The following is a 57671-nucleotide window of genomic DNA, read 5'->3' as shown; positions in this document are numbered from 1 at the left end:
TCAGATGGATCCCACGTACCAGCGAGGATTCGAGCAGGGGGTGTACTTCCATTACTCACAGAGCCCTCAGTATCCCAGTACTTCGTACACTGGCTTTGATTCCCGTATGAACGGCGGGTCAGTCGCGACTCCCCATCAGGGCAGTGGTGCCGGATATATCGGATGGCCACCGAGCGTTCACGTGGCTGCGGGCGTATCCAGTGCAATCGGCCGCCCCTACCCAGTTCAGCCCTCTGGTCCAGTTCAGCGGCCTGACGGCTCGCCGCGGACACCGATGCCACCGGCTGCCCCCGGCTATCGACACGGCCAGGGAGCAGGCCCCGGACGGTAGCTTCGACAGCCAGTCCCGCGGGTCAGGCCGTCCAGGTCACAGGGCAATGCCAGGCTGATGGGCCTCATCGCCGCGGCGATGATGGTCGTAACCCAGGCAGGACCGTCGGCGCGGGGAACCGATGAGCGCGAGCCGGGCCGGCTCCGGCGTACGGAAATACCGACCCGGCTTCAAATCGGCTCGACGTGCTGATCCGGCATCCCGACCGTGAAAAGCCTTCAGAGCGTGCTACTGATGGTCGCCGGTCGTCAACCGCAGCATCTGCCGGATTTCTCCATGTCTTGTCTGCCGAACTCGCTCGGCGAACTCCTTCGCCCGTGGGTTGGCGCCGGACTCGATTTCCATCTGTGCCAGTTCGATGGCGTTGTGCTGGTGAGCCAGAAACATGTTGAGAAAAGTGGCGTCGAACTGCGCCGCGTCCACTGTCTGCAATCTGGTGATGTCGGCCGGGTTGGTGCCGTGCAAGCCGCCGTGGCCGGTGTGCGCGCTCGGCGCTGCGTCCACGTCCGTGGGCTCACCCCAATCAGCGAGCCATGACAGCATGATCGTGAGCTCGTTCTGCTCGGTAGCCCGTACGGCCTTGATCAGATTTTTGAGCTCTGGTCCGGTTGCTCTCTCGGCTGCGGTACCGGCCATGTCCAAGCCCTGGCGTTGATGGAAAACCAGCATCTGCAGGAACATCACATCGGTGTCGTTGTGCTCGCCGCCTGCCTTGATCTCGGCGACAGTCGTGGTGCCTGCCGGTGTCCCCTGTGCGGCACCGCATCCGGCAATCAGCAGAGGGAAGATCAGAATGGCAGCAATGCGCCGACCCCTCACAGCGGCAGCCACAGGGCAAGGGTCCAGATCGAGGGTTCCCAGCTGTTGATGGAGACGTGAGACTGGCGGCACTGGTATCTTGCGCCGTCGTAGGTGACGACGTCGCCGGTCTGGTATGAGACATCCGCTGCCCACAAGTCCTCCGGCACGGCAGCGGTCGGCGGTTCGGCCGCGAGCACCTGCGCGTCGGGAGATTGCGCACCAGGTGTTTGAGTGGCGGCGGTCGAGGACGGGGACGGCTGCTCAGGGTCGGCGGGCGCTGGTCCGTCACCGCCGCTGACATCGAGATCAATGCAGTTGTAGAAGGCGTTGACCGTGTCGCCGATGTTCCAGACGGCAAGCACCGTTTGCCGACCCGGGAACCGGCTCAAGTCCACGGTGTGTGACACGGGGCCCGGCTCCTCGTTGTGCTCGTCATACGAGGCCACACGGGTCCCGTTGACGAAGTACTCGAAATCCGCCGTCCGGTGCTGGACGGTCAGCACCCATGTGAACGTCACGGACGTACCCACGGACTGGACGGGCCAGTTACGCGAATCGTCGGACAGCACGGACCACTGCGCCACCCCGCCGTCACACCGGTTCGACCCCTTGGGGGCCTCGACACTCTGCGGCTCATACTCGATCGGACCGCAGTCCTTCATCTCACCCGACGCGCAGAGGGCCTGCCGGCTCGGCGGGGACGCCACATAACCGTGCGCCGAGGCCGGCGCCGCGATGGCAATGGTGGATCCGGCGGTAACTCCGAGGGCCATCAGGAGGTACGCGATTTCCCGGCGCATGTCCGCTCCATGTCTTTCGATGTAACACGATCGGGCGTCGTTGTAACGCCTGATACGTGATCAAACGGACGCGTGGATGGCTGGTTCAGCAACGGAACGAATCATCGGGCCTGACAAGAAGACGGCTCTGGCGCACAACGGTGGTAGCGCTGGTGTAGTGGCGGAGCCCGGCCAGGTCACCTGCCGCAACCGGATGTCGCTCAGCTGCGGGAACCACCGCTTGACCAGCAGCGCCCAGTCCGCCCGGCTCATCGCCGGAGTTCCACCGGCTACGACGGCCGCCGCGATCGCCCGCGCGCCGCAACGCCGCATCGTTCGGCGATCAGGCCCTCCGGGCTGGCTGCGAGCATCGTTCAGCACCTACTCGGCAGGCGTCCGAGTGGAGGGCCGGAAGAGAACGTAAAGGGTGGTGGCAACGGTCCGCGAGCGAGCCGGTTTCGTCGTGACGTTCCAGGGCTCCAGCAGAAGGCCTGTTCTGAGCTGCGGTGATGGTGTGTTCTGTCCAGGAATGGCGGCGGTCAGGGCTGAGTTTTGGCGGTTCCGGTGACCTGAAGAAGGGCGGACACGGCACGAACGTGCCGGTCGGTGAGCGTCCCGGCGAGTTTCACTTGGCGGCGCCGCGGCGGGCCGCGATGAACAGCTTCGCCACTGCGGCAGTGAGATCATCCGGCTTGTCGGCGACGACGGACGTTCCCCCGGTCAGCGTCGCGACGGTGCGGAGGATGGAGGTGTCCGCCCCGGCGCCGTAGCAGACGCTGAACACGGGCACCGGGCGCTGGTCGTCGTGCAGGCTGATCAGCCGGCTGAGAAAGACGTCCTTGGCCATGGAATAACGCGAAGTATCGTCACGTCCGTCGGTCAACACCACGACCAAAGTGACGACGCCCTCTCCTCCGCGCGGTTTCATCGTGCTGACACCGTCGAGAATGGTCCGGTAGAGCGGAGTGTCCGCGCCGGACGCGGGCTGGTACGTCCGGACCCGGCCGACGAGGGCTTTCCGGCGCTGTTCGCCACCGACCTCCCCGGTGATCGGGCCGACCGGCACGGCCTCGGTGTGTGCCGAACGTGAAGCCGCGTCACTGCCGAAGAACCAGAGCCCGACATCCGTCTTGTTCCCGAAGAGCCGGGTGATGTCCAGAGCAGACCGGCGCAGCATCTCGGCGCGGGTGGTCCGCCGCCCTTGTCCGTCGACGACAGGCTGGTTCATCGACCCGGAGGCATCGACGGCGATCAGAACACGCGAGGTTATCTCCTTGTACGACGACCAGCGGGCGGCAACGGCGCGAAGCCCCGCCACGTCGGCCGGCACTGGGGCCGCAGCCGGGATCTTCTCGGGAAGCCCGTCCGGCACGCCGCCCTGAGGAGTGCGCAGGCCGCTCGCGGTGAGAAGCGCCCGGGTCGTGGTGCTGTGCAGCTGCGCGATCAGCTTCTCGGTCAGCAGGCCGCGCGGATCCTCGTCCAGCAGGTCGGATCGGACGGCGACGGGGAAGTCCGCCGCCGTCGGCCCGTCGGCGGGATAGGCGCCGCGAAGGGCGATCCGGTGCCCGCTCTTGCGGGATAGCCACAACTGCTGTTCGGTGGCGGGAAAGACGCCGATCGCAGCGGCATCGGCCGCCTTGCGCGCCGCGGCCAGCGTGGCGGTGGAGTCGGCATTCGCGTCGGCGAGCTTAGTGCGCAGCGTGAGCAGGCGTAGCTCGGCCTGACCGGCGTCGGCAGCGGATTTGGCCATCGCCGTCTGCGCGCCGAGTATCGAGAGGAGCCCGACACTGTCCCGGGTAGGGTCGGGCATGCTCAGGGCGGGGGGACGGTCGCCGGCTACGGCCCCGGCCAGAGCCGCCCAGCTCGCCGGGCGCCCGGCCCACAGCTTCGGCGCGTCGGCGTCGGGACACACGATGACGATCGGTGAGGTGGCGAGGGTCTCCTCGCTGCGGTACGAGCTCTGGCCGCCCTGATCGCCGGCCATCGCGAGCCAGGCCGAGGACGAGGGGATCCAGACGTCCGGCTTCCTCGCCGCCCGCAGGGTCTGGGCCGGATCCTCAGTCGTGACGGTGATCGGATCGCAGCCTGCGCGACCGTGCGGCACAGCCGCTGCGGCCCGCGTGACGACAGCGGCGATCTCCGGGGCCGCGGTCACCGCCAATGCTTCACTCGAGCAGGAGGGAGCGGTCCGCCGTTGCGCCCAGTCGATGATGCCTTCCCTGCCCTGATACGTTCCGTAACCACCGGCCCCTACGACGGCGAGCATGAGCAGGGCCAGAAACAGGCGAAGCCTGAGGGGTTTCCGCCGGGCATGACGGCCGGGCCGCAAAGAATGCGCTTCTGGGGATCTGGGCACAATTCCTCCGCCGTAAAGGCAGCGTTCACCGTGATTGGCGGGGCTGCGGACAACTCATAGAAACGATCCGCTTTGGACGGCCCGCGCGCAATATTCAGACGCGGTGCACAATGACACAAGAGCCAAATGAACTCGCGGCATCGATTCCCGTTGCATGCAGTAACAGGAAAAGTTTGGTCATAGAAAATATGGCCATTGTTGAATTTGCGGGTGGTCAGTTCCGGTCACCGGCATCAGCGCAGAACCACGCTGCAGCGGTTGAAGCCCATGGCGGCTCGCGGCGGCGGGTCGGTGCGGCCGGCGAGGCCGAAGGGTTCGGCGGTCGCCACTGCGGGCATCAGCTCGACGCGCCACACGCGGCCTTCGGCCCGGCGGAGGACGTAGGGGGTGACGTCATCGACCACAACAATGCCGTCGGCACCCGTGAGTTCGAGCCGCGCCGCCACCTCGCCCCATTCCGCGGGTCGGAAGATGACCGGCGATCCGCTGTCGACGGCCTCGCGGTACCAGCTGCGGACCTCGTCCGCGACGTCGTGCTCGTCCACGGGGTCGAGCCGGACGCCGGTGGGAAAGGCGCGGCCCAGGAAGCTGCCGACTCGATCGTCGGGTTCGACTTCGCCGGCCAAGCGGACCAGCGCCTCGATCTCCGGAGGCAGTGAGACAGGGGCGGTGAACACCCGCCACCGAGGGGCCACCGCGATCGCGCCGAGGGGGTCGACCGTCTCATCGAGCAGGCTGCTGGTGTGTACGGCCACGTCGCGGCCGGTCGCCGCGGCCAGCTGAGCCGGATACTGCCGGCGGAGACCGCCCGGGCGGTCGGGCAGCAGGACGATCGGGCCGTCGGCGCCGGCGCGCGCCACCCCGAGGACAGCGGCGAGCAGATCCGCGGGGAGCTCCTCGCGTCGCCGGTCGCCCGCGGCGCCGGTCACCAGCGCGTACGCCGTCCCTTCGGCGGCGTGCAGATGGACACGGGAGCCCAGCGGCGTGTCCGGCGGCGTCACCGCGGTGTCGCCTTCACGCAGCATCACATCGCCGGCCCGGTCCGGCACGTCAGCGATCCTGATTCGCGCGCCGGACGGCATCCGGAGGCCCGGCTCGTCCATCAGGTCGGGGTAGGTCTCGCGCATGCGCTGGGCCACATCGGCGGGCAGGAATGCGATCAGCCCGCCGGGGCTGTCCACATGCAGCGACCGGCCGTCCGCTCCGGTCCGCACATACCTGACGTCGAAGCGGTGGACTTCGAACTTCCCGCTCAGCATCCGGTTGTGCTCGACGTAGGCGCCGGTCGAGTGGGCGGCGCGGCGGCCGCGGCCCGTAGCCCGATCGTGCGCCAGCGTTGCCAGACCGCGATAGCGAGCGTCCGGGTTGCCCATCGCGAGATGAAAGCCGCCGTCGGTGGTGGTGCCGGACTCCGATTCGTGCTCGCCCTCGGTGTTCACCTCGGGGAAAGCCAGCGCGTCGAGGCTGACAGCGGTCAGCCACGTGCTGCGGCCGAGGACGACCTGGCCGGTGAACCTGCCGCCGGGCTCGTCGACCCGGTACGTTCCGCGCAGCAGGGAGCCGATGTTGGCTTTGATGTTGGCCCGGTTCCACAGCGTCTGCCGCGCCTGAAAGGCCGGATCTGCGAGAGCCCACCGGCCCGGCGCCGGTTCGGTCAGGTCCGCGTGTCCGGATACGTCGAGAACCTGCAACACGTCGGCGACCTCCCGGCTGAACGCCTCCTGGGCGGCGCCGACGGTGGCCGGCCGGGGCGTCATCGGCCGTTCCCGGACCGGCAGGTCGGTGCGCCGCAACGCGGCGGGCACCGTCATCTCCACCGGGGTGAGCAGCCGGGCACTGCCCGTGCTGGGCAGGACGACCGGACGCGCCGGGCCCGCCTCGGTGAACAGGTCGGTCAACCACTGCGGAAGCCGGCCGGCGGTGAGACCGATGTGCCGCGCGCCTACGGCAGCCAGATCTCTCAGGTCCCGGAGCGTCTCCACCACCTGCGAGGGCACGTCCCGCTGCTCGATGTGCACCTGGAACGTGAGTTCCACGGAGAACTCCGCTGCCCCGTTCGTCCGCGTCGCGGCTCGACGGATGTCGCGGCTCATGGTGTTCTCGACCGCCTTGGCCGAGCTCTCCCACTCGCGGCCGCCGGCAGCGCCGCCGCCCAACCGGATCGCGTGCGGGATCTGGCCGCGGCCGCTGACGTTCACCGTCAGGTGGTGCGCCGTCTTCTCGTGCGTTCCTTCGGCGGTTTTCTGGAAGGCTTGGCCGCCCGAGGTCACTTTCACCTCCGGCCGGCGCCGGACGAAGGTCATGGCGCCTTCCGAGGCGGTGACACGCACACCGGTCAGCCGCATCGCCCCGAGAGGGCGTGCCTCGGCGAGCAGCACGTACAGGCCGTCGCGGCGGAGCTGAGGATATCCGGTACGCAGTGCCTGGTTGCCCAGCGCCGATTCCAGGACGGCCGCGGTCCGCAGGTCGTTCACGGCGACACCCTCCCGTCTGAGAGCTTGCCGGATGTCGGGGAGCACCCGCCAGGAGGCCATCCGCTCGACGGTCGCGAACCCGGCCACCAGGTCGGGCAGGATCGGGACCGGCTGGTCGACGATCGCCGGCGGAGCGGGATCGGCCGCGGCCGGTACTGGCAGGCCGAGGTCGCGAGCGACGCTTTCCGGCGCCGACAGCTCCAGCCCGCGGCGGATGCCTATGCTCAGGGAACGGGGCTCGTGGTCGCCCTGGCGGAGGTGCTCCACCTTGTAGATGACGTCGGCCGAGTAGTCGTAGCTGGTGTCGGAGACGGTCGCGATCGATATGTCGAACCCGCCCGCCTGGTACGACTCCTCCCGCCCCCAGCTCCTGCCGGGCGCGTACGCGGCGTTGAGCGCGATGTGGTTGGCGGCGTACTGGTCGGCCGCCGACCCGCTGTGGTGGCTGTCCGGTTCCGGGTGCGTACCCGACCCGGGGCTGAACAGGCCGCCGAGACCGAGATGAGCGCCGCCGTGCCAGGTCGACGCCTGCTTGTGAACCACCCGATGGTCGGCCTCCAGATACTCCTCGTGCCGGACGCCGGTGCTGGTTCCTTCCCGCGTGGGGTTGAGAACCTTCATCCGGAGCCGCAGGGACTCCACGGCCGTGCCGTTCCCCGCGAGCAGCGGGAGAAGGTAGCCGTCGTGAGTGAGCATCTCCGCGGCGTGCCCCTCCAGGAAGGTGGGGCTGAGAAGGGTGTGCAGGTCCACTCGGACGCGACCACGATCGCCACCCATCAGCTCCTCGACGACCGGAGCCAGGTGACGGACGTGGTTGAGCATGACGTGGTAGTTGGTGGGGCCTTCGGCGAACCCCTCGACCACCCGGTCCGGCGTGCCGTCGCGGTTGAGCGGGCCGGAGCGGACGACGACCGGGTCCGGCGCCGCCGGTTGGGGCGGCAACGCCGGATCCGGCAGGTACGCCTCGGGAATCAGCACGTCCATGGCGAAGCCGGGACCCTCGAGCCGGTGATCCAGACGCGCCACCTGACGGCGACCGTCCAGCACTTGCACGATCACTCTCCACGAGGCGCTGTATCGCAGTGGGATCACCCCCTCGGGGGCGACGCGGCGCCGATAGGTCTTGCTGTCGCGCTGGATGGCGTGCGCCGAGGACCTCGTCCGGCTGCCGTCCGTCTCCAGCACCCGGCCCCGAATCGTCAGACGGGGGTGCACGCGTCCTCGCGCGCCGACCTCCAGCCCGCCGCCGAGCGAGGTCTCCTGGCCGCTGTCCCACTGGTAGGCGGACGCGGCCCGGTTCTGCACGTCGACGCCGGTCCGTTCCCGTTCGTCTATGCGCACCAGCTCACCCAGAGAGGCGGAGGTCTCTATCCGGTAGGTCCGCCGGCCTTCGGTGAACTCCCAGGCCACTACCCCGTCGAGAAGGGTACGGACGTGACCTCGCAGACCGGGCACGCCGAACCGGACCGTGAGACCCTGCTGGACATCGAACAGGCGCTCCGGGTCGAGAAGATCCTGCTGGCCGCGCAGCGCGGTGACGACCATCGAGTTGACCAGGCCGAGCACCTGGTGAGCGCCTGGCATCTCCTTGACCACGCCCGGACCCAGACCGGCCCGGGCCGCCAGCGTCGCCGGCTCGCGGACATCCGGCACGCGCTGCGGAACGGATGCGGGCGCGGCCGGCTTCGGTGCCAGGGCCACCGGCGCCGGCTTCACCGGCGCCTCGGCGGTCCGGCGCGCCGCCGGGTTCTCGATGACACCGACGACAGATCTGGTCCGCTCGTCGATCACCTGCGCCTGGACGATCTGCAGGGTGTCGTCCATGAGGTAGCGCAGCGGCGGAACCGGTTCCGCGTTCTGGAGGTTCGGGGGTTCGAGGGAGGGCGGCGTCTGCCTGACCACGCTGACGCCCTGCATCTGGTCCAGTGCCCTCCAGCGGAAGCCGAGATCCCCGGCGGGGACCACGACCTGCACCGCGGTACCCCGGCTGCTCGCCAACCGCCCGGTCTCCCGCAGGTCGGAGGCGGTCCGGATCCCGGACGGGGGGAAAGGCCGGAGAAAGGCGTCGCGCCTGATCATCGTCGACACCCATCCGGCCACCTCACGGCCGGTCTCGTCGAACACCCGCGCCGCGCGTTCCCACAGAGCCGGCCGGCCGGGCAGATGCTCCGCACGGGTAGCGAGGGTCCGGTGGACCGCCCTTTCGAGCTCCTTCTCGAACCGTCCCGCGCGCTGCTCCGGCACGCCCAGTTCCGCGGGGACTTGTGTCAGGCGCTCGATTCGCCCGACGTTGCTGGTGAGTTCGAGGTGCACGCCCAGGTGGGCGGCGTACCGGCGTTGCCGATCGCGATGCATGAGTGCGGTCTTGGACTGTGCCATACCGCTGTTGCCGACAGTGGTGACTCGCTTGCGGGACATCGTGATCAGGTCGGCCCGTGGGCTGATGATGATCTGCCCACCCCTCAGGTAGGCCGGCGACTCAGCGCCCAAGCTCGCCCCGGCCCGGCTGTGCCGGCTGCTCGCGTGCCGTCGCGTCGACGTTCCGGCGATGTCGTTACGAATCAGCAGAGAGTCGCTGACGCCGACTTCGCGCAGGTCGTTCAGCACGCCGACGGTTCGGATCCAGCCCTGGAAGCGCCGGTCCCGGCGGAGGCCGTGGGCGGGCAGCTCGACGTCCAGATAGGGCGACACCCAAGCGCCGTTGGTGAACCACTGACCTCGGTCCCGCGCGGTCTTCTCGTTGTAGACCTCGCGCCGTACGGCCTGGATGATGCGGGCGACGTCACCTGCGGTGAGCCCGGGCCGGGCGCGCAGCGCGTGGGCCAGGTCGGCCAGGACCGGCTCGAAGCCGACCGCGTTGATGGTGAAGTCCTCCTCCAACAGCGCCTCGGGACGGTTGACCGGCACGCTGTCCCCGGACGGCTGTTCGAGGCGGGGCGAACCGAAGGCCCGCGGCAGCCCGACGACCACCTGGGAGGGCAACGGCCAGGTCCCGATCTCGGTACCGTCGATCTCGATCCGGAGGCCGGCGGCCAGCCGGAAGTCGTCCATGTCGTTGACCAGCGGACGATTGCCGGACTGGATCTCCGCCGTGTGACGGTCGCTGAGCGTGTGGTCGGTGGCGGCCTCGAACTTCGTCAGGGGGAAGGCGATGTGGTGGAAAACCTGGGAAGAGAGGTTCTGCAGCAGCACTAGCGGCAGCGATGTGGTTCGTGGGGCCCGGCGGTCCTGTTCGCTGGTGTGCAGGGTGTCGCCGTACTTGCTCTTGTAGCGGGTCTCGCCGGCAACCGGCCGGTTGACCGCCGGTTGTGGCTGGAACCTCGGATTCACCAGCGAGATCCGGACGAACCGGCCGTCGAGGTCCCCGGCCCGGCCGATCAGCAGATTCTCGTCCCATTCCCGCGGGTCCTCATTTCCGAGCACGCCGGCGAGCCAATTGCGCAGCCCGGGAACCTGGCCCGGGCCGCGATCCACATCGTCGAGCAGTGTCGCCAACACGTCCGCGTCGATCGGCTCGACCCGGACCACGTACCCGTCGCCGAGCAGTCCCGCCTGCCGGCTGAACCACGGGGCCGGGGCGGGATATCCGAGCGCCGTGTCCATCACCACCTGAGCGACGTGAGCCCGCCCGGCCGTTGCGACCAGCGCCTCCCAGTCCGCCGGCGGCCCGGGCGGCCCGGTCGGCGTTGGACCCGCCGAGGCGATCGCGCGGGCCAGTTGCTCACTGCGCCGGGCCGCGTCCCGTGCGGCGGGCAGGCGCCGCAGCAATTCCTGCCACCCGGCCAACCGGGCCGGCCCGCCCTGTCCACCCTCGGAGGCAGCTGCCAAGTGGTCGTGCAGCGTGCGCAGGTAGGCCACCCGGCCCTGCCGGTCCACCGCGTCCACACGACCGCCGAACGGGCCGGCCGGTCCGCGTAGGTCGTCGGTGAACTGCCGGAAGGCGCGGCCGGCCTCGGTGGCGTCCGAGTCGATGTCCGGCAGCCGGCCGGCGGTCTCGGCCGGCTCGGGCAGCGCCGCCGGGACCGGCCCGGCATCGGCCGGGGACATCGGCGCCGGCGCCTCGAGAAGCAGGTGTCCACCCGGCTGCGGACGGTCGGTCGCGGGGCTCAGTCCGAGGCGGACCGGGTCGAGCGGGACAGCCGCCGGATCGGGGTCCAGGAAAGCGTCCAGCAGCCGGCCGGCGGTGATGATCTCAGCTCCGGTGCGGTGGTCGTAGAGGGGGAGCGCCCAGAGATCGACCTCGGAGCCCGGGGGAAGGTCCCGCTCCGCCGCCAGGTCCGCGTCGAACGTGGGCTGGTCCGCGCGGAAGCGGGTCTCGATCAAGCCTCGGAGCACTGTCGCGTGCTGGGCGAGGAAGTCCTGGACCGCGGAACCGGCCGTGGCCCAGCGGGTGGCCGCCGCGTCCCGCGCCCGGACCGGCGTCCCCGTTGGCCCGCCCGGCATCGCCTGAGCGGTGAGCACCGTCGCGAGGTCGGCGTAGGCGAGCGTGACCAGCTCGGCCACGGTCGCCGTGTCCGGCGACCGGCGGCCCAGCTCAGCCGCATCGGTCGTATCGAGTCCGGCGATCCCGGTCGCGTCGATGTGGTGCTGTGCCGCCGCGGCGCCGACGTCGAGGGCCGCGGCGAGCACGCCACCCGGCTCCGCCTGGCCGACGGCGTGCAGTGTGCCCAGCACATCACCGCCCAGCCGCACGGCGAACGACGGGGGCGGCGGGGCTGCCACCGGCTCGATCATGGTCGGCTGCCGGGGAGCGGCCTCAGCGTCGAAGATCAACGCCGATGCCGTACGGGATCCGCGGATCGCGTCGGGCACGTCGTCCACCGTGACCGTGGTGCCGCTGCGGGGATTGACCCACCAGATACCGGACGCGTCCGCGTACAACAGCGTCCAGTCGCCGCGATCGACCCGGATGACCGCCAGGCCGCCGTCGCGGTGCAGTTCCCGGGCCAATGCGGTGAGCGACCGTACGGCGGTCCAGTCGCCCATCTCGTCCAGCGACACCGGCGGCACGCCGCCGGCCGCGGCCGGAAGAAGCGCGGGAAGGGCGGCACGCAGCAGGCTGGTGACTGTCTCGGTGTCGGCCGGGGCCGGCGACCCGGCGGCGTTGGTGACGGCACCGAGAGCCAGCAGACCGGCATACTCCTGAGCCGCGGTCCACCCGGAGCGGCGCAGCACGTCGGCCAGCAGCCGCCGGTCCGCCTCGCCGAGCGCATGATGCACGGCCGATTCCCGGGGCCGGCCCCGGCCGGACAGCTCACTCCGGACGGCGGCGCGGAACATCGCCAGCGCCTGCCGTTCCAGAGCGCCCTGGTCGGTGGCCGGTGTGCCTTCGCGCGGGGCGGACCGGCCAAAGCCGTGCGTCTCCGGGGCCGCGACGACACGAGCGCGTGCGGGACCGGCGACGTGCGGGTCGTCGGTGCTCGGGGCGGCGATGACCTGGCGTGCGTCGTCCAGGGTTCCCCCGGCCGGCCGGATGTGCTCGGCGAGCGACTCCAGGAGGGTTTCGTTCGCCCGGTAGGTCGTGTCGCCCGCCATGGTGACGCGCGGAGCCGGCCGTGCCGCCGCGCGCGCGTCGATCCAGGCCTCGGCCAGCCAGCTGGTCGAGCCGGCCAGCTGTGGCGTGGTCCTGAGGTTGTCGCCGGTCACGGCGAAGGGTCGGCTCGTCTCCGGGGGAGCCTCGGCGGCGGCGCCGGAGAGCAACGGCAGGCCGTCCCCGAAGACGACCGGGCGCACCGCGCGGTCGCCGTCGGCGACATAGTGGTCGGTCACGGTGAACATGCGCCGGACCTCGGCCGGGATCGGCACCTCGGTCCAGCCCGACGGGCCGTGGCGCAGGTCCGCGATCTGTTCGACCTGGTTCAGTACGGACCGGGCCCGCAGGACAGCGACGACCACCCGCACCACGACCTCGGGATGCCGGTGGCGACGGGCCACGCCGTTCAGCGCCACGAAATCGAGGCGTACGGGCTGCGACTCGAGCCCACCGGCGGTCGCGGCGTACGCCTCGCCGACCAGAGCGAGCGTGGCGGTCCGATCATCCAGGGGGATCGGACCGCCCACCGGAGCGGTCGGGGCGTATCGCCAGCCTTGCTGATATGCCTCGGCCAGCTCCCGGACCACGATGTCCATCTGATGCCGGGTACGGCCCGGCGACGTCCGCCAGAAGGCGCCCGGGCCGAGCGCGAACCCGCCTGCCGGATAGGACGGGTCACTACCCGGCGTCACCAGCCGGCTGGGACCGCTGGACTGATGGACGGTGAGCGGTATGCCGTGCCCGGCCAGCGCCTCGTGCAGGTCCGGGCCGACCGGCCCGCCGATCACCACGGCCGAGGCAATCGGCAGGAAGCGGTCGGTGAGCTGGGCGCGGAACGTGTCGTCGAGGGCGAGCCGGCCGGCGAGGTCGGACGCCGCCATCCCGGTGGCCGGCACAAGCACCAGGAAGGACCGCGAATCGGCCACCCAGGGCACGGTGACGAGCCGGACGGCGTCACCGGCGGCGCTCCGGAGCTGCGCGTACGACCGGTCACAGGCGGCGAGCCACTCCACCGCCGCGGCCGCCGTGGCCGGATCGCTGCCGTCGAAGTCAAGTCCGCTCGGCCGGTCCCACTGGTTGGTCAGTGTCTCCGGGCCGGAGGGGACGCCGCTCGTCTCCGGGGCCGCGGGCGCTCGACTGCCGAAGTCCGCCGACGGAAGGATGCGTTCGGGCACGGGGCGCCGCCTCTCGGTGGGCTGTTCCTGCCCGCCGGACAGGCTCTGCACGCCGGAGTCTGGCAGCTGAGCCGCTGTACCACAGTCCCCTATAGAGGGTCCCCTTTCAGCGATCATGGTGTCGTTACACGTGGTTCCCCTTCGCGTTGGGTGATGTTCGCCTGCTTGACGTCTGCGGCGCCGGGAGGCAACGAGGGTTCGCCCCCGGGACGGGGGCCGCTTGAGTTCCGGCACCCTCGCTCGGCGAACGCCGCCTTCATGGACGCCTGGATGTCAGCCTCGGCTACAACGGCATCGTTCTCGGCAACGGCGCCGCCTGTCAGCTCGGCTTCCGCGCACGCAGCGGCGCCCCGGTCACTGTCCGGGCGAACGTGCGCCTCAACGAGGCGCCCGGTTCAGGGGCGCGGCGCCGAGCAGTTTCTTGGCGATACCCGTCTCGCGGCGACGATCCTGATAATGCCGACAGGGTAACGCCGGCGAATGGGGGCCTGAGGCGAAGAAAGACCAAAGCTCCGCCGGCCCCGCCGACCATCTGTGAAGAGCCCGGGGATATGAGTGGGCCTGAGGTCCATTCCGGCGGGGTAAGGCCACTTGACGGCACCGAGCAATCGGGTGCGAAAGCGAATTATCCGGCGGTAAATGCCAATGACTTCTTTAACTACGTTATCGAGCCTCTGAAGAGGAATGTCCCCAACTGGAGCGACTATCACACAGAGGTGGCGGCTTCGGCTGCCACGCTCGGCGGCACCCTCAAGTTGATGCCGGAAGCCCCGTCGCAGATCGTCGATATCGGGTCGAGTCTCAAGATTGCGGCAGCCTGCCTGGAGGGCTTCGCGAACGGCGTCGAGTTGGTCAATCAGTTTCGGCCCGGGAACGATAATATTAGTCCTTGGGCGACTTTGAGTGGCGCCTTAGGCCTGGTGGGCATGCCGTTGGCAGGAGTCGGCGAGGAGGGCCCGAGTACCCTGGACCCCAAGATCAATTGGGGACTCCACATCAGCGGCACCATCTGCGTCACGTTATCGCGGATCAGTAAGATCGCCGCACTGGTTCAGGCTGCTAAAAGCAGTGAACTGGCTCGGCCCGCTGAAACCGGTGAAACGCTGAATGAGAACAGGATGAGAGCGGTCGGCGACCTCGCCGCCTTGGCGGGGCGCGAAGAGCTATCCAGCGCGTCAGCGGTCAGTCGCAACCTTCGCTCGTATCGAATCGCCTCACGCCAAGCTGGTGACGGCAACGACCGTGTCGCGTGGACACAGGGCGGCTTCGCCCTCAACCAATCTTCACCGGAGCGGTTCGACTGGCCAGGTGAGGTGACTTCTCAGTGCGGGTTCGAGATGGGATCAGGTGAAGGTGCGGCTCGTTTGGCCTCCGGGAGGGGTGTCCGGGGGTGATTCGGCGGTCCATACCGGCGATCGCGGCACCGCTCGTCCTGCCCGGGTGTGCCCGTGTCGATCAGACAGGGCCGCGCTTCCTCGCTGAGACCTCGATGACGGGCAAAGGCGTCATCGCCGGGATGGCATGATCGGGCGATGACGTCGCCGCGCGAGTTCTGGTCGCTGTTCGAGCCCCTGCACGCCGTCACCTACTTCACGCCGCAGGCGGGGGCGGCGTTCGAGGCGGCCGGGCTGACCGGGTTCTGGCGGCGGTACTTCGCAGGGCGGGCGGCGGCGCTCGGCCCGGTCGGGGCGGGCCCGGTGACGGCGGCCTTCTTCGGGTTCGCGCCGCGGATGGTGGCGCGGGCGCTGCCGGACGTGTGGACGCGGATCACGCCGGCGGCCGCGGTGGCCGCGCGGACCGCGGGGGCGGCCGCGGCGCTGACCGCGCTGTTCGAGGGGCTGCCGGAGTCCACGGTCGTGGACGCGGCCGACATGCTCGAGGAGGCGGCCCGGGCGGTCGCCCTGCCGGGCCGGGTGCTGGCGGCGGCGCACGCCGATCTGCCGTGGCCGGCCGAGCCGGTGGCCCGGCTGTGGCACGCGGCGACGATCCTGCGCGAGCATCGCGGGGACGGGCATGTGGCGGCGCTGCTCACGGCCGGGGTGGACGGCTGCGAGTCGCTGGTCTGGCGGGTGGGCCTCGACGGCGGCCGGCTGCGGGCGGTCACCCAGCCGGCGCGGGGGTGGACCGACGAGGAGTGGCGGGCCGCGGCGGAGCGGCTGGCCGCGCGCGGGTGGCTCACCGCGGAGGGCGTGGCGACGGCCGCCGGGCGCGACGCGTACGCCGAAATCGAGGTTGTGACCGATCGCCTGGCCGCCGAGGCCGTGGGCGACGTGGGTCGGCTGGCGCCACTGACCGAGCGGGCGTGGAGCGTGCTGCCGGCGGACAACCCCATTCCGCTGCGTCGCTGAGGGGTTTCGGGCTGGTGGGTCAGGGCAAACCACACACGTGTTCCCTGCTGAGAATTTGCGCGACTGGCGCGGCGAGAGCGTCATCGACCCCGACGGCGCCAAGATCGGCGAGCTCGAGGCGGTCTACGTCGACACTCTGAACGACGAGCCCGCGTACGCGACCGTGCGTGTCGGGTTCATCGGCCGGCACCGTCTGGTCTTCGTGCCCCTGGCCGGTGCGACCGTGACCCCCAAGGCGGTCCGGGTCCGTTACGGCAAGAAGCAAGTGACCGACGCGCCGAGCATCGAGCTGGACGGCGAGCTGGCCGCCACCGAGGAGCCGACCGTCTTCGCCCACTACAACGTGCCGTACGAGCCCGGGGTCTCCGGCGCCCGGAGGCTGGCCCGCCGCTGACCCCTTGCACTTCCTGGCTAATCGAGTTAGCTTTTAGCTAACACCACTAGCCAGGAGTGAGTCATGACCGAATACCTGACAGTCGACGGCGGCACCATCGCGTACGACGTGACCGGAGACGGGCCGCTCGTCGTCCTGGTGCCCGGCATCGGCACCAGCCGCGACGCCTACCGGTTCGTCGCGCCGCGCCTGGTCGCCGCCGGCTACCGGGTCGCCACGGCCGACCTGCGGGGCGCCGGCGAGTCGAGCGCGGTCTGGCCCTCGTACAGCCGCACCCACATCGCCGGTGACCTGCTCGCGGTGATCAGGCACCTCGGTGGACCGGCCGTGCTCGTCGGCCACTCGATCGCCGGCGGCGCCGCCACCATCGCGGCCGCCCAGACGCCCGACCTGATCAGCGCGGTCATCGAGCTGGCTCCCTTCACCCGGGCCCAGTCGTTCAAGCTGGGCGACCTGCGCCGCAAGGCCACGCTCAAGCTGGCCGGCACCATGCTGGGCAGCCTGTCGTCCTGGAAGGGCTACCTCGACCTGGCCTACCCGGGGCGGAAGCCGGCCGACTGGACCACCCAGCTGGCGGGGATCGAGGCCATGCTGCGCGAGCCGGGCCGGATGAAGGCCCTGCAGAAGATGACCCAGACCTCGCCCGCCGACGCGGGGGAGCACCTGGGCGGCGTTCGCGTCCCCGCCCTGATCGTCGAGGGCACCCTCGACCCCGACTGGGCCGACCCGCGGGCCGAGGGCGAGGCCATCGTGGCCGCGATGCCGGCCGGCCGGGCCCGGCTTGAGATGATCGAGGGCGCGGGTCACTACCCGCACGTCCAGTACCCCGACGAGACGGTGGCCGTCATGCTCACGTTCCTGAAGGCCCACGCCCGTGCCTAGGGCCGGCCTGGCCCCGGCCGCGGTCATCGAGGCCGGCGCCGCCCTCGCCGACGAGGTGGGCCTGGACAACCTGACCATGGGCCTGCTGGCCGAGCGGGTCGGCGTCCGCACGCCGTCGCTCTACAAACATGTCGAGTCGCTGGGCGCCCTGCGCCGCGGCATCGGCATGCGGGCCAAGACCGAGTTCGCCGTCGCCCTGGCCCGGGCGGCGGTCGGCCAGTCCGGCCCGGCCGCGGTCCACGCGTTCGCCGACGCGTACCGGGCGTGGGCCCTGGAACATCCGGGCCGCTACGCCGCCACCCTCCGGGCCCCCGAGGCCGGCGACGAGGAGGACCGGAAGGTGTCCGACGAGTCCATCCGGATCCTGTTCGACGTCCTCGCCGGATTCGGCCTGCCCGAGGATCGCGCCGTCGACGCCGCCCGCGCCCTGCGCTCCAGCCTGCACGGCTTCGCCAGCCTCGAGGCGGCCGGCGCCTTCGGGCTGGACCGCGACGTGTCCGAGAGCTACCGCTTCCTGGTCGCCACCCTCATCGCGGGCTTCGAGGTACGAACCTAAACGCGAAGCGGCTGTGGGATCGGCGACAGAATTGATCGCGTCCGACGGCGAATGGCGGGAACGGAAACGGCATCGAACTCCAGGACAGCGTTGCTCCACTGTGCCGGAAGGAACTCCTGCCATGCGTGTACTGCCCCTCACCGTCGCCGCGCTTCAGATCGCCGCCCTGACCGGTTGTGACGCCGGGCCGGAGAACGTCTCGGGAGACGCGGGTCCCGCCGGCGCCCCGGCCCCCGTCTCCGCTGTTTCGGTGAGCGTCGCGCCCACCTCGGGTCCGGCCACCTCCACTCCGACTGTCCGAGCCAGTTCCACCCGGTCCTCGACCGCGCCGAAGACCGCGCCGGAGACCGCGCCGGAGACCGCGCCGGAGACCGCGCCTGCGACGACGACGAAGACCGCGCCGAGCACCGGTATCAGGGCCACCGACTGGAACAACGTGACCCTCAAAGGGTTCCCCACCCTCGGAGACCTGACCTTCAAGAACGGCAAGGCCTCCTCGGGTGCCGACAACTGCACCATGCTGCCCGGGGGCGCGCGCCCGTTCTACGCGGAATATCTCGCCGAGGAGCCGGCGAGCGCCCCGGTCACCGAGGACTCGCTCATCCTCGTCGACTGCGGCAGCGACATGCGGCAGCAGAGCCTGGTCCCGGTCAAGCTCGGCTACGACCAGAAAACGCGGGAGACCGTGGGTGCCATCAAGGCCGACGCCCCGACCGACTGGGACGAAGCGATGACCTTCACGTCCTACCGGGTGGAGAACGGCACCATCGTGACCACGGTCCGCAAGACCGACGGCACGCCGGAGACGCGCCGCTACCGCTTCAACGGAGGCACCAACTGGGAACGGTTCTAGCCGAGCCGTACGCCACGCAGGATCTCCTCGCTGTGGTCTATGTCGTCGGTCTGGCGGATCTGCACGTAGAGGCCGACGTCGCCGGTAGCGGGGGTGATGAGCGCTTCGGTGAACGAGATGGCGCCGCTGCCGCAGCCGGTCCAGCGCCGCACGACAGCGGATCCGGTGACCAGGCGTGGATGGGCGTCGGGCTGCGGGACGCAGGTCGAGTGGTCGGGCAGCGCCGGACGGCCGCCGCGCAGGGCCGGGCTGATACCGGCGAACACGCCGGGCGCCGGGTTGTCCGGGTTCGACCAGCCGGTCAGGTCGGGTCCGACGGTCAGGCCCGGGTCACGGCCCGCGCGCAGACGGATCGTCCCCGGGTCCCAGCCGGTGTCCCGGACCTGCTTGGCCCAGGCGCCCGGCACCCACACCGACAGGGCGCCGGACGCGTCGGCCACCCGGGTCCACTCCGGCTTGTCGTTCCGGGCGGCGTCCCAGGCCGTGCCGGCGAGCACCGTCACCGCCGACAGGGCGGCGGTGACGGCCAGCCGGCCCGCGATCGAGCGGCGGGCGGGCTTGTCCGTACGGGCGGCCTCCACCGCCTCGGCGAACGCCGCGGCCGACGGCCAGCGCCGTCCCGGAGCGGGGGAGAGGGCACGCAGCACCACCGCGTCGACGGCGGCCGGTATGCCCGGGCGGAGCTTGGACGGGCGTACGGCGGGCTGCGAAGCCGGTGGTTCCCCGGTCAGCATGTGATAGGCCAGCGCGCCCAGGGAGTAGACGTCGGCCCGCTCGTCCAGGCCGCCGCCGATCCGGGCCTGTTCCGGCGCCATGTAGCCGGGCGATCCGGCGACGATGGTGAAGCCGGAGCCCTGCGCCAGAGCTTTGGCCAGGCCGAGGTCGGCGACGAGGACGCGGTCGCCGTCGAAGAGCACGTTGGACGGCTTGAGGTCCCGGTGCAGGACGCCGAGCTCGTGCAGGACGGTCACGCCCCGGGCGAGCTCGGCCGACACGCGGACGGCCTCGGCGACCGGCAGTGGGCCGGACTCCAGCCGTTCCGCGAGGGTGCCGTCCGGTGCGTACGTCATGACCAGATAGGGACGGCCGTCGGGCAGTTCGCCGACGTCGAGCACGCGAACCACCCGCTCGGACTCGGCGCGGCGCATGATGCGCGCCTCCTCGGTGAAGCGGGCCCGGACGTCGAGCTGGTGTGTCCAGTTCTCGGCCAGCACCTTCACCGCCACCGAGCTGTGCAGCTCCTCGTCGTAGGCGAGCCAGACGGTGGCGAACGTGACGTGGCCCCACCCGCCGAAGCGGGTGAGGCCACTAGTGGAGATGTCGGTCAGCGCAGCGGAGGGTTCGCCAGCTGGACCAGCTCGATCGCCTGTTGGGGGAACCAGGCGCCGGCGGCCGGGTCGGCGGTGTTGCCGCGGGCCGGGTCGAGGCCGGTGCCGGTGCCGCGGTCGCACTGGCCGTCGGACTGGCCGGGGGTCTTGACCCACAGGAAGGCGTCGGCCAGCGGGTCGCCGGTCCTCGTGGTCGGGCGCAGCCCCAGGCCGCGGTCCGGCGGGTTGCACCAGACCTGCGGGTCGGGCCAGGTGACGCCGGCCGGCGCCGTCCACGGCCCCTGGCCGTTGCGGCTGGTGTCGACGACGAAGTGGGCCAGCTTGCGCGGGGAGACGGCGCCGACGTTCGCGTCGTACCAGGCGTCGCTCAGCGGCCAGGTGCTGAAGTCGCCGGGGCTGGCCGGGTAGTACTGGCTGGCGCACTGCTCGAAGTGGCCGCGCGCCTCGACCGGGCCCTTCGTGCCGTAGTAGACGCACTTCGAGATCCAGTTGCCGTACTTCAGCTGGCGCTCGGTCGTCTCGTAGTTCGACACGTTGAGGAAGAAGCCGTCGGCCTTGGCGACACCGGCCTTGACCAGCCGGTCGGCGATGTCGCCGACGCCGAGCCAGGCGCTGTGCGTGCCGTCGAGATAGACGCTGGTGTGCGGCAGGGCACCGAGGCGGCGGACCGCGTAGTTGAGCATCGCGAACCGGTCGGCGGCGGCCGTGGCCGGATCCGCCTCGGCCGGCTTGCACCACTCCTGCTCGCCGTTGATGGTGGTGTACCAGGGAATGATGCCCAGGCCGTCCGGCTCGAGCATGATGGCGGCCCGGTGACCGCCGATCCCGGCGGCGAAGGCGTCGATCCACGCCCGGTACTCGGCCACCGAGGTGGCCCCGCCCGCGGAGTACTGCGAGCAGTCCCGGAAGGGGATGTTGTAGGCGACGAAGACCGGCGTCGTCTTCTTCGCCGCGGCGCGCCGGGCCTCCGCCCGGACCGACGCGGTCAGCGAGCGGCCGGAGCCGCCGGTGACCCAGACGGCCTGCGGGGTCTCGACCATGGTGCGGATCTGGTGGGCCAGGCCGCGCTGACCGGCCGCGGTGAGCTGGGCGATCTGCTGGACGGCGCCCGGGTCGGGGCGCGGGGTGTAGAACCGGGTGCCGTCCGCGATGGGCGCGGCGCTCGCGGGAACCGGGTTCAGGGACAGGGTCACCGCGCACGCGGTGGCCGCGGCGACGATATACGACCGTAAGGACACGTCGGACTCCTGTTCGTACGGACAGGTGGGAGCGTTCCCAATTCCCCGAGCCTCGATCTTCCAGTGGCGCAAGTCAATGGGTCGTACGGACCGGCGATTGAAAATGTGATATCATATTGATAACCTCGTGACATCGAACGCGAGAGGGAGGCCCCCATGACGGAACACCTCGATCTGCCCACCCCGCAGGTGCGCGAGCGCATCGCCCGAGGCGCCTCGGGCTGGCCGGTTCTCGGCCTGTCGGTCGCGGTGCTCATCCTCAGCGCGGCCGCCTTCATCATCGGTTTGCAGCAGAAGAGTGACGCGCTGATCGGCGTTCTCGTCGGCGCTTCCGTCCTGTTCGGACTGGCTGCGGTGGTGGCCCTGGCCGGGCTGACCCCGGTCGCGCCCGGCGAGGCGCGCGTCCTGCAACTCCTGGGCCGCTACACCGGCACCGTACGCACCGACGGGCTGCGCTGGGTCAACCCGCTCACCGTGCGGCGCCGGGTCTCCACCCGCATCCGAAACCACGAGACCGACGTACTCAAGGTCAACGACGCCGACGGCAACCCCATCGAGATCGCCGCCGTCGTGGTCTGGCAGGTCGAGGACACGGCCCGCGCCGTCTTCGAGGTCGACGACTTCATCGAGTTCGTCGCCATCCAGACCGAGACGGCCGTTCGGCACATCGCCAACGGTTACTCGTACGACTCGCACGACACCACCCGGATGTCCCTGCGCGACAACGCCGACGAGATCACCGCCAAGCTGTCGGAGGAGATCGGCGCGCGCGTGGCCGCGGCCGGCGTGCAGATCATCGAGTCCCGGCTGACCCGTCTCGCGTACTCACCGGAGATCGCCCACGCCATGCTGCGCCGGCAGCAGGCGAACGCCATCGTCGCGGCCCGCGCCCGCATCGTCGAGGGCGCGGTCGGGATGGTCGAGTCGGCGCTGCTGCGCCTGGCCGAGAATCACGTCGTCGACCTCGACGAGGAGCGCAAGGCGGCGATGGTCAGCAACCTGCTGGTGGTCCTGTGCGGCGACCGGGACGCTCAGCCCGTGGTCAACGCGGGAACGCTCTACTCGTAGGCCCATGGCTACCGAACGCAAGAAACTGCTCCTGCGCCTCGATCCCGCCGTGCACGACGCGCTGGCGCGCTGGGCCGGTGACGAGCTTCGCAGCACCAACGCGCAGATCGAGTTCCTGCTGCGCCAGGCCCTGGCCGACGCCGGCCGCCTGCCGGGGAAGGTCGGCCGGATGCGCGGCCCCGGCCGGCCGGCCGGGACGCCGGAGCCGGACGAGGAGTGACACCTAGCCGTCGGCCCGGGCGAAGAGGCCGAGGTCGACGGCGCCGGCGAGCGCCTCCATGCCGGCGTTGTTGGGGTGCATGTGGTCGCCCTGGTCGTAGCGGGCGTTCCAGCGGTCCGGGTCGGCCCGATCGCGGACCGCCGCGTCGAAGTCCACGACCCCGTCGCAGCCGTTTCCCCGCGTACGGACGAAGGTGTTGAAGGTCTTGCGGCCGGCCTCGCCGGCCCGGCTCCAGCCCTCCGCGCCCGCGTACGGCGGCAGGGTTCCGCACAGGACCTTGACCTTCGCGCCGTGGCTGCGCTGGATCAGCTGCCGCAGGCCGGCCACCAGCCGGCCGCCGGTCGACTCGTCGGCGCCGCCGAGGTCGTTGACCCCCAGGTCGGCGAGGATCACCCAGGTGACGCCGGGCTGGGCGAGCACGTCCCGCTGGAGCCGGTTCAGGGCGCTCCGGCCCACCCCGTCCTGCAGAAGTGAGTTGCCGCTGATGCCGGCGTTGAGCACCCCGACCGTACGGCCGGCGCCGTTCAGCCGCCGGGCGAGCAGGTCGTGCCAGCTGCGGTTCCCGTTCCACGTCGAGTCGTAGCCGTCGGTGATCGAGGCCCCGAGCGCGACGACCGCGCCCTCGGCTCCGCCGTTCTGGACGTCGACGCCGGCCAGGAAGGAGTAGTTGTAGAACGAGCGCACGCCGGGCAGCGAGGCCTTCGTGCTCTGGTTGCCCGAGGCCATGTAGTTGTCGCGGTTCGCGGATCCGTGCTGGGTCGCCGAGGCGACGGGCTGCGGCAGGTACGCGCTGACGGCGAGCTCGCCGCCGGCCGGCAGCCGGTACGCCACCGGGTCGCTCACGGCGGTGCCGCCGGCCTTGACGGTCACCGAGTCGGCGCCGCCGAAGGTCACATGCGCGTTGGTCGCGGGGTCCACCGTGCCGGTGCCGAGATGCTTGGCCAGGTAGACGGCGCCGACCGTGAGCGGGGCCCGGCCGAACTCGTTGGAGAGCCGGACCCGGACGGTGTCCCCGCCAATGCTCGTGTGGACCACCTGCCGGAGCGTCTCGCGCTGGAAGCCGGCTCCCTTGCCGTCCTGCATGGCGGTCGCCCAGGTGGCCGTCCACGGGGTGTTCGGGTCGGCGGAGGCGGTCTCGTGCTCGGCGGCCGACGAGTCTCGCCGCACCCACACGACCGCCGCCACGGCGAGGAGCGCGACAACGGTCGCTACCAGGAGTTTTGAGCTGCCAGTCCACTTCACCGCGCCACCCTACGGCCTTGATCAACGGCTGCGGGTATGAACAAAGTCTCCCCCAACCATCGCAAAACGGTCAGGTGAGCCTTCGAGGTCGAGAAGCCGCTGCCGAAGCCGGCCCGCGATGCCGTGTCCCTGCTGACCAGCGACCCCGCCGGCCGCGCCCGGCGCCGCCCGGCCCGGCGCCACGGCCGCCTGTGACACGCGCTCATCGCTGAGCGCCGGCCAGGACGCGGTCGCGGCCCCGGTGCTTCGCCTCGTACAGGGCCTCGTCGGCGCGGGCGACGAGCTGTTCCGGAATCTCCCGGCCGTCCCAGAGCGCGACACCGGCCGAGAAGCTCTGCCCCTGCGGGGTGACCTGGCGCATCCGGTCGAGGACGGCGACCGCCGTCTCCAGTGACTGCCCGACCAGCAGTACGCCGAACTCCTCACCGCCGTAGCGGGCCAGCAGGTCGCCCGCGCGCAGCTGATCGCGCCAGGCCGCCGCCGCCTCCTTGAGCAGGCGATCCCCGGCCGGATGGCCGTGGCTGTCGTTGAACCGTTTGAAGTGGTCGATGTCCATGAGGGCCACGGCCACCGGCTCGCCGGAACGGACCGCCTTGGCCATCTCCCGGCTGAGCTCCAGGTCCCAGGCGCGCCGGTTCGGCACCCCGGTGAGCGCGTCGTTGTGGGCCAGCGCCCGCAGCTGGGCCGCCTGATCCTGCACGCGGGAGATCAGGCCGGCCATCCGGGCCAGCACGAGCAGGAACAGGATGACCGAGCTGAGCGCGATCGCCGGCCAGTCGATCGCCGACGGGTCGGTGAACCCCTGCACGATCAGGACCGCGGGCGCCAGCAGGGAGGCCACCGCGAGCAGCGTGAGCCGGCCGGCGGTGATCCGTTCCGCGCGATCGGGCGCCACCTCGGACAGGGAGCGCATCGACGGGTGCAGTGCCGCGGCGCCGAACAGCAGGTACATGGCGATCCAGCCGACGTCCAGCAGACCGTCGCTGTAGGCCGTGAACAGGCTGACGACGGCGTAACCGACGTCGCTCACCAACTCGGCGACGATCCCGGCGATCACCAGGCGGTAGCTGACGGTTCGCGCGCCCGGCGTGGTCAACAGCCGTACGACCATGATCAGCAGCAGGAGGTCGCCGGCCGGATAGGCGAGGGAGGCCAGCCGCTGCAGCAGGCCGAGGGACTCGTCGTTCGCGACCGGCCGCATGAGGAACGACCAGGACAGCAGCGACAGGCTGGTGGAGACGATGGCCGCGTCGAGCAGGCCGGCGCGGTCGCGACCGGAGATGCGGCCCTTGATGAGCTGGAACGCTCCGGCGGCGAACATCGGATAAGCCAGCAGGTACGGCACGTCGGCCGGCCCTGGAAAAGTCTCCCAGCCCCACGAGAAGTACTGCAGTTCGTAGACGACGTCGCCCACCGCCCACAGGGCCAGCGCACCGGCGAACCAGTACCAGGGCCCGGGCCGGCGGGGCCTGTTACGGCGTACCCCGGCCAGGACGGCCGCCGCCGAGGCGAAGCCGAACGCGTTGTAGAGCCCCCACGCCCACGGATCGTCCGAAGGCATCATCAGATAGACCGCGCCGGCCACGGCACCGCACATCAGCCACCACTGCCACAACGGCCGCCTACGCAAAGCATCCACGCCCGGTGCCATCGGCCGGGGAGCCTTCGGTCTGACAAATATGATGTCACGGCGAGTGAATTGGTCGTCACATTGGGTTGAGAGCCTAAATCCGGCATGACGAGGTCGACTGCCAGCTTCTCGTCTTGACGGGTAAGGGAAACGGATGGAAGGCCGAATCCGTCCGGGGACAGATTCGGCCTGGCTGTGGTCCTGGCGGTAGCCTGCTCCCCTGTTCTGCGAGGGGATCGACGGTGCCGACGGACGAGGAGTTGGCCGGCGCGCTGATCGCGGCGCGGGCCGGTGACGAGCGAGGCTTCGCCGTGCTGTGGCGTGCGCTGAACCCCGCCGTCCTGCGCTACCTGCGGGTGGTGGCCGGCGACGCGGCCGAGGACGCGGCGTCGGAGACCTGGCTGCAGGCGGCCCGTGACCTCGACCGGTTCTCCGGCGGGCCGGACGCGTTCCGGGCCTGGCTGTTCCGCATCGCCCGGCACCGCGGCATCGACGAGCGGCGCCGGGCCGGCCGCCGCCGCGAGGAACCGGCCGCGGCGGTCGACGACGGGTCGCAGTCGCGGGACGCCGCCACCGAGATGATCGAGGGCGTGGAGATCGACTGGGCCCTCGAGCGGATCGCGGCGCTCCCGGGCGATCAGGCCGAAGCCGTGATGCTGCGCGTGGTGGCCGGTCTCGACGTCGCCGGTACCGCCCGGGTGCTGGGCAAACGCCGCGGCGCGGTGCGGATCGCGACCATGCGCGGGCTACGCCGGCTGGCCGACGACCCCCAGGTCCGCGACCGTGCGGCCGGAACCGAGCGGCCCGGCGCCGCCGACTCGTCAGTCCGCGACCGTGCGGCCGGGACCCTGCGGCCCAGCGCCGCCGAGGAGGTGTGACGCCGATGCGCGGATCCGACGAGGCGGACCGGGTGGCCGCGGGCGGCCGGTCCGGCGATCCGGGGCTGGATCATCTGCTCGACGCCGTCCGGGCCCCGGCCACCACGGCCGAGACGCGCGGTGAGCGGGGGGTGGCGGCCGCCCTGGCCGTCGAACGCCGTCGGGCCATGGCCGGCCGCAGGCGCGCGGCCCGGCCGCGAGCCGTCATCGTCGGCGTCGCGGCGGCGGTGCTGGTGCTCGGCGCCGGGGGCGCGGCGGTGGCGGCGCGCACCGGCAACCTGCCGGGTGGCGTGCAGCGGCAGGCGCATCGACTGTTCTCGGGGTGGGGCGTGCCTCCCGTCGAGGCCCCCACCCCGGTTCCCGTGGCTTCCGGCCCCCGGCCGACGGCGTCTGTTTCCCCTTCTCCGGCGGCCTCCGAGTCCCCTTCGCCGGCCGCGTCTGTTTCCCCGTCGCCCCCGGCCTCCGTTTCCTCTTCGCCCGCGGCTTCCCCTTCCCCTTCCCCTTCCCCTTCCCCTTCCCCTTCGCCTTCGGTCGCCGCTTCCCCTTCGCCTTCGGTTGCGGCGGCGGACCGGGTTGCCTGGTGTACGGCCTGGAAGGTCGACGCCGCGGGCGGGCACCCGATGAACGGGCGGGACCGGCGGGACCTGATCGCCGCGGCCGGCGGTAAGGAGAACGTGACGGACTACTGCGCCGGCGTGCCCGAGCCGTCACCGAGCGCAACAGCGAAGACGAAACCGTCTCACCCGGGGAAGGACAAGTAAAAGCGCTCCGGCCGCCGTTTCCGTTACTCGAAAATCTCCTCCGGGCGATTGATATTGCTCACCGTTGATTACCGCGGTGCGTGCCCCTAGCGTTGCGGCGGCGTTCACTTCGGGAGGAGACCACGTGGCCATTGCTGTGCTGATGAGGCGGGTGTCGCCCGAGGACGTCGCCCGTGGGCTCGAGCACCTGGAGTCCGGGTTCGGCGCGACGATGGACGACGACGTGTTCGCGGCCGAGGCCGCCGCCGGTCTGCTGTGCAGCCTCGGCCGGGACTGGGCCTTCGTCGACCTCGCCCTCACCGGTGACCGGCACACCTCCGGCACCCTGGCCGACCTGGTGGTGCTGGGCGGCGACCCGCTGGGGCAGGCCGGGCCGGCCGACCGTGACATGATCATCCTGCTCGATGTGGAGAAGACCGCCGTCGCCGCCGCGTACCTGGGCGACATCGACCCGGACGCGCTGCTCGAACAGCGGCGCCCGCAACTGTCCGAGCGCGTCGGCGGTGTCCTGTCCGACGAGTTCCTGGCCGGCGTCCGGCAGCACCTGGAGAATCTGCGCGCCTTCTACACCGCCGCGGCCAAGGCCGGCCAGGCGGTCGCCAAGCGCACCTACCTCTGAGGTCAGCGCACGATCGTCGCCAGCACCTCGTTGAAGGCCTCGGTGGAGCTGGGGTGGGTCCAGATCGCGTCGCGCAGCTCGGTCGCGGTGACGCCGGCGCGGATGGCCAGGGCCACGGTGTTGATCAGCTCCTGGGAGTCGACGCTGAGCAGGGCGGCGCCCAGGACGGCGTCGGTCTCGGCGTCGATGACGAACTTCATCAGGCCGCGGGTGTCGCCGACGATCCGGGCTCGGGGCATGGCCGCGATGGCCGCGATCGGCTTGGCGGCCACCCGCACCGGCCGGCCCGCCGCCCGGGCCTCGTCCTCGGTCAGGCCGACACGGGCCAGCGGCGGGGTCATGAAGAGGACGTACGGGACGGCGGCGCGGTCGGCCGTCGAGCGCTTCCCGGCGCCGGTGAGCTGGTCGGCGACGATCCGGTAGTCGTCCAGCGAGATGTAGGTGAACTGCGGGCCGCCGTTGACGTCCCCGATCGCGAAAATGTGCGGTCGGCTGGTGCGCAGGTGCTCGTCGACCTCGATGGCGCCGGTCGCGGTGGTGCGCACGCCGGCCGCGGCGAGGTTCAATTCGCCGGTACGGGGCCGGCGGCCGGCCGCCGCGAGAACCGCGTCGGCCTCGGCCGTGGCGGTCACACCGTCCACCTCGTACCGCACGAAAGCCTTGTCCTCGTCGTCGGTGACCTCGATGACCCGGGCGCCCGTCACGAAGCGCACGCCCTCGGCGCGCAGGATCTCCTCGGCGGCCGCGGCGACGTCCGCGTCCTCGCGGGGCAGGATCCGCTCGCCCTTCTCCAGGACGGTGACCTCGGCGCCGTAACGGGCGAGCATCGCGGCGAACTCGATGCCCTGGTAGCCGCCGCCGATGACGGCCGTCCGGCGGGGCAGATCGGGGCCGGCGATGAGCTCGGTGCCGGTGACCAGGTGCTTGCTGTCGCGCAGGCCGGGCACGTCGGGGACGACCGGTTCCGCGCCCGTGTTGACGACGATCGTGTCGGCGGTGATCTCCAGCCGGTCGGCGCCGGCGGTGACCGCGACCCGCTTCTCGTCGAGGAACGCCGCGGTGCCGGTGATCACGGTGACCGAGTCGAGCGAGTCGAGCATGGCGAAGTTCTTGCCGCGCAGCAGCGTGGTCAGCGAGGCCGTCCACGCCACCGACTCCTCGTACCAGGCGCGCGGATCCGCGTCCCGCGGCCGGGCCGACGCGCGGTGGATGAGCGCCTTGGTCGGCACGCACCCGATGTTGATGCAGGTGCCTCCGTACATCTGGTCGGACTGTTCGACCATGACGACCCGGCGGCCCTGCCGGCCCATCGCCGCCGCGAGCGTCTTGCCGCCCTTGCCGAAGCCGATCACCAGGAGGTCCGCGTGCACAGTTTCCATGTGACCAGCTTCGGTCGGCGCCCCTGATCCGGCAAGACGTGATCGGCTCAAGTATTATCGCAATCGGCTCATGGATGCGATCAGCAAACTCCTCCGCATGGCACGCCTCGAGTGCGCCGTCGATGTGCGCTGCCAGCTCGCGGGCGCGCACGTGCTCGACAACCCGGCCGGCGACGTGCCCTTCCACCTGCTGCTGGCGGGTCGCTGCACGGTGGAGATCGAGGGCCGCACGGTCGACCTGCGCGCCGGCGACGTGCTCGTCCTGCCGCGAGGCTCCCGCCACCGGGTGCGGGCCGTGGCCGCCGAGCCGCCCGTGCCGGCCGAGCTGCACCGCGACGGGCCGGTCGACACGCTGCGCGGCCCGGGCCCGCCCGACATCGACCTGTTCTGTGGCCACTTCAGGTACGAGCCGGGGCCGGGCCAGCTGCTGTTCGCCGGCCTGCCCGACGTGGTGCACGCTTCCCTGGGACTGGGCTCCGGCTCGCCGCTGGAGCCGCTGGGCCGGCTGATCCGCGACGAGGCGGACGGCGACGGCCCGGGCGCCGGTGCGATGATCGCGTCCCTCTGCGAGGCGCTGCTCGCCCTGGTGCTGCGCCGCGCCGGCGGCGACCTTCCGCCGTGGACCGCCGTCACCGACCCGGGCCTGCGCCGGGTGGTCGACGCGGTGGTGAGCGACCCGCGGCGCCCGTGGACGATCGACGGGCTGGCCAGGGTGGCCGGCGTGTCGCGGGCCACCCTGGTGCGGCACTTCTCGGCGGCGACCGGCCTGGGTGTCGCCGACTTCGTGACCCGGACCCGCATGACGATCGCCGCCGACCTGCTGACCGGCACCGACCGCACCCTCGACGACATCGCCGCCGCCGTCGGCTACCGGTCGGCCTCCGCGTTCGGCAAGGCCTTCCGCACCACCACCGGCTCGACCCCGTCCGCCCTGCGCCGGGCCCACGAGAAGCCGATCCGGCGCTGACGGCGCCTACCGGCCTGATGGTGGGTGGCGCATGACGGCCTGGACACGATCGAGGAGTTCGTGCCCGGTGAACGGTTTCTCGATGATGAGAACGCCGTCGGGCAGGGTCCCGTTCTCGGCGAGCATCGGCTGGGCGTATCCCGACATGAACAGCACGGGCATGCCGGGGCGGATGTTCCCGACGCGCTCGGCCACCTCGTTGCCGAGCATCTTCGGCATGATGACGTCGGACAGCAGCAGATCGATCGTTGCGGGGTGCGTCTGGGCGATGTGGATGGCCTGTTCGCCGCCGGCCGCCGGCAGGACGGTGTAGCCGGCCCGGGTCAGGATGCGGTGTGCCACCTGCCGGAGGGCATCCTCGTCCTCGACGAGCAGGATCGTCCCGCCCCGGCTTGGGCCGGCGGGGGCCGGGGCGGCGGGGACCGCGGCCGTGCCGTCGGCGGTGCTCTCGGCGGTGGGCAGCAGGATGGTGACTGTCGTGCCGATGCCGGCTTCGGAGTAGAGGCTGACGTCGCCGCCGGTCGAGGTGACGATGCCGTAGATCGTGGCCAGCCCCAGCCCCGTACCGGAACCCCGGGGTTTGGTCGTGTAGAACGGCTCGAAGGCGTGCTCCATGACCTCGGCCGTCATGCCGGTGCCGGTGTCGGAGACCCGCAGGCGGACGTAGCTGCCCTCGGCGAGCCGGGTGGTGACCGCGTCGTCGCCGTCGAGCTCGGCGTTGCTGGTGTCGATGGTCAGCGTGCCGCCCCCGGGCATCGCGTCGCGGGCGTTGACGGCGAGGTTGACCAGTACCTGTTCGAGCTGACTGGCGTCGGCGAAGACCGGCCGCAGCGAGGGTTGGAGCTGGGTGCTCAGCTGGATGTGCTCGCCGAGGCTGCGGCGCAGCATCTGCTCGACCTCACCGATGATGTGGTTGAGGTCGAGCACCTCGGCCTGGGTGATGTCCCGCCGGCCGAAGGCCAGAAGTTGCTTGGTGAGGCGTGCGGCGCGTTCCGCGGCCCGGCTGATCTGGCCGAGGTCGTCGCGGGCGGCCGTGATGTCGGCCCGCGTCACTTCGTCGGCGGCGAGGCTGTCCTGAATCAGCTCGGAGTAGTTGCTGATGACGGCGAGGATGTTGTTGAAGTCGTGGGCCACCCCTCCGGCCAGCTCGCCGAGGCTTTCCAGCCGGCGGGCGTGCTGGGCCCGGCGTTCGGCGGCGTCGCGCTCGGCCTGGGCGATGAGGCGTTCCCGTTCGCCCTGTGCGATGAGCCGGTCGGTGACATCCCGGATGGCCGCGGAGACGATCACACCCTGATCCGTCTCCAGGGCGGAGAGGCTGATCTCGGCGGGGAATTCGGTGCCGTCCTTGCGCCGTGCGGTCAGGGCGAGCCCGGCGCCCATCGGGCGGCGTTTCGGGTGGGCGAAGTAGCGTTCGCGGTGGGCCGGGTGCGGGTCGCGGAACCGCTCCGGGACGAGAAGTTCGATCGGCTGACCGAGCAGTTCCTCGCGCCGGTAGCCGAAAAGATGTTCGGCGTGTGCGTTGATCAAGGTGATCGTTCCGTCGGCGGTGACGCCGACGAACGCGTCCGGCGCGGCGTCGATCAGGCTCATGAACATCGAATCGGCCCGCTCGGTGCGGCTCGGGCTGCGGACGGCCGGCGCCTCCGCCACCGTCGCGGCGGGACCGGACAGCAGATCGCCGAAGAGTTGGGTGGCCGCGTCCAGGCTGCGCAGATGCCGGGTGGCCCAATTCCGGGGTTGACGGGCGGCGACGGCCAGGACCGCGATCACTTTCCCGTCCGGGTCCCGTACGGGAAAACCGCAGTAGGCGTTGACGCCGTAGTCGAGAAGGGGAGCCTTCGCGGCGTGGCGGGGATCGGTGCGGACGTCCTCGACGATCAGCGGCACACCTGTCGCGACGACATCGGCGGCCAGTGAGCCCTCCAGCGGCGTCTCGTCGCCGGGCGTGAGCGCGTCGGTGCCGACCCGGCTGAGAACGACGTGTGTGGTGCCGGTGACCAGATAGGCGATCACGATCGGAATCTGGGTGGCCTGGGCGACCACCTCGACCAGCCGGTCGACCGCGGTCCCGCCGAAAGCGGCGTTCCGTGCCCGAACGCGCCTTTGTGTCCGGCTTTCGCCGCCCATCTGAACCCCCGCTGGAACGCCGCCCTCAGGAGCAGGCTGGCACCTCGGCCCGGCTCCTGAGGGTGATCGGCGAAATTCGTGGAGTCGCCGAGCGTCAGCCGGCGGCGCAGGTGGCTGTGGCGCCGCCGCCGTTGCCGGTGCCCTGCAGGCCGAAGCTCGTGCTCTGGCCGGCGGCCAGCCGGCCGTTGTAACTCTGGTTGGCCACGGTGACGGTGCCGGTGGCGCCGGTGGCGACGCCGTTCCACAGGGAGCTGATCGAGGCTCCGCTCGGCAGGCCCAGCGCGACGCGCCAGCCGTTCATCGCGGAGGCGCCGGCGGTGACGGTGACCGTGGCGACGAAGCCGCCGCTCCACTGGTCCTGCACCGCGTAGACCGCGGAGCAGGTGGAGTCGGGTGGTGGCGGCGGCGTGTCGCCGTCGAGCGTCAGGTTCTTCTGCTGGACCTGCCACTGGCCGCCGCACAGGCCGCAGCCGGCGCCCACGAAGGCCCGGCCGGCGGTGGTGTCACCCTTGAGCCGCCACTTGAGGTACAGCACCGCCACCCGGCCGAACTCGCCGCCGTTGGCCTGGTCGTAGGTGCCGCCGTGGCCGACGTTCAGGTTGCCCATGAAGGCGGGCAGCCCGGCCGGGAGCTTGCCCCAGTCGTCCATGGCGTTCGGGTAGGCGATGTCGCTGGGCCCGCCCACGAAGTACGCGATCGGCTTGGTCAGCCGGCGCAGCTGGTAGTCGTCGGCGTCGTTGAGCAGCCCGCTGCTGAAGATGGTGGTCGTGGTGACCCGCGGGTCGTTGGAGACCGCGTACGCCTCCAGGCCCCCGCAGGAGAATCCGCCGACCGCGATCTTGGTGGTGTCGATCCTGCCGTAGTACTTGCTGCCGGCCCGGGAGTTCTCGGCCAGCGCCCAGTCGATGGATTGGGTGAGCATCGAGGAGTTGGTCGAGCCGGAGGCGTTCGGGCCGCCGTTGGCGATGGCGAGGAAGCCGTGCGAGGCGATCTCGCGGAGGAAGTTGTTCTGCGACAGGCCGTTGGCCGAGCATCCGCCGTTGCCCCAGACGAACAGCGGAAGACGCTCGGCCGGCATGGTCTGCGGCCGGTAGATGGTGTGGTTGGGCAGGCCGGCCGAGGTCTCGTAGTCGGCGAGGTAGGGACCGGAGCCGCCGACGGCGGCCTGGGCCGGCGTCGCGCCGAGCACGACGGCGGCGACGGTGACCCATCCGAGAAGAGTTCGTCTCATCGTCATCTCCGGGGTCGTCAGCGCTGACGGGTGAGCAGTCCGGGCCGCCACGGCAGGTTGTTGTAGTCGCCGCCGGCGTTGGGGTTCTTGCCCTGGTAGAGCAGCTGGAGGTTGCACGGGTCGACGGTCTTGGTCTGATCCGGGTTGGTGCGGACCAGGTCGCCGTGGCTGATGTCGTTGGTCCAGGTGGCGCCGCTGTTGGCCTTGCCCGCGAACGGGTTGCTCTCACTGGCGGCCTGCGGGGTCCACGTACCGCTGAGGCTCGTGGCGGTGAACGACCGGAAGTAGCGTCCCTGGCTGCCGATCGCCTCGACGAGCATCAGGTACTGGTTCTGGCCGGCGACCTTGTAGACCTCGACGCCCTCGAACAGGTTGTTGGTGGAATCGCTCATGATCGTGGTGTAGGACGCGCCGAAGCTGCCCGGGAAGTTCCCGATCGGCATGCTGGCCCGGTAGATCCGGCCGTTGTCGCCGGCGAAGAACAGGTACATGTTCTGGCCGTCGCCGATGAGCGTCTGGTCGATGACGCCGTACGGTGCGTCGGCGATCGTTCCGGTGAACAGCGTCTGCGCGCTCGACCAGCCGTTGGCGTTGGTCGGGTCGGTCGACGTCTTGTAGCTGAACGAAGTGGGTCCCCACTGGTAGGCCAGCACCCAGATGTTCTTCGGGGCGAAGTAGAGCAGGGTCGGCGCCACGGTGCCCTGATTCATCTTGTTCTGGCTGGCCGAGGCCATGTCCGACCAGTTGGTGAAAAGGCCGAAGTTCATCGAGCCGTACGAGCCGTTGGCCACGTTCGACGCGTACACCAGGTGTTTGCCGTTGTAGACGACGTTGGTGAAGTCCTTGAGCGACGTCCAGCCGTTCTTCGGCTCGGCCAGCGGGCCGGTCGAGGTCCAGCGGTAGCTCGACGGCAGGGTGCAGGTTTCCCCCGGGTCGGGCGGCGGTGTGGTCGTCGGGGGAGTGGTCGTCGGCGGGGATGTCGGCACGGTGCCGCCGGTGCAGGTCACGCCGTTGAGGGCGAAGGCGGCCGGTACGGGGTTGCCGCTCGTCCAGGATCCGTTGAAGCCGAACGACACCGTGCCGTTCGTCGCGATCGACCCGTTGTAACTGGCGTTCGCCGCGGTCACCGCCGGCCCGCTCTGGGTCACTGTCGCGTTCCACGCCTGCGTCACGGTTTGCCCGGCGCTGTACGACCAGGTCAGCGTCCAGCTCGACACCGCGTCACCGAGGTTGGTGATGGACACGCTGGCGCCGAACCCGCCCTGCCACTGCGACGACACGGCGTAGTTCACCGAGCAGCCGGCCGCGGCGGCGCCGGCGGGGTTGGCCACGGCGACGGCGGTCGCGGCCAGCAGAGTCGCGGCGGCCGGCGCCGCGGCGAGCTTGCTCGCTCTTGAGAAATTCATGGGGATCTCCTGACCGGGGGGACGGCCTTGTTAGCGTTAACGCTATTTCGCGGATATTACGGGAGCGCTCCCAAGGCCTCAAGAGTCGATTTATTTGCATCAATATTTTGAAAAGGTGTTATGCCGTTACCGGCGAGATGGTCACGCGGCGGAAATGCGACATGGCGGAGATCTGTCGTCTTGTGATCGTGGTGAATCGGCGATGACGAGGTGATGCTCGTCGCGGCCGGGCCGAGGTCGAGGTCTCGGACGACGACGGCCGCACCTGGCACGCGGATGGCTCTGTCTAGGAGGCGGCCAGCGTCACGTCGTCGAACCAGACAGTGCCCTTGTTGTCGCCGGACTTCAGGTGCACCTGCAGGCCGGCCGCTCCGGCCGGAGCCGCCGAGCTGACCGTCAATTTGGTCCAGCCGGTGGTGCCCGTCGGCAGGGTGGCCGAGGAGGCGCCGCCGAGCCAGCGGCCGTTGACGTCGAACCAGCTCAGCGCGACCTGGGTGGCGCCGGTGGCGGCGGTGCCGCGGGCGTAGGCCTCGGCCCGCCACGTCTTGCCCGGCACCACGGGGGCGACGGGGGCGACGCGGTAGGACGGTGAGCCGGACGCGTTCTTGCCGGTGTTGGAGAGCTGGACCGACCACTTGCCGGTGCGGGCCGTGCCCTGCACCTTGGTCGCCGCGCCGAGCTCGGGCAGGTAGGTGCTCCACGGGGTCTGACCGGCCGCGTTCTCGAAGCTCGGATCGAGCACGTTCGACGGGTACGCGGTGCCGGTCCAGGCCGCCTTGACCACCGCGGCGGCCGGCTTCGCGCTGCCGTCGGTCCGGTGCAACCCGAAGGCGTACTGGGAAGCGATCTTCGCGACGGCCGAGGTGGGGATCGCGCCGGCGCGGAAGTCGTGGAGGGTCCACGGCGCCACCGAGCGCACCCCCGCCACGGCCGCCGCCTGGAAGACACGGGCGAGGTAGGCCGCCTGCTCGCCCTCGCTGGTCGACTGGGTGCTGACGCCGGTCTCGCCCAGCACCAGGGGAGCCGGCGCGACGGCGGCCTGGGCCTGCCGGATCAGGGCCAGGGCGTTCTCCGAGTTGCCGTAGAAGTGGTAGTCGTAGTAGTCCAGCGGCGTGGCGGCGAGCGCGGACTTGATCTTCGCCATGCCGGCCGAGCCCGCGGCCCCGCTCATGGCGATCGTCACCGGCAGGGCCGGCGCGGCCGAGCGCAGCACCGGGACGAGCTTCTTGGCCCAGGCCACGGCCGCCGGATCGGCCGGGTCGAGTTCGTTCTGCAGGCCGATCGAGATGACCCGCTTGTCGTCGCGGTAGGGCGAGACGATCGCCCTGGCCCAGGCGCTGCTGCCGGCGACGTCGGTGTATCCGTTCCACCAATCGAACAGGGTCAGTTTGACGGTCAGGCCGTTGTTGCCGGCCATGGTGACGAACTGGGCGAGCTTGCTCGTGTACTCGGGCTTGGGCGTGGGGTAGCCGAACACCGAGGGGAAGACGATGGCGCGGACGCTGTCGGCACCCAGAGCCCGGGCCTTGGCCAGGTCGGCGTTGATCGTGACCGGGTCGAACGACGTCCACATCCGCGTCCAGCCGTTCGCCGACGGGTAGTAGTTGATCTGCTTGGCGGTCTGCACCGACGCGAGCCGGCCGGCCAGGGTCGGCGCGGCGGTGGTGGCGGCCGAGGCCCGGTCGTCCACCAGCGGCGAGGCCGTCAGCAGAGCGGTGGTGAGTCCCAGAGCGAGCACAGCGGCCTTGCGCATCAACAGATCAGTCCTTCACGGTTCGGCGGATTGACCCCTCCTGTCGGTCGCGCCACCGCACCGGGCAAGAACCTCCGGTTGCGGGTGACGGTGCAAACGCGGAGCGCGCACGTTGACGGCCGTCCCTGACCTGGCCGTCAATTCCCCGGTCGGGGCAGCGATCCACGGTCGAGGATGGTGGCGTAGACCGCTTCCAGGGTCTCGCTCAACGACCGCACGATCTCGGGCGACAGCCCGTCGAAGAAGAGCCGCCGCACCAGCTCCACATGCCCCGGGGCCGCGGTCTCGATGGCCCGCCGCCCCTCGGCGGTCAGCGACACCTCGGTCACCCGGCGGTCGGCGGCCGCGAGACCGCTGCTGACCAGCCCGCGGCCGGCCATCCGTTTGGTGTGGTGTGACAGGCGGCTGCGCTCCCAGCCGAGCACCGCGGCCAGCGCGGTGATGGCCATGCCGCCGCCCGGCGAGTTCGACAGCGCGTTCAGCACGTCGTAGTCCGCCAGCGACAGGCCGCTGTCGGCCTGCAACTGCCGGTTCATCTCGAAGTTCAGGCGGAGCTGGACGCGCATGAAGGCCAGCCAGGCGCGCTGCTGGTCGGGCTCGAGCCAGCCGCCCGGGGGAGCGGGTTCGGGGGACATGCCGACCAGTATCGGCCAGAGGCGATCAGAGCTTGCGGATCTCCACGTCCCGGGAAGGCCACCCGGCCCTACTCGCTCGTCCGACCAGATTTTTCGCCGGCCGGGCAACCCCTGCGGCCACCGACTCCGTTTGTCAGCGGATCCGTAACCGAGGCAGGGAAGCCCACCACTCTCGTGACAACATCACCATCGCTCGGCGCCGGCCTGGTCCGGTGCGCTGTTCGCGCTGTACACCGCCGCGAAACAGGTCGGTGTCAGGGCGTTTCGCTGTACGCCGGCACGGGGGCCAGCATGCTGATCGGCGGCCTCGTGCTGACGCCCGCGATGGTCACCGGCGTACCCAAGCTGGCCGACGTACGGGTGGTCGCGGTCGTCGCCTGGCTCGGAGTGGTCACCACCGCGGCGGCGTACGTGCTGTACGGCAGGGGATTGCGCTCGGTCAGCATCAATGTGGCCGGCACTCTCAGCCTCGGCGAGCCGGTGGCCGCCGCGTTGCTGAGCATCGCCGTGCTCGGCGAGCGCCTCACCGTCACCGAAGGGGTGGCCTGTGCGACGATCCTGGCCGGCCTCGTGCTCGCCGGCCGGTCCCCGGCGCCGGAGTCGGCGCCCCTGGTGGTCGCGATCGGCATGGTTCCCATGCCGGTCCGGGTGCGGCTGCGGCCGGACCTGGTGGGCGTGCCGCACCCGCGGGCGCGAGGGGTGGCCCGCGCCGGGACGAGTTCGCCCGCGCGGGCAACCCGGTCGCACCCCCGCTCCGTTTGGTGGGGACAAGGCGAGGAGTTGGGGTGAGCGAGGACTACCGGGACTACGTCGCGGCGCGGATGACCAGTCTGCGCCGTACGGCCTATCTTCTCTGCGGTGATTGGCATCTGGCCGACGATCTGGTCTCGACGGCGCTGCTGAAGCTGCTGCGACACTGGCGGCGAGTGTCGGCCATGGAGGATCCGGACAGCTACATGCGGCGGGTGTTGCTGCGCTGCCTGCTCGACGAGCGGCGCCGGCCGTGGCGGCGTGAGGTCTCCTGGGACCGGCTGCCGGAATCACCCCGTACCGACACCGGGGTTCCCGCGGTCGAGCGCGCGGAGATCGTCGCCGCCCTGGCCAAGCTCCCGCCGCGCCGCCGGGCGGTGCTGGTGCTCCGCTATTTCTGTGACCTGTCGGTCGAGCAGACCGCCATCGAACTCGACTGCACGCCCGGCACGGTGAAGAGCCAGACCGCACGAGCGTTGCAGACTCTCCGCGACATTCTGGGCGCCTCCAGCGAAGGGATGACCAGCCATGGATGACCTGTCGGCCATGCTGCGCGGCGCGACGGACAACCCGCCCCCGACGGGCATCGACCTCGACCGGTTGATCCAGGGTGAGCGCCGCCGCCAGACCCGGCGAGCCGCCGCTGCCGGAGCCCTGCTGACCGTTGTCACCGTGGTGGCCGGCGTCGCGTGGGTGGCGCGGCCACCGGACCGGCCCGCACCCACCCCGGTGACGCCGGTCGCCTCGACGCCGGCACCCTGCCCGCATCCCACGAACGGAATGGGCGGAGCCGCCCGGACTCCCCGGCCCTTGCGCCCCCTGCCGGAGGGCCACGACACCGCGGCCCGGCGCCTGACCGCCGCGCTGACGCCGCTGCTGCCGGACGGCGCTCACCCGAGGGCCGGATCGGGCTGTGACCGCGTGGAGTTCTGGTGGAACCGGCAGGCCGCGACCTATCAGACAACGGCCTGGCTGGGCGCGGGGAAAGCCGAGGTCTCCCTGGTCATCCTGGTCAAAGCCGCCGAGTCGTCCGACGCGACACCGCACTGCCTGGCCTCCGACGGCCCGTCCTGCACGCGTACGGACCTGGGCGGTGACCGGATCGCCATGTCCGACCTCAACCCCCACACCGGCGGCACCTACCAGCGCAGCGTGACCGTCTACCGCCCCGACGACACCCTCGTCAGCGCGGTCGTGATCGGCCGCCCGGCCGCCCTGCCGACCGTGGCCCGGCTGACCGCGATCGCCGGCTCCGCCGACCTCACCCTCTACCCCTGACACCCCCATCGAGGGCCACGGCGGCTAGTCTCGCTCGTCAAGCCGAACACGGACGAGATCACCGATGTCGAGAACTGTTACCGGTCCGGCGGCCGAGGTCACCGGTGAGCTGGAGCGTCTCCTGCTGGCTGAGGGCCTGGTGTCCTCGCCCGAGGAGATCAAGGTGTGGGCGGACGCCATCGCCGGCCCCAGGCTGTTCCGGGGCTGGTGCTGGAGCGCCGCAAACTGGCCGGCGAAGGCTGGCTTGAAGTGCGGGTGGGGGCCACACCGGGCCGGCGACCGGTGGGCGTTGTCCATCGGCGTGCCCGCCGCTTGAGGTCGGCCTGCAGTTCGAAGGTCTCGATCTGGTACGCCCGTCCGTCCGGCTGGGCGGTGTCGAGGGGCGGTTCCGGAGCGGCGAGGGAGATCGGTCAGCTCCGGCCGCCCGTAGACGGCCGGGGCGAAGTCGAGCCGCCTCTCGGAACACAGTGAAGGGCTGGTGGTCAGCCGGTGGTGGTGAGGTCGGCGTGGAGGCGGTCGTACAGGGCTCGGTAGTCCGCTCGCGCCATCAGGGTTCGCTGGTCTCGGGGTCGGCCGTACGGCACTCGCACGTCGGTGCGGATGACGCCGTCGGCGAGGGTGACGACGCGGTCGGCCAGCAGCAGGGCCTCGGTGAGGTCGTGGGTCACGAACAGGACGGTTTTGCGGTGGGCCCCGTCGTCCCAGATGTCGAGCAGCATGTCCCGCAGGGATGAGCGGGTCAGGGCGTCCAGCGCGGCGAACGGCTCGTCCATCAGCAGCAGGTCGGGGTCGCCGGCGAGGGTCCGGGCCAGCGCCACCCGCTGGCGCATGCCCTGCGACAGCTGGGACGGGTACTTCTCGGCGGCGGCGGACAGGCGTACGAGATCAAGCAGTTGAAGGGCCTGCTCCTGTCTGGTCAGCGCCGGGTCGCCCCGCAGTTCCGGGCCCAGCTCGACGTTGCGGCGTGCGGTGCGCCAGGGCAGGAGCGCGTCGCGCGCGAACATGTAGCCGACGTCCGGACGTCCGGCTCGTGGCGGGCGGCCGAAGACCGTGGCGCTTCCCGACGCGACCGGGGCGAGCCCCGCGACGACGTTGAGCAGCGTCGACTTACCGACGCCGCTGGCGCCGACGATGGCGATGAATTGGCCGTCGGGAACGTCAAGGGACAGATTGTCGAGTACGGGGTGTGGCGCCGGCCCGTCGTCCGGGAACCGCACTGTGACCGAGCGCAGGCGTACCGGAGGCCGGTCCGTACGCGGTCTCTTCTCCGTAGGAATGCTTTGTCCGGTACGGACGGCCGGCCCCGCCGCCGCCGCCCGAGCAGGGTGGCTTCGAGGGTGCCGGCGAGCAGGGTGAGCAGGGACGTGAAGGCCGCCAGGACGATCAGAAGCGCGTAGACCTCGGCCATCGACAGCGTCGCCGAGTACGTCGTGATCAGCTGGCCCACGCCGGCCCGGGACGCGATGATCTCGGAGCCGACCACGCCGAGCAGCGCGAAGACGATGCCCAGCCGCAGGGCGGTGAAGATGGCCGGGAGGGCGACCGGCACATAGAGCTTGTGGAACAGCTGCCATCGGGAGGCGCCCAGGACGGCGTACACCCTGAGATGGTCCTCGTCGGCGCTGACCACGCCGATGCGCGCGTTCATCAGGAACACGAAGACGGCGATGCTGAAGCCGAGCGCGACCTTGGAGCCCTGCCCGATGCCCAGCGCGACGAAGAACACCGGGGCCAGGGCGATCCGGGGCATGCTGTTCACCGCGTTGAGGTACGGCGCCAGCACGGACCACGTGCGCGGCAGCATACCGAGCAGGATTCCCGCCGGGACGCCGGCGAGGGCCGACAGCGCGAGCGCGGCGAGGGCCGCGCTCATGGTCGACCACAGGTTCGGCCACAGGGCGGCGGAGTGGTGCAACCGCAGCCCGGCGTCCCAGACGGCGTGCGGGCTGGGCAGCAGGGCGCGGCTCGTGACGTCGAGCTGGTACACGAGCTGCCACAGCGCCACCGCGATGAGCGGCACCGCGGCGCGCCACAGCCACACCCTCAGGTCACGCCGTCGCGCACCCGTCGACCACATGTTCCGCGAAGTCGGGCGCCCGGCCGCCGGCAGTGAATTTCGCCTGATGATTCCAGTTCCCCTCGTCGAGCGGCGGGATGTCCACGACCGGTGACTTGTACCTGTCCCACAGGGTTTTCGCCCGGCCGGGGTCCGAGCCGAGGCCGAGCCAGGTGAAGGCCCGCGGCCCCGCCTCCGGCTCCCGCGCGAGCGCCTCGAGTCCCTGGTTGAGCGCGTGGCAGAACTTCATCACCGTGTCCGGATGACGGTCGGCCCAGCCGCAGTTCGCGACGGCGACCGTCTGCCAGAACGCCCCCAGCGGGCCGGCCGGGCCGGCCAGATCCACCAGCTTGTCGAAGGCGGTGCCACCGGTCGTGAGGTTCGTCTCGAGCAGCGAATAGGACATCGCCGCGTCCACCTTCCCGGACGCGAAGAGGGACGCGGCGGCCGCGCCCCCGCCGATCGCCACCCACGTGACGTCGGTGTCCGGGTTCAGGCCGGCCTCGGCCAGCAGCGACCGGAGCACGAGTTCCTGGGCGGCGCCGCGCGCGGGCACCCCGACCGTCCGGCCGCGCAGCTGGGTGAGGACGCCGGGGTAGGGCCGGGTGGTGTCGAGGTGCAGGCCCGGCTGCGCGATCACCCCGTAGCCCGCGCCCTGGGTCGGCCGGAGCACCCGGGCGCAGGCCCCGTTCCCGATGGCGTCGTAGAGCTGCGCCGGGCCGAGGTTGGCCACGTCGAAGTCCCCACTGACCAGTCCCTGCAGGAGCACCGTCCCGGACGTCGCCCACGCCGGCGAGAAGGTCAGCCCCTGCCGGGCGTAGAAGCCCTCGAGCTCGGCCACGGCGTACCCGCTGGAGCCCTGGTCCCGGACGCCTCCGTAGGAGACGGCCGTGCTGTCCCGGGAGCCGCCGCAGCCGGCGATCCCCGGCAGGGTGGCCAGGAGCACGAGAAGCACGACGACCCGGCGTACGGACGACGCGGTCGCCATCACGCGATTGCTCATATCGGCGGGGTCCGGCTCGGCAACGCCTCTTCGAGCTCGCGCCGTGAGGTGATCCCCAGCTTGACGAACACCTTGCGCAGATGCCACTCCACCGTGCGGGCGCTGATGTACAGCTCGCCCGCGATGTCGGGGTTGGTGCGGCCGTCACGGGCGGGATGCGCGATGTGCAGCTCCTGGGGTGTCAGCTCGGCGCGGTTGCCGGCCGGGGTGCGGCGTACGTACTCCCCGGTCGCGAGAAGCCCGCGGCGCGCCCGCTCGGCGAAGCCGTCGGCCGACATCGCCACGAACATGTCGTGAGCTGTCCGCAGGTGTTCCCGGGCCTCGTCGCGCCGGTTCTCACCGGCGAGCCATTCGCCGTACACGAGCCGCGCCCGGGCCTGCTCGGCGCGGACCCCGGCTCGGCCCAGTTCGTCGATCGCCTCCCGGAAGAGACCGTCCGCCACGTCCCCGTCGCTGACCAGGGCCCGCGAGCGCGCCGCGAGGCCCCGGCCCCAGCCGTGCTCACCGGGGTGGGCGGTCGACTCGAACTCGGCCACGGCCGCGAGGGCCACAGCCCGTTCCCCGCACCGGACCGCCGCCTCGACGCGCTCGGGCAGCATCCAGGTGGCCATGAGCAGTCCGGGCGCGCTCGGATCGGCGGGCCGGGCGGCGGCCATCGCCTCCCGGTACCGTCCCAGGCCGTTGTTCAAGATCGCGGTGCACCATCGTGCGTGGTCCACGCCCAGCCCCTCGCCGCGGCTGATCGCGTCCTCGGTGCTCGCCGCGATCAGCGCCGACGCGTCCTTCGGCTGTCCCCGGTAGCCGGCGAGCAGCATGGCCCCGTACGGCGCGATCCTGATCCCCGTCGCCTCCTTGACCGCGTCGTGCTCGGCGGCCAGCCGGGCCGCCGCCTCGAAGTCGCCCCGCCACGTGGCGATCATGGCCATTCCGTTCAGCGGGCTCGGCAGGACGGCCAGCGCGCCCAGCTCGCGGGCCAGCGCGACGTGCCGGCTGTGCACCGCGCTACAACTGTCCAGGTCCCAGATGGCCGTCGCCGCCGTCGCGGCCATGCCCGCGTGGTGCAGCCAGTTGTCGTCGGGAACGTCGCCGGCGAGCAGGGCGTCGAGCGCCTCGCGGAACATCGGCTCCGCGGCCCGCCGGCCGTCGGTGACCAGCACGAGCAGCCCTTCCAGCATGCGGCCGAACGGGCGCAGCGGAACGTCCGGCTGGGGACCCGACCGGGCCGCCTTGGACACCTCGAGCAGGTCGCCGCCGGCCCGGGCGAGATGACCCGCGAACAGCGCGGCCTCCCAGGCGTCGGAGTAGGTCCGGCGGGAGAGCGGGGTGTCCAGCCGTTCCAGCCGCCGGGCCGCCTCGAGAAGTTGCAGCGGGGCGTCGCCGCCGGCGTCGGACGCCGACGCCACCTGCCCGCGCAGCAGCGCAACGCGAGCCCCGCCCAGATCGTCGGGCACCTCCGACTCGGCCGCCGCCAGCAGGGCCCGCGCGGTGTCGAACGTGCCGGCGCGCAGGTGCGACCGCACGGCCGCCAGCCGGCGTTCGAACCGGACGGTGGCCTCGGGGGTCAGATCGGCCGAGCGGTCCAGCAACGCGGCGGCCGCCGCGAACCCGCCTCGCGCCTGGGCCCGGGTGGCGCTGCGCTCGAGCTCGGCCGCGACCTCCTCGTCGGGGCCCGCGCTGGCCTGGGCGCGGTGCCAGGCCCGGCGGTCCGGGTGGACAGCGGCGTCGGTGGCCTCGGCCAGCGCCCGGTGTGCGGCCCGGCGCTGTTCCACGGACGCCGACCGGTACACGGCCGACCGGACCAGGGGATGACGGAACCGGACCTCGGCGCCGATCTCGAACAGCCCGTCGGTCACCTCGGGCCAGGCGGCCTCGAACCCGATGCCGAGGACGGCCGCGGCCCGCCAGACGGTCGGCACGTCCCCGGCGCCGTCGGCGGCGGCCAGCAGCATGAGCCGGCGCGTCGGCTCGGGCAGCCGGCTCAGCCGTACGGCGTAATGGCTCTCCACATCGGCCACGGCCCCGCCGGCGGTCGGCCCGAACCCGGCGGCGAGCTCGGCCGGGCTCATGCCGCGGGGCAGCTCCAGCAGCGCGAGGGGGTTGCCGCCCGTCTCGGCCACGACGCGATCGCAGACGCCCGGGTCGAGCCTTCCCGGCACCACGGTGGCCAGCAGGGCCCGCGCGTCCTCACCGGACACGCCGCTCAGGGTCATCACCGGCAGGCCGGTGAGCCGGCCCAGATTCGCCCCGGCCGCACCGTCACGCGCGGCGAACACCATGGCCACCGACTCCGCGGCCAGCCGGCGGGCGACGAAGCCGAGGATGTCGCTCGACGCCGCGTCCAGCCATTGCACGTCGTCGATCAGGCACATCAGGGGCCGGGCGGCGGCCACCTCGGCGAGCAGGCTCAGGGTGGCCAGGCCGACCAGGAAACGATCCGGCGCGGCCCCGCCGGTGAGCCCGAACGCGACGCTCAGCGCCGACTGCTGAGGTTCGGCCAGCGCGTCGAGGTGTCCGAGCATGGGCGCGCAGAACTGGTGCAGTCCCGCGTACGGCAGTTCGGCCTCGGACTCCACACCGGCGATCCGGGCGACGCGGAAATCCGGAAGCGCGCGCTGGGCCGCGTACCGCAGAAGCGCGGTCTTGCCCATGCCGGCCTCGCCGCGGATGACCAAGGCGGCACTCTGACCGCCACGCACGCTCTCGCGGAGTCGGTCCAACTCGCGAAGCTCGTCGTCCCGGCCGTGCAGCTGTACGGTGTCGCCGAACACCTGGCCAGCATAAAGGCTCTCTTGCTAGTGGTCTGCCCACGCGACTGTGACGTGCGCCGGGGACGTCGGGAAGTCGCGACCTTGGGCCTAGGCTGCGCGCATGACGCAGAATCCGCGCCTCACCGCTTCGCTCGTCTCCCGGTGGGGCGACGACCCCTGGGCTCTCGGATCGTGGAGTCTCATCGGGCGCGGCGGGTCGCCGGCGGACCGCGTCGCCCTCGGTGTGCCGGTCGGTGATCGGCTGCGGATCGCCGGGGAGGCGACCCACCCGAGCCGGGCCGGGATGACGCACGGCGCGTACGAGCAAGGCGTCGGCGCCGCCACCTGGGCCGCCGAAGCCGGCCACCGCCGGGTCGCCGTCGTCGGGGCCGGGATGGCCGGACTCGGGGCGGCCCGGACACTCACCGGGTACGGGGTGCGGACCGAGGTCTGGGAGGCCCGGGGCCGGATCGGCGGGCGGGCGTACGGGGTCGACCTTGACGGATTCACGTTCGACCTGGGGGCCAATTGGCTGCAGCAGTACGACGGCAACGCGCTGGCCCGGATCGCGGAAGAGCTCAGCCTGCCGGTCATCGCCACCGACTTCGGCGATCCGCTCGTGCTGGGGTCGCCCTCGGCCGGCGCTCCGGGCGGGCTGGAGCGTGAATTGCGGGCCCGGCTGGAGCGGGCGTCACCACAGGACGCGATCGCCGACGTTGTGGAGCAATGGCTTCGGGATCCGGCGCCGTTCACGGCGGACGAGATCCTGCGGCTGGTGGACGCCGAGATCGTGATGGACTCGGGCGCTCCACTGGCCTGGCTGAGCGCGAGACACGGCTTCGAGCCGGGGGTGGGTGAGGGCGACCGCTGGATCGTCGGCAGTTACCGGCTGCTGGCCGACCACCTCGCCGAGCGCCTGGACGTGCGGCTGGAGCGGCCGGTGCGCTCGGTACGGATCGGCGAGCACGAGGTCACCCTCGTCGCCGACGGCTTCGAGGAGGCGTTCGACGCGGTGATCGTCACGGTGCCGCTGCCGGTCCTCAAACAGGGACGGATCGAATTCGAGCCGCCGCTTCCGCCGCCACATCGGACGGCGCTGGAACGGCTCGGCGCCGGACGGGTGGAGAAGGTGGTGCTGCGCTTCGACCACCGGTTCTGGCCGGTGCACCCGGCGGGCTACTACCGGGTCCACGGCCCGGAGGCGACGTGCGTGAGCGAGTGGCTGGACGCCACCGAGGCCGACGGCGTGCCGACGATCGTGGGCCTGTTCGCCGGCCCGTGGCTCGACCGGATCTGGTCCGGATCCGACGACGACGTGGCCGCCCGGGCCGCGGAGATCTTCCAGCGGGCTAGCCGTCGAGGAAGCACGACAGGAGTCGTCTGAACTCGTCGGGGTGCTCGATCGCCGGGACGTGGCCGCATCGGCCGAGGACGTGCAGCCGGACGTCGGCCAGGTGGCCGAGCAGGGGCAGGGCGGCCGTCCCGAGGGGGGTGAGCCGGTCCTCGGCGCCGTGGATGAGCAGTACGGGTGCGCGGATTTCGGTCAGCGTCCGCGCCGGGAGGGTCAGGTCGTCGGCCCATTGTGTCCGAGGTGGAGGGAACAGCGAGGCGAACGCCGCCGCGCCCGCTCGCATGGCGGTGGCACGGGCGTCGACAGCCGCGTCGGTGACGAGAGCCTGGTCGTGGAAGAGGCGGCTCAGCATGTCTCGCGCTCCCTCCTCGCCGGGCGGGGCGGCCCAGACCGCGTCGAGGTCGGCCGAGAGGGGCGCCCCGGGGGCGCCCATGGTCGAGACCGCCACGACACGGGTGACCTGCCGCGGGCGCGCGGCCGCCAGCGCCAGCGCGACCGCGCCGCCCATGGAGTGACCCACCACGGCGTACCTCTCGGCGCCGAGGGCGTCCATCAGGCCCGCGGCCTGTGCCGTCCACGTGCGGAGCCCTCCCCTGGAGCCCGCCGGCAGAGGCGTCCGGCCGAAGCCCGCCTGATCGGGAGCCACCAGGTGCCGGGACGGGCCGAGCGCCTGAGCCGTCGTCGCCCAGGCGCCGGATCCTGTCGTGCCGGGCCCGGAGCCGTGCAGCATCAGCACCGTGGGCCCGGTGCCGCTTTCCATGACGTGGACGGCGGATCCGTCGACGGTGACGGTCCGAAGTGCCGTCACCGGGAGTCGGCGGACTTCGCGAACAGCTCCATCATGGCCCGGCCGAACTGCGGCATGTCGGGCCATCCCCGGCAGGAGACGAGGTTGCCGTCCACCACGTCGGGGGCGTCGATGACCGTCGCGCCCGCGTTCTCCATGTCGCCGGTGATGGGCGGGAAGCACGCCGTCTTGCGGCCCTTCAACAGCCCGTACACCGCCGGCACCTGGGCGCCGTGGCACACCAGCGCGATGGGCAGGTTGCGCGCGAAGAAGTGCTCGGTTATGCGCCTGACGTCGGCGTCGACCCGGATCCACTCGGGGGCACGTCCGCCGGGGATGATCAGGGCGTCATAGCGCTCGACGTCGACCTCGGCCCAGGGCACGTCGACCGGCAGCTTCCGGCCGTTCTTCTCCACGTACGCGTCGGAGTTGGGGTCGAACTCGTGGATGACCAGCTGGATGTCGCGCATCGTCCGGGACGAGACGTCGACGTCCCAGCCGCCCTCCTGCACGCGGTAGTAGGGATACATGGTGTCGAGCTCCTCGGCGGCATCGCCGGTCAGGAGCAGTGCTCTGGGCACCTGCTTCTCCTCGCATCCGGTTACGGTGAGGTAAATCCAATCCGATCCGATCCGATGGAAGCAATATTCCCCGGCCCGGCCCGCCCGTCAAGCCTCTACCGCGGTCGCGTCGAACAGCCGCCGGAAACGCTCGCCGGACCGCAGGATGTGCCGGCGCATCGCGTAGGCGGCGGCGTCGGGGTCCCGCGCGGCGATCGCGGCCACCACCTGCTCGTGCTCGTCCATGGCCAGGTGGGTGACCTGGGTGTCGTGGTGGAGCCGGAAGAGGTGCACGTGACTGTGCAGGCGGGCGAGCGTTTCCCGGATGACCTCGTTCTCCGCGCTCAGCGCGACGAGGTCGTGAAAAGCGGCGTCCCGCAGGCCGAAGGCGCCGTAGGCCATGGGCCCGCTGCTCCCCTCCAGTTCCGCCATCTCGGCCAGCATCCGCCGCAGGACGGCCACCTGCTCCGGCGAGGCCCGCTCGGCGGATCGGCGCGCCGCGGCCGGTTCGAGCAGAAGGCGTACCTCGAGCATGTCCTCGAACCGGTGACGGGTGATCTGGGGCGGGATCCGATATCCGGCGTGGGGGACCCGGACGACCAGGCCCTCGGCCTCCATGCGGTTGAGGGCGTCGCGGATCGGCGTCTGCGAGACCCCCAGCTCGCGCGCCAGGACGTCGATCGTGACCCGGGAGCCGGGCTCGATCCGTAGCGACATCAGCTGCCCGAGCAGCGTGTCGTACACCTCGTCGGCCAGCCGGCCGCCCGATCGCCCGGGCGGCATCGCGTCCGTCATGGGCCGGCGTCCCCGCACGATCGTCGCTTCGTCGTCCATGTGACGAGAGGTCCTTTCTTGCGCCTTGACGAACCTGTTGACATCAGTCACAACGCTGCGACATGCTGACGCCCACATCGGATCGTATAGGAAAAGCGGCTGACGATCGCCATCCGACTCCGCCGCGAAACCTTCCGCGAAGCATGCCTGAACGACGTCATGCGGCGTACCCGTGACAGCTCGGCACCAATCACTCAGCGATGCGAAGCACGTAGCGAGGTTCTCCAAGTCTTCATTCAGAAAGCAGGCAGGAATATGCGGCATTCCCAGCGAATAGGACGACTGTCCGCGGCCCTGCTGCTGATGGCCACGACGGTGGCCGCTTGCGGCGGCAGCAAGGACGACGACGCGAAGGCGAGCGCCCCGAAGGCGCCGGCGACCATCCCGGAGCTCACCAAGGACCCGCTGACCCTCAGCTTCATCTGGTTCGAGTGGCCCCCCGCCCAAGCGCTGGAAGCCTTCGCCAACAAGGAATACAAGAAAGAGCGGCCGAACACGACCATCAAGGTCAACACCGTGCCGAACGCGAACTGGCACGACGCGATGTTTACCCAGTTCGCCGCGCGCAAGACCGACTTCGACGTCGCGATCCTGGACTCGCAACACATCGGCGAGGCCGTCACCAACGGCAACATCCTCGATCTCACCGACTTCGTCAAAGGCAACATCGACGTTCAGGCGTACGACCCGTACCTGCTGGCCGCCTACGGCCAGTTCCCCCAGGCCGAGACCGGCAAGCGTGACGAGAACGCCAGCCTGTACGGGCTGCCGCTGCTCGGCGACACCTGGACGATGATCTACCGCAAGGACCTGATCGGCGACAAGCCACCGCAGACCTGGGACGAGATGATCTCGGTCGCCGCGAAGTGCCAGGCCGACAACCCCGGCGTCAGCGGGCTGGCCTTCCACCAGGCCAACGGCTCCGACGCCGCGGCCGTCACCTACAACACGGTGAACGGCGTCTACGGCGGCAATCTGTGGGACGCCCCGAACCGCAAGATCGACGGTGTCCTCAACGACGCCGCCGGCCAGGAGGCGATGGACGTCCTGGTCACCAAGATGAAGCCGCTGACCGCCAAGGGCTCCGGCAACTGGTTCATCGACGAGGTGAACGCGGCGGTCGCGCAGGGCAAGGCCTGCATCGCCTTCAACTGGATCGCCGCGAGCGGCGGCCTGCTCGACCCGAAGCAGTCGACGCTCGGCACCACGCGGGAGCAGATCCTCGGCAAGCTGGGCTTCGCGACCCTGCCGAGCCAGAAGACCAACCTGGTGCCTCTCGGCGGCATGGGCATGCACGTGTCGGCGTATTCCTCCCCGGCCAACCAGGCCGAGGCCCTGAACTTCATGAAGTGGTTCGAGCAGGCCGACGTTCAGAAGAAGTGGGCCGCGGCCGGTGGCGTGCCCTCGCGTACGGACGCCCTGAGCTCGCCCGAGTTCCTCAACGCCGGGCCCTTCAACAAGGTGTACGCCGACTCCGTGCCGCGGATGCGGGACATGTGGAACGTGCCCGAGTACGCGCGTCTGGTCGACATCGAGAACACCAACGTGAACGCGGCCCTCAACGGCGCGAAGAACCCGAAGACCGCGCTCGACGACATCGCTAAGCAGCAGCAGGACGTGCTCGACTCCAGCGGCCGCAAGGGCGGCGGCGGACTGTGAGCGACCGCGTCTCGCTGATGACCGACCGTCCGGGGCAGGCGGCAACGCCGAAGCCGCCTGCCCCGGGCCGGTCCCGCCGGCTGACCGACCGGCGGCTCGCCGTGGCCTTCATCGCCCCCGCGCTGCTGCTGTTGCTCGCCATGTCGGTGTTCCCGTTGCTGTGGGCGCTGTACCTGTCCTTCACCGACTACTCGGCCACCCGTGGGGGTCCCGCCAATTTCGTCGGGTTCGGCAACTACACCGCCATCCTCACCTCGGCCCAGGTCCACCTGAGGGCCCTGACGACGTTGGTCTATGTGATCGGCGCGGTCGGCCTGCAGACCGTGCTCGGTTTCACCATCGCCTACCTGATCTCCCGGCGCACACGCGGGCGGGGACTGCTGACCACGCTCTTCCTGGTTCCGATGATGTTGTCGCCGGTCGTGGTCGGGCTGTTCTGGCGGTTCATGCTCGACGCCCAGTTCGGCGTGGTCAACAGCATGCTCGGCTCGCTCGGCCTGGAGCCGGTGGAATGGCTGACCCGGCAGCGGACGGCGTTGCTCTCGCTGATCGTCGTCGACACCTGGCAGTGGACGCCGTTCATCATGCTCATCGCCCTGGCCGGGCTCACCGCGGTGCCCAAGTACCTGTACGAGGCCGCCTCGATCGACCGGGCCTCGGAGTGGTTCCGCTTCCGCACCATCACGCTTCCGCTGGTGTGGCCGCTGCTGTTGATCGCCGTGCTGTTCCGGGCCATCGAGGCGTTCCGGCTGTTCGACCTCGTCTACATCCTCACCAGCGGAGGCCCGGGTGTCTCCACCGAGACGTTGTCGTTCCACGTCTACAAGGTCGCGTTCCTGGGCTTCAACACCGGAACCGCCTCGGCGTACGGCATCCTCATGGTCCTGGTCGTCATCGTCCTCACGCAGCTCTACCTGCGGTACCTGAACAAGCTCAAGGAGGACTGATGACCTTCTCCGTCCGGGGCCGCTCGGTGCTCGAGGGCGTGCTGCTCACCGTGCTGGCCGTCGTGATGTTGTTCCCGGTCCTGTGGATGATCGAGACGTCCGTCAAGGAGAACCGGGACGTCTACGCCGTACCGGCGAAGTTCCTCAATTTCGACGTCACGCTGGACCATTACCGGGACGTGTTCGTCGCCTCCGGATTGTCCACCGCGTTCCTCAACTCGGTCATCGTCGCCGGGGCCTCCACGGTGCTGGCCACCGTGCTGGGGGTCCCGGCGGCCTGGGCCTATTCACGATTCACCCTCAAAGCCAAGAAGGACCAGCTGTTCTTCATCCTGTCCACCCGCTTCATGCCGCCCGTGGTGGTCGTGATCCCGATCTTCCTGATGTACCGCTACATCGGTCTCATCGACAGCGCGCTCGGCCTGATCCTCATCTACACCGCGTTCAACGTCCCGTTCACGATCTGGATGATGAAGGGGTTCGTCGACGAGGTGCCGGCGGAGTACGAGGACGCCGCCATGCTCGACGGGTACACCCGCTTGCAGGCGTTCCGGAAATTCACCCTTCCCCTGCTCGTGCCCGGCATCGCCGCGACGGCCGTCTTCGCGCTCATCTTCTCGTGGAACGAGTTCGTGTTCGCCATCTTCCTCACCTCCAGCGACGAGGTGCGAACGGCTCCACCGGCCATCGCCGGCCTCATCGGCGGCACCACCGTGGACTGGGGGCTGGTGGCCGCCTCGTCCGTCGTGTTCGCCCTGCCGGTGCTCATCTTCGCCTACCTGGTGCGTAAGCATCTCGTCGCCGGCGTCACGCTCGGGGCGGTGCGGCGCTGATGGCCGGCATCGAGGTGACCGCCCTGCACAAGCGCTACCCGGACGGGACGGTGGCGGTCGAGCACGTGGACCTGTCCATCCGCGACGGCGAGCTGTTCGTGATGCTCGGCCCGTCGGGGTGCGGCAAGACGACCACGTTGCGGGCTATAGCCGGCCTGGAGAGGCAGACGACTGGCGACATCCGTATCGGCGACGCGCTGGTGAACGACCTGCCACCGGCCGAGCGCGACATCGCCATGGTGTTCCAGTTCTACGCCCTCTACCCGCACCTGCGCACTCGCGACAACCTGGCGTTCCCCCTGCGGGCCGAGGGACTGCCCAAGGCGGAGGTGCGCGACCGGGTGGCGGAGGCCGCCCGGCTGATGCGGCTCGGCCAGCTGCTGGACCGGCGGCCACGTCAGTTGTCCGGCGGGGAACAGCAGCGCGTCGCGCTCGCTCGCGCCCTGGTGCGGCGACCGCGGGCCTTCCTCATGGACGAGCCTCTCACCAACCTGGACGCGGAGCTGAGGGCGGAGATGCGTACGGAGATCAAGCACCTGCAGGGGGAACTGGGAACGACGATGGTCTATGTCACCCACGACCAGGTCGAGGCGATGTCGCTCGGGCACCGGATCGCCATCCTCAACAAGGGCCGCGTCGAGCAGATCGGCACGCCGCTGGAGGTCTACGACCGTCCGGCGAGTCTGTTCTGCGCGGCCTTCATCGGCTCCCCGCCGATGAACCTGATCGAGGTGGAGGTGGCCGACGGGAAGCTGCGCGGCCAGGGCGGTCTGGGCCTCACGCCGCCGCCCGGTGTGCCGCGCGACCGCGACCTGGTCGCGGGCGTCCGGCCGGAGGCGCTGGAGGTCACGGAGCCGGGGGCGCAACAGTCGGTGCCGGCCCGCGTGGTCTCCGCGGAGTGGCTGGGCGACGAGATCATCTACGTGGTCGACCACGGCGGCCGGCACGACGTCCGGGTCCGGATGCCGTCGACCATCCGCTTCGCCGCCGACGACAAGGTCGGGTTGCGGCACACCGGCGGGGCCCCGGCGGTCTACGACGTGCGTACGGAAGAGCTGGTGGCCTGATGGGAACCGTGGCAGCGCACGGGCTGCGCAAGTCCTTCGGCAAGGTCCAGGCCCTGGACGGGGTGACGCTGGACGTTCCGGACGGCTCCTTCTTCGTCGTCCTGGGTCCCTCCGGGGCGGGCAAGACGACGACTCTGCGAGCGATCTCCGGTCTGGAACAGCTGGACGCCGGGTCGGTACACCTCGACGGCCGGGACGCGACCGGTGACGCCCCGGCCGCCCGCGACCTGGCCATGGTCTTCCAGAGCTACGCCCTCTACCCGCGGCGCACGGCGTACGAGAACATCGCCTCGCCGCTGCGGGCGCGCCGCTGGTCCTCGGGCGAGATCGCGGCCGCCGTCGACCGGGTCGCGAGCCTGCTGCACATCGAACGTCTGCTGCAACGCCGTCCGGCGCAGTTGTCGGGCGGCGAGATGCAGCGTGTCGCCCTGGCCCGGGCGCTGGTCCGCAGCCCGCGCGCGTTCCTCATGGACGAGCCGCTGACCAACCTCGACCTCAAGCTCCGCGTCGAGATGCGCACCGAGCTGACCCGCATCCACCGCAGCCTCGGCGCCACCTTCGTCTACGTGACGAACGACCAGGTCGAGGCCCTGTCCATGGCCGACCAGGTAGCGGTCCTCAAGGAGGGCAAGGTGCAACAGGTGGGAACGCCGGCCGAGGTGTACGAGCGTCCCGCCAACCAGTGGGTCGCCGGGTTCGTCGGGAGCCCGCCGATCAGCCTGCTCGCCTGCCAGGCCCAGGGAGATCGCCTGGTCGGTGCCGAAGGCTGGACGTTGCCCCGGCCCCGCTGGGCCACGGCCGAGGAAGGCCGTCCGCTGCTGCTGGGCCTGCGCGCGGAGGACCTGTCGGTCGAGCGGCGCGGAGACGCGGCGCTGCCGGGCCGGCTCTACGGACTCGAGCCGCTCGGTGACCGGACGGTGGTCGACGTCCGGGTGGGCACCGACATCCTCAAGGTCAAGGCAAGACCGACAGTCAGCGGTACGCCGGGTGAGCCGCTGGACGTCACGGTCGACCTGGACCGGGCGCACCTGTTCGACGCCGGCACCGGGCTGTCGCTGTCCTCGGCCGGGCGGTGATCGCGTGACCGAACACCGACTGCTCCGCATCGGCGGCACCTGGCGCGCCGCCACCGGCGGCGCCACCTTCGCCGTCGAGGATCCGGCGACCGGCAAGACCATCGCCGAGGTGGCCGACGCCGGGGTCGCCGACGGACTCGCCGCTCTGGACGCGGCGAGCCAGGCCCAGCCGCGATGGGCGGCGACCCCGCCCCGCCGGCGGTCGGAGCTGCTGACCGCCACGTACCGGGCCCTGACCGAACGGACCGAGGAGGTCGCCCGGCTGATCACGCTCGAGATGGGCAAGCCGCTCGCCGAGGCGCGGGCCGAGGTGGCGTACGGCGCCGAGTTCTTCCGCTGGTTCGCCGAGGAGGCGGTACGCGTCGAGGGGCGTTACAGCACCGCTCCGCACGGCGGATATCGCATCCTCACCGTGCCCAAGCCGGTCGGGCCGTGCGTCTTCGTGACGCCCTGGAACTTCCCCTTGGCCATGGGCGCCCGCAAGATCGCTCCCGCGCTCGCGGCGGGCTGCACGACGATCACCAAGCCGGCCGCCCTGACCCCGCTCACCATGCTGCTGCTGGCCCGCATCATGGTGGAAGTGGGCGTGCCCCCGGGTGTCGTCAACGTGGTGACCACCAGACGATCCGGCGCGGTGGTCTCGGCGTTGCTGGCCGACAGCCGTACCCGCAAGCTCTCCTTCACCGGATCCACCGAGGTCGGGCGCGTGCTGCTCCGGCAGGCCGCGGACAACGTGCTGCGCAGTTCCATGGAACTCGGTGGCAACGCGGCCCTGATCGTGTGTGCCGACGCCGACCTGGACGTCGCGGTCGAGGGCGCCATGGTGGCCAAGATGCGCAACATCGGGGAGTCCTGCATCGCGGCCAATCGGATCTACGTCGAGGAGCCGGTACGGGAGGAGTTCACGGCGCGCTTCGCCGCGCGGATGGGCGCGCTCCGTCTGGGCCACGGACTCGACGAAGGCGTACAGGTGGGTGCGCTGATCGACGAGGACGCGGTCACCCGGATCGACGCGCTCGTCGCCGAAGCGGCCGATCGTGGGGCCCGGGTCCTGGTGGGTGGCGAGCGGCCGGCCGGGCCGGGTCACTTCTACCCGCCCACGGTCCTGGCCGACGTACCCGAGGACGCGCGGATCCTGCGGGAGGAGATCTTCGGCCCGGTGGCGCCGATCATCTCGTTCACCTCCGACGACGAGGTGCTGGCCAAGGCCAACGACACCGAGTACGGCCTGGTCGGATACGTCTTCACGCGTGACCTCCAGCGGGCGCTGCGGTTCACCGAAGGACTCGACACGGGGATGCTCGGCGTCAACCGTGGTCTCATATCGGACCCGTCGGCCCCGTTCGGCGGCGTGAAGCAGTCCGGGATCGGCAAGGAGGGGTCGCACGAGGGCATCCTCGAGTACCTCGAGCTCACCTACGCGGCCATCGACCTACCGTGACCGGAGGGACAGACATGCTTGAGACCGTCCGCGGACCCCGCCAGCTGATAGTGGGTGAGGGGGTCGCGCAGAACATCCCGCGCATGGTGGCCGAGTGCGGCTCGCGCGTCCTCATCGTGACCGACCGGGTGCTTCTCGGGCAGCCCGGCGTGGCCGGGATCGTCGCCGCCGTACGGGAGAGGGTCGAGGCCGTCGAGATCTTCTCCGACGCGACGTCCGACGTGCCCCTGGCCGATGTCGCCCTGGCCGTCTCCGCCGCCGCCGAGGTGGACGCCGACGTGATCCTCGCCGTCGGCGGTGGCACGGTGATCGACCTTGCCAAGATCGTCGGCGTCCTCCGCCGCCACGGGGGTGAGCCGCGCGACTTCTACGGCGAGTCGAAAGTGCCGGGGCCGACGATCCCCCTCGTCGCGGTGCCGACGACCTCGGGCACCGGCTCCGAACTCACCCCCGTCTCGGTGCTGACCGACCCGGACCGCGAGCTGAAGGTGGGGGTGTCCAGCGTCCACATCGTGCCCCACTTCGCCGTCATCGACCCCGAACTCACCTACACGTGCCCGCCGACCGTCACCGCCCACTCCGGCATCGACGCGTTCTGCCACGCGGTGGAGAGTTACACCGCGCGGCCCCGGCCGCACGGGCCGCGCGACCCGGTGGAGCAGGTCTTCCTCGGCCGCAACGCGGTCACCGACCATTACGCGCTCCGGGCCGTGGAACGCATCGCGCGCAGCCTGCGCCGAGCCGTGCGGGACGGAGGCGACAAGGAAGCGCGGGCGGACATGTCGTACGGGTCCATGCTGGCCGGGCTCGCGTTCTCCCACGCGGGCAACGCGGCCCCGCACGCCCTCCAATACCCGATCGGGGCCGCCACCCACACGCCGCACGGCCTCGGCGTCGGGCTGTTGCTGCCGTACGCGCTGGACGCGGCCCGAGAGGTCATCAGCGACCGGTTGGCCGTCCTGGCCAAGGCGTGCGGACTCGACGTCGCCGGCGCCTCCGACGCCGAGGCCGCGGGTGCGTTCCTCACCTGGCTCGACGAGCTCCTGGCCGACATCGGCCTCCCGCCCACCTTGGCCGACATCGGCGTGGCCCGCGCCGACCTTCCCCGTTTCGCGGAGATGGCCGGCGGCGTGACCCGCCTGATCCAGAACCATCCGGGCCCCACCGACACCGCCAGCCTGACCGCGATCCTCGAAGCGGCCTGGAGCGGAGACCGGGCCCGGCCCGTCGTCAGTAGTGGTATCGCCGGCGACGGGGCCGCCGACGCGCCGACGTGGTCCGCCAGGTGAAGAACGCTCCGGCCGCCAGCGCCGCCGCGAAGACGCCGATCACGAGACCCTGATTCGTGCCGCCGGCCGGGGCCGCGCCGGCCTGGTTCCCGCCGGCCTGGGTCCCGCTGGCCTGGGACAGGGCGGCCGGCTCGACCGCGGCCGAGGTGGCCGGCGCCGGCGGCGGCGCCGTGGGCAGCGCCTGGAAGTCGACGATGCCGCTGGACTCCAGCAGCGTCATGTGGGTGGCGACGAACTGGTTCGCCTGCTGCGCCAGCTTGCGAACGGTGTCGTTGCGGGTGCTGCTGCGAATCGTCGCGATCGCCGGGAAGATCTTGCCGTGGGCGGCCCGCAGCCGGTCGATGTAGATCCGGTCGAACTCCGCACCCTCGGCGTCCCGCATCTCACCGAGCCAGCCCTGCTGGTCGGCGTTCGGCTTGTCCGGCACCTTGATGCCGAGCTTGCGGGCGGCGACCCGGTCCAGCCGGTCGAGGACGACATGCTGGTCGGCGATGCTCTTGCCGATCTGCCGGATCCGGGGATTGCGCGACTTCTCCTGCGCCATCTGGCCGGCCGGGATCTCCCACAGCCCGGCCAGCCGAACCTTGACCACCAGATCCTTGTCGGCCGCGGTGATCTCACCGTCGTTGGTGTCGGTGATGAGTTCCCCCGGCGGTACGGGCACGCCGGGCTCCGCGTGGGCGGGTGAGCGCAGCGGATCGAGCAGAACCATCGCCAGAGCCATGAGCACCGGACCCCACAAGTGACGCCACCGCACGAGAACCCTCCCCACACATCGACACCTTGGCAGGCAGTACGTGCGAGAGGGCCCCGCGGATCACCCGCGTCGCCCATTCGAGCCGGCTGCCGGATACACTGGGCATCAAGCAGGTTGCTTCTTGACTAGATGTCATGCGCCGTGACAAGCTGTTCTCCACGCCGACCGGAGTCACCCGTTCGAGGATGGAGTGGCTTTCCGTGTCGGGGCGCGGTCACAAACGGGACAAGGTCCGTAAAGAGCACTCCTCATCGCAACGCTGTGTCACAGGC

Annotated in this window: 47 protein-coding genes and 1 pseudogene (2 of these 48 only partly in view); 26 read left to right on the top strand and 22 right to left on the bottom strand. The window is 71.0% G+C overall.

Going from position 1 to position 57671, the window contains the following annotated elements; genetic code table 11:
* On the top strand, nucleotides 1-331 hold the final stretch of the coding sequence (locus tag AB0C26_RS36450; protein ID WP_360257057.1) for a hypothetical protein. The gene continues 1097 nt to the left of window position 1, outside the view; 331 of the gene's 1428 nt are visible here — the last part of the coding sequence; the start codon falls outside the window, past its left edge; the stop codon is at nucleotides 329-331.
* 228 nt (nucleotides 332-559) lie between these two features.
* Here AB0C26_RS36450 and AB0C26_RS36445 read toward each other — a convergent pair whose 3' ends face one another.
* From AB0C26_RS36445 to AB0C26_RS36430, 4 genes are all read right to left on the bottom strand, one after another.
* Nucleotides 560-1162 carry a DUF305 domain-containing protein gene (locus AB0C26_RS36445; protein ID WP_360257055.1) on the bottom strand — a complete coding sequence of 201 codons (603 nt, stop codon included), beginning with the start codon at nucleotides 1160-1162 and terminating at the stop codon, nucleotides 560-562.
* Entirely contained in the window at nucleotides 1147-1932 is a 786-nt protein-coding gene (locus tag AB0C26_RS36440; protein ID WP_360257053.1) for a lytic polysaccharide monooxygenase, read from the bottom strand. The genes AB0C26_RS36445 and AB0C26_RS36440 overlap by 16 nt, the downstream gene beginning before the upstream one ends.
* Before the next feature lie 604 nt (nucleotides 1933-2536).
* Entirely contained in the window at nucleotides 2537-4066 is a 1530-nt protein-coding gene (locus AB0C26_RS36435; protein WP_360257050.1) for a substrate-binding domain-containing protein, read from the bottom strand.
* 434 nt (nucleotides 4067-4500) lie between these two features.
* Nucleotides 4501-13449: a hypothetical protein gene (locus AB0C26_RS36430; RefSeq protein ID WP_360257047.1), complete on the bottom strand. Its 8949-nt coding sequence runs from the start codon at nucleotides 13447-13449 to the stop codon at nucleotides 4501-4503.
* Between the two features lie 551 nt (nucleotides 13450-14000).
* Between AB0C26_RS36430 and AB0C26_RS36425 the strand changes: the two genes are divergently transcribed.
* The 6 genes from AB0C26_RS36425 to AB0C26_RS36400 all read left to right on the top strand — a co-directional run bounded on the left by AB0C26_RS36425 (nucleotide 14001) and on the right by AB0C26_RS36400 (nucleotide 18482).
* The gene (locus tag AB0C26_RS36425; protein ID WP_360257045.1) at nucleotides 14001-14843 is read left to right on the top strand and encodes a hypothetical protein; all 843 of its coding nucleotides are present in this window, start codon (nucleotides 14001-14003) and stop codon (nucleotides 14841-14843) included.
* Between the two features lie 138 nt (nucleotides 14844-14981).
* On the top strand, nucleotides 14982-15797 hold the full coding sequence (locus tag AB0C26_RS36420) for a hypothetical protein (RefSeq protein ID WP_360257043.1): 816 nt from the start codon (nucleotides 14982-14984) through the stop codon (nucleotides 15795-15797).
* 37 nt (nucleotides 15798-15834) lie between these two features.
* On the top strand, nucleotides 15835-16191 hold the full coding sequence (locus tag AB0C26_RS36415; RefSeq protein WP_360257041.1) for a PRC-barrel domain-containing protein: 357 nt from the start codon (nucleotides 15835-15837) through the stop codon (nucleotides 16189-16191).
* Between the two features lie 63 nt (nucleotides 16192-16254).
* Entirely contained in the window at nucleotides 16255-17073 is an 819-nt protein-coding gene (locus AB0C26_RS36410; protein WP_360257039.1) for an alpha/beta hydrolase, read from the top strand.
* Nucleotides 17066-17629 carry a WHG domain-containing protein gene (locus AB0C26_RS36405; protein ID WP_360257037.1) on the top strand — a complete coding sequence of 188 codons (564 nt, stop codon included), beginning with the start codon at nucleotides 17066-17068 and terminating at the stop codon, nucleotides 17627-17629. The genes AB0C26_RS36410 and AB0C26_RS36405 overlap by 8 nt, the downstream gene beginning before the upstream one ends.
* A gap of 121 nt (nucleotides 17630-17750) precedes the next feature.
* Entirely contained in the window at nucleotides 17751-18482 is a 732-nt protein-coding gene (locus tag AB0C26_RS36400) for a hypothetical protein (RefSeq protein ID WP_360257035.1), read from the top strand.
* Here the strand turns inward: AB0C26_RS36400 and AB0C26_RS36395 are convergent.
* Together AB0C26_RS36395 and AB0C26_RS36390 are read right to left on the bottom strand one after the other, a co-directional pair.
* Nucleotides 18479-19801, bottom strand: a complete 1323-nt coding sequence (locus AB0C26_RS36395; RefSeq protein ID WP_360257144.1) for a serine/threonine-protein kinase — start codon at nucleotides 19799-19801, stop codon at nucleotides 18479-18481. The genes AB0C26_RS36400 and AB0C26_RS36395 overlap by 4 nt on opposite strands.
* 5 nt (nucleotides 19802-19806) lie before the next feature.
* Nucleotides 19807-21048, bottom strand: coding sequence for a glycoside hydrolase family 6 protein (locus tag AB0C26_RS36390; protein ID WP_360257033.1), 1242 nt, complete (start codon nucleotides 21046-21048; stop codon nucleotides 19807-19809).
* A 156-nt stretch (nucleotides 21049-21204) separates the two neighbouring features.
* Here AB0C26_RS36390 and AB0C26_RS36385 point away from each other — a divergent pair, with 156 nt between their 5' ends.
* Both AB0C26_RS36385 and AB0C26_RS36380 read left to right on the top strand, forming a co-directional pair.
* Nucleotides 21205-22116: an SPFH domain-containing protein gene (locus AB0C26_RS36385; RefSeq protein ID WP_360257030.1), complete on the top strand. Its 912-nt coding sequence runs from the start codon at nucleotides 21205-21207 to the stop codon at nucleotides 22114-22116.
* 4 nt (nucleotides 22117-22120) lie between these two features.
* Nucleotides 22121-22336, top strand: coding sequence for a hypothetical protein (locus tag AB0C26_RS36380; RefSeq protein WP_360257028.1), 216 nt, complete (start codon nucleotides 22121-22123; stop codon nucleotides 22334-22336).
* A gap of 3 nt (nucleotides 22337-22339) precedes the next feature.
* Here the strand turns inward: AB0C26_RS36380 and AB0C26_RS36375 are convergent, their stop codons facing one another.
* Nucleotides 22340-23578, bottom strand: a complete 1239-nt coding sequence (locus AB0C26_RS36375; protein ID WP_360257025.1) for an SGNH/GDSL hydrolase family protein — start codon at nucleotides 23576-23578, stop codon at nucleotides 22340-22342.
* Nucleotides 23579-23780: 202 nt separating this feature from the next.
* The gene (locus AB0C26_RS36370; RefSeq protein WP_360257022.1) at nucleotides 23781-25217 is read right to left on the bottom strand and encodes a GGDEF domain-containing protein; all 1437 of its coding nucleotides are present in this window, start codon (nucleotides 25215-25217) and stop codon (nucleotides 23781-23783) included.
* A gap of 233 nt (nucleotides 25218-25450) precedes the next feature.
* On the opposite strand from AB0C26_RS36370, the gene AB0C26_RS36365 reads away from it, so the two are divergent.
* From AB0C26_RS36365 to AB0C26_RS36355, 3 genes are all read left to right on the top strand, one after another.
* Complete coding sequence (locus AB0C26_RS36365; protein ID WP_360257020.1) at nucleotides 25451-26086, top strand: RNA polymerase sigma factor; 636 nt, start codon at nucleotides 25451-25453, stop codon at nucleotides 26084-26086.
* Between the two features lie 5 nt (nucleotides 26087-26091).
* Nucleotides 26092-26847: a hypothetical protein gene (locus tag AB0C26_RS36360; RefSeq protein WP_360257018.1), complete on the top strand. Its 756-nt coding sequence runs from the start codon at nucleotides 26092-26094 to the stop codon at nucleotides 26845-26847.
* A gap of 124 nt (nucleotides 26848-26971) precedes the next feature.
* Nucleotides 26972-27466 (top strand): DUF1877 family protein, encoded by a 495-nt coding sequence (locus AB0C26_RS36355; RefSeq protein WP_360257016.1) that lies wholly within the window; start codon nucleotides 26972-26974, stop codon nucleotides 27464-27466.
* Between the two features lie 2 nt (nucleotides 27467-27468).
* Here the strand turns inward: AB0C26_RS36355 and AB0C26_RS36350 are convergent, their stop codons facing one another.
* Nucleotides 27469-28845: an FAD-dependent oxidoreductase gene (locus tag AB0C26_RS36350; RefSeq protein WP_360257013.1), complete on the bottom strand. Its 1377-nt coding sequence runs from the start codon at nucleotides 28843-28845 to the stop codon at nucleotides 27469-27471.
* Nucleotides 28846-28915: 70 nt separating this feature from the next.
* On the opposite strand from AB0C26_RS36350, the gene AB0C26_RS36345 reads away from it, so the two are divergent.
* Nucleotides 28916-29812, top strand: coding sequence for an AraC family transcriptional regulator (locus tag AB0C26_RS36345; protein WP_360257011.1), 897 nt, complete (start codon nucleotides 28916-28918; stop codon nucleotides 29810-29812).
* A 6-nt stretch (nucleotides 29813-29818) separates the two neighbouring features.
* On the opposite strand, the gene AB0C26_RS36340 is transcribed toward AB0C26_RS36345, so the two are convergent.
* The 5 genes from AB0C26_RS36340 to AB0C26_RS36320 all read right to left on the bottom strand — a co-directional run bounded on the left by AB0C26_RS36340 (nucleotide 29819) and on the right by AB0C26_RS36320 (nucleotide 36964).
* On the bottom strand, nucleotides 29819-31939 hold the full coding sequence (locus AB0C26_RS36340; protein ID WP_360257009.1) for an ATP-binding protein: 2121 nt from the start codon (nucleotides 31937-31939) through the stop codon (nucleotides 29819-29821).
* Between the two features lie 94 nt (nucleotides 31940-32033).
* Nucleotides 32034-33170: a cellulose binding domain-containing protein gene (locus AB0C26_RS36335; protein WP_360257007.1), complete on the bottom strand. Its 1137-nt coding sequence runs from the start codon at nucleotides 33168-33170 to the stop codon at nucleotides 32034-32036.
* Nucleotides 33171-33187: 17 nt separating this feature from the next.
* Entirely contained in the window at nucleotides 33188-34576 is a 1389-nt protein-coding gene (locus AB0C26_RS36330) for a non-reducing end alpha-L-arabinofuranosidase family hydrolase (protein ID WP_360257004.1), read from the bottom strand.
* Between the two features lie 286 nt (nucleotides 34577-34862).
* A complete protein-coding gene (locus tag AB0C26_RS36325) occupies nucleotides 34863-36329 on the bottom strand; it encodes a cellulase family glycosylhydrolase (protein ID WP_360257001.1) in 1467 nt (488 codons plus the stop codon).
* 137 nt (nucleotides 36330-36466) lie between these two features.
* Nucleotides 36467-36964, bottom strand: coding sequence for a MarR family winged helix-turn-helix transcriptional regulator (locus AB0C26_RS36320; protein ID WP_360256999.1), 498 nt, complete (start codon nucleotides 36962-36964; stop codon nucleotides 36467-36469).
* Between the two features lie 174 nt (nucleotides 36965-37138).
* Between AB0C26_RS36320 and AB0C26_RS36315 the strand changes: the two genes are divergently transcribed.
* From AB0C26_RS36315 to AB0C26_RS36300, 4 genes are all read left to right on the top strand, one after another.
* Nucleotides 37139-37753 carry an EamA family transporter gene (locus tag AB0C26_RS36315; protein WP_360256997.1) on the top strand — a complete coding sequence of 205 codons (615 nt, stop codon included), beginning with the start codon at nucleotides 37139-37141 and terminating at the stop codon, nucleotides 37751-37753.
* Nucleotides 37750-38250 (top strand): SigE family RNA polymerase sigma factor, encoded by a 501-nt coding sequence (locus tag AB0C26_RS36310; protein ID WP_360256995.1) that lies wholly within the window; start codon nucleotides 37750-37752, stop codon nucleotides 38248-38250. The genes AB0C26_RS36315 and AB0C26_RS36310 overlap by 4 nt, the downstream gene beginning before the upstream one ends.
* Complete coding sequence (locus AB0C26_RS36305) at nucleotides 38243-38992, top strand: hypothetical protein (protein WP_360256993.1); 750 nt, start codon at nucleotides 38243-38245, stop codon at nucleotides 38990-38992. Before AB0C26_RS36310 ends, AB0C26_RS36305 begins: the two co-directional genes overlap by 8 nt.
* A 64-nt stretch (nucleotides 38993-39056) precedes the next feature.
* Nucleotides 39057-39308 (top strand): hypothetical protein, encoded by a 252-nt coding sequence (locus tag AB0C26_RS36300; protein WP_360256991.1) that lies wholly within the window; start codon nucleotides 39057-39059, stop codon nucleotides 39306-39308.
* Nucleotides 39309-39474: 166 nt separating this feature from the next.
* Here AB0C26_RS36300 and AB0C26_RS36295 read toward each other — a convergent pair whose 3' ends face one another.
* The 4 genes and pseudogenes from AB0C26_RS36295 to AB0C26_RS36280 all read right to left on the bottom strand — a co-directional run bounded on the left by AB0C26_RS36295 (nucleotide 39475) and on the right by AB0C26_RS36280 (nucleotide 44819).
* On the bottom strand, nucleotides 39475-40209 hold the full coding sequence (locus tag AB0C26_RS36295) for an ABC transporter ATP-binding protein (RefSeq protein ID WP_360256989.1): 735 nt from the start codon (nucleotides 40207-40209) through the stop codon (nucleotides 39475-39477).
* A gap of 125 nt (nucleotides 40210-40334) precedes the next feature.
* Nucleotides 40335-40865 (bottom strand): annotated as a pseudogene (locus AB0C26_RS36290) (ABC transporter permease subunit); the annotation flags it as partial.
* Between the two features lie 175 nt (nucleotides 40866-41040).
* Nucleotides 41041-42051, bottom strand: a complete 1011-nt coding sequence (locus AB0C26_RS36285) for an ABC transporter substrate-binding protein (protein ID WP_360256987.1) — start codon at nucleotides 42049-42051, stop codon at nucleotides 41041-41043.
* Nucleotides 42048-44819, bottom strand: a complete 2772-nt coding sequence (locus AB0C26_RS36280; RefSeq protein WP_360256985.1) for an AAA family ATPase — start codon at nucleotides 44817-44819, stop codon at nucleotides 42048-42050. Before AB0C26_RS36280 ends, AB0C26_RS36285 begins: the two co-directional genes overlap by 4 nt.
* 100 nt (nucleotides 44820-44919) lie before the next feature.
* On the opposite strand from AB0C26_RS36280, the gene AB0C26_RS36275 reads away from it, so the two are divergent.
* Nucleotides 44920-46182, top strand: coding sequence for an FAD-dependent oxidoreductase (locus tag AB0C26_RS36275; RefSeq protein WP_360256982.1), 1263 nt, complete (start codon nucleotides 44920-44922; stop codon nucleotides 46180-46182).
* Here AB0C26_RS36275 and AB0C26_RS36270 read toward each other — a convergent pair.
* From AB0C26_RS36270 to AB0C26_RS36260, 3 genes are all read right to left on the bottom strand, one after another.
* A complete protein-coding gene (locus AB0C26_RS36270) occupies nucleotides 46148-46957 on the bottom strand; it encodes an alpha/beta hydrolase (protein WP_360256980.1) in 810 nt (269 codons plus the stop codon). The two genes, AB0C26_RS36275 and AB0C26_RS36270, sit on opposite strands and share 35 nt — an antisense overlap.
* Nucleotides 46954-47517, bottom strand: coding sequence for a DJ-1/PfpI family protein (locus tag AB0C26_RS36265; RefSeq protein WP_360256977.1), 564 nt, complete (start codon nucleotides 47515-47517; stop codon nucleotides 46954-46956). The genes AB0C26_RS36270 and AB0C26_RS36265 overlap by 4 nt, the downstream gene beginning before the upstream one ends.
* Nucleotides 47518-47604: 87 nt before the next feature.
* Nucleotides 47605-48330 (bottom strand): GntR family transcriptional regulator, encoded by a 726-nt coding sequence (locus AB0C26_RS36260; RefSeq protein WP_360256974.1) that lies wholly within the window; start codon nucleotides 48328-48330, stop codon nucleotides 47605-47607.
* Between the two features lie 255 nt (nucleotides 48331-48585).
* Between AB0C26_RS36260 and AB0C26_RS36255 the strand changes: the two genes are divergently transcribed.
* Genes AB0C26_RS36255 through AB0C26_RS36225 form a run of 7 tightly spaced genes read left to right on the top strand, consistent with a single transcriptional unit; the run spans nucleotide 48586 to nucleotide 56642 of the window.
* Nucleotides 48586-49989, top strand: a complete 1404-nt coding sequence (locus AB0C26_RS36255; protein ID WP_360256972.1) for an extracellular solute-binding protein — start codon at nucleotides 48586-48588, stop codon at nucleotides 49987-49989.
* Nucleotides 49986-50936, top strand: a complete 951-nt coding sequence (locus AB0C26_RS36250; RefSeq protein WP_360256970.1) for a sugar ABC transporter permease — start codon at nucleotides 49986-49988, stop codon at nucleotides 50934-50936. Before AB0C26_RS36255 ends, AB0C26_RS36250 begins: the two co-directional genes overlap by 4 nt.
* Complete coding sequence (locus tag AB0C26_RS36245) at nucleotides 50936-51769, top strand: carbohydrate ABC transporter permease (protein WP_360256968.1); 834 nt, start codon at nucleotides 50936-50938, stop codon at nucleotides 51767-51769. Before AB0C26_RS36250 ends, AB0C26_RS36245 begins: the two co-directional genes overlap by 1 nt.
* Nucleotides 51769-52836, top strand: coding sequence for an ATP-binding cassette domain-containing protein (locus tag AB0C26_RS36240; protein ID WP_360256966.1), 1068 nt, complete (start codon nucleotides 51769-51771; stop codon nucleotides 52834-52836). The genes AB0C26_RS36245 and AB0C26_RS36240 overlap by 1 nt, the downstream gene beginning before the upstream one ends.
* Complete coding sequence (locus tag AB0C26_RS36235; protein ID WP_360256964.1) at nucleotides 52836-53912, top strand: ABC transporter ATP-binding protein; 1077 nt, start codon at nucleotides 52836-52838, stop codon at nucleotides 53910-53912. The genes AB0C26_RS36240 and AB0C26_RS36235 overlap by 1 nt, the downstream gene beginning before the upstream one ends.
* Nucleotides 53913-53916: 4 nt before the next feature.
* Nucleotides 53917-55353 carry an NAD-dependent succinate-semialdehyde dehydrogenase gene (locus AB0C26_RS36230; RefSeq protein WP_360256961.1) on the top strand — a complete coding sequence of 479 codons (1437 nt, stop codon included), beginning with the start codon at nucleotides 53917-53919 and terminating at the stop codon, nucleotides 55351-55353.
* Between the two features lie 14 nt (nucleotides 55354-55367).
* Entirely contained in the window at nucleotides 55368-56642 is a 1275-nt protein-coding gene (locus tag AB0C26_RS36225; protein WP_360256958.1) for an iron-containing alcohol dehydrogenase, read from the top strand.
* On the opposite strand, the gene AB0C26_RS36220 is transcribed toward AB0C26_RS36225, so the two are convergent.
* Nucleotides 56584-57414, bottom strand: coding sequence for a DUF4142 domain-containing protein (locus AB0C26_RS36220; RefSeq protein WP_360256956.1), 831 nt, complete (start codon nucleotides 57412-57414; stop codon nucleotides 56584-56586). The two genes, AB0C26_RS36225 and AB0C26_RS36220, sit on opposite strands and share 59 nt — an antisense overlap.
* A 114-nt stretch (nucleotides 57415-57528) precedes the next feature.
* Between AB0C26_RS36220 and AB0C26_RS36215 the strand changes: the two genes are divergently transcribed.
* Nucleotides 57529-57671, top strand: the beginning of a protein-coding gene (locus AB0C26_RS36215) for a helix-turn-helix transcriptional regulator (RefSeq protein ID WP_360256954.1). It continues 982 nt past the right edge of the window; the window shows 143 of its 1125 coding nt (coding positions 1-143); its start codon is at nucleotides 57529-57531; its stop codon lies beyond the right edge, outside the window.

Source organism: Actinoplanes sp. NPDC048796 (assembly GCF_040650035.1).
In the GTDB taxonomy this organism is placed as follows: domain Bacteria; phylum Actinomycetota; class Actinomycetes; order Mycobacteriales; family Micromonosporaceae; genus Actinoplanes.
The sequence above is the reverse complement of the archived record's forward strand: the minus strand, read 5'-3'. Positions and strand labels throughout refer to the sequence as shown.

Excerpts from the sequence above, each read along its gene's own strand:
- AB0C26_RS36235 (WP_360256964.1), top strand. The coding sequence starts at position 52,836 with ATGGGAACCGTGGCAGCGCACGGGCTGCGCAAGTCCTTCGGCAAGGTC.
- AB0C26_RS36385 (WP_360257030.1), top strand. The coding sequence starts at position 21,205 with ATGACGGAACACCTCGATCTGCCCACCCCGCAGGTGCGCGAGCGCATC.
- AB0C26_RS36305 (WP_360256993.1), top strand. The coding sequence starts at position 38,243 with ATGGATGACCTGTCGGCCATGCTGCGCGGCGCGACGGACAACCCGCCC.
- AB0C26_RS36325 (WP_360257001.1), bottom strand. The coding sequence starts at position 36,329 with ATGCGCAAGGCCGCTGTGCTCGCTCTGGGACTCACCACCGCTCTGCTG.
- AB0C26_RS36400 (WP_360257035.1), top strand. The coding sequence starts at position 17,751 with ATGCGTGTACTGCCCCTCACCGTCGCCGCGCTTCAGATCGCCGCCCTG.
- AB0C26_RS36350 (WP_360257013.1), bottom strand. The coding sequence starts at position 28,845 with ATGGAAACTGTGCACGCGGACCTCCTGGTGATCGGCTTCGGCAAGGGC.
- AB0C26_RS36410 (WP_360257039.1), top strand. The coding sequence starts at position 16,255 with ATGACCGAATACCTGACAGTCGACGGCGGCACCATCGCGTACGACGTG.
- AB0C26_RS36330 (WP_360257004.1), bottom strand. The coding sequence starts at position 34,576 with ATGAATTTCTCAAGAGCGAGCAAGCTCGCCGCGGCGCCGGCCGCCGCG.
- AB0C26_RS36300 (WP_360256991.1), top strand. The coding sequence starts at position 39,057 with ATGTCGAGAACTGTTACCGGTCCGGCGGCCGAGGTCACCGGTGAGCTG.
- AB0C26_RS36275 (WP_360256982.1), top strand. The coding sequence starts at position 44,920 with ATGACGCAGAATCCGCGCCTCACCGCTTCGCTCGTCTCCCGGTGGGGC.
- AB0C26_RS36360 (WP_360257018.1), top strand. The coding sequence starts at position 26,092 with ATGCGCGGATCCGACGAGGCGGACCGGGTGGCCGCGGGCGGCCGGTCC.
- AB0C26_RS36425 (WP_360257045.1), top strand. The coding sequence starts at position 14,001 with ATGAGTGGGCCTGAGGTCCATTCCGGCGGGGTAAGGCCACTTGACGGC.
- AB0C26_RS36240 (WP_360256966.1), top strand. The coding sequence starts at position 51,769 with ATGGCCGGCATCGAGGTGACCGCCCTGCACAAGCGCTACCCGGACGGG.
- AB0C26_RS36260 (WP_360256974.1), bottom strand. The coding sequence starts at position 48,330 with ATGGACGACGAAGCGACGATCGTGCGGGGACGCCGGCCCATGACGGAC.
- AB0C26_RS36245 (WP_360256968.1), top strand. The coding sequence starts at position 50,936 with ATGACCTTCTCCGTCCGGGGCCGCTCGGTGCTCGAGGGCGTGCTGCTC.
- AB0C26_RS36440 (WP_360257053.1), bottom strand. The coding sequence starts at position 1,932 with ATGCGCCGGGAAATCGCGTACCTCCTGATGGCCCTCGGAGTTACCGCC.
- AB0C26_RS36340 (WP_360257009.1), bottom strand. The coding sequence starts at position 31,939 with ATGGGCGGCGAAAGCCGGACACAAAGGCGCGTTCGGGCACGGAACGCC.
- AB0C26_RS36285 (WP_360256987.1), bottom strand. The coding sequence starts at position 42,051 with ATGAGCAATCGCGTGATGGCGACCGCGTCGTCCGTACGCCGGGTCGTC.
- AB0C26_RS36345 (WP_360257011.1), top strand. The coding sequence starts at position 28,916 with ATGGATGCGATCAGCAAACTCCTCCGCATGGCACGCCTCGAGTGCGCC.
- AB0C26_RS36255 (WP_360256972.1), top strand. The coding sequence starts at position 48,586 with ATGCGGCATTCCCAGCGAATAGGACGACTGTCCGCGGCCCTGCTGCTG.
- AB0C26_RS36380 (WP_360257028.1), top strand. The coding sequence starts at position 22,121 with ATGGCTACCGAACGCAAGAAACTGCTCCTGCGCCTCGATCCCGCCGTG.
- AB0C26_RS36335 (WP_360257007.1), bottom strand. The coding sequence starts at position 33,170 with ATGAGACGAACTCTTCTCGGATGGGTCACCGTCGCCGCCGTCGTGCTC.
- AB0C26_RS36420 (WP_360257043.1), top strand. The coding sequence starts at position 14,982 with ATGACGTCGCCGCGCGAGTTCTGGTCGCTGTTCGAGCCCCTGCACGCC.
- AB0C26_RS36225 (WP_360256958.1), top strand. The coding sequence starts at position 55,368 with ATGCTTGAGACCGTCCGCGGACCCCGCCAGCTGATAGTGGGTGAGGGG.
- AB0C26_RS36320 (WP_360256999.1), bottom strand. The coding sequence starts at position 36,964 with ATGTCCCCCGAACCCGCTCCCCCGGGCGGCTGGCTCGAGCCCGACCAG.